We start from the raw sequence: 42,065 nt of genomic DNA, 5'->3' as shown, positions 1-42,065 counted from the left end.
GTGCTGGCATGCCATACGTTGACCATCGCTGGTTAGGTGGTATGTTGACTAACTGGAAAACACTACGCCAGTCAATCAATCGTCTAAAAGAGCTTGAAAAACAAGCAGAAGACGGTACTTTCGCTAAGCTTACTAAGCGTGAAGCGCTTGAGCGTACTCGCGATATGGAAAAACTTGAGCGTTCATTGGGCGGTATCAAAGACATGGGCGGTCTACCTGACGCAATCTTCGTTGTAGACGTAGATCATGAAGCAATCGCTATCAAAGAAGCCAAGAACTTGGGTATCCCAGTTATCGGTATCGTTGATACCAACTCTAACCCAGATAACGTTGATTACATCATCCCAGCTAATGATGATGCTATCCGTGCTGTGACTTTGTACGTAACTTCTATCGCTGATGCAATCATCGCTGGTAAAGAATACGCACAAACTCAAGCTGGTGGTAAAGCTGAGCAAGAAGCACCTGCTACTGAAGAAGCGGCTGATGCTCAAACTGAAGAAGCGGCTACTCCAGCTGAGTAATACGGTTTGATGTTGTAAGGCGGCCTTGTTTGTTTATGGGTAGCCTTACAACATAACGAACAGCATAAAGACAAACAATAGGCATGATGTAGTGTTACTCGTCATGCTTTATTGTTAAAGCGCTATATAGAATTTAAGTGCCTCTTGATTTGTGCACTCCATATATAATAATACTCACCTACATAATAAAAGGTAACTCTTATGTCAGAAGTAAAAGTATCTGCCAAAATGGTAAAAGAATTGCGTGACCGTACTGGTCTTGGCATGATGGAATGTAAAAAAGCGTTAGAAGAATCAAACGGCGATGTCGAAACTGCCATTGATAACCTACGTAAATCTGGTCAAGCAAAAGCAGCTAAAAAAGCGGGTAACATCGCCGCTGACGGCGCTATCATCATCGCTCAAGGCGACAGCAAGGCATTTTTGTTAGAAGTTAACTGCCAAACTGACTTCGTTGCAAAAGATGAAAACTTCGCAGCCTTTGCAGAAACAGTTGCAAACCTTGCATTAGAAAACAACGTAACTGACGTAGCGGCTATCGCTGAATTGCCATATGGTAATGGTCAGACTGTTGAAGAAGCACGTGTCTCTTTAGTACAAAAAATCGGTGAGAATATCCAGATCCGCCGTGTTGAAGTATTGGAAGGCGCTAACATTGCTGCATACCGTCATGGTCTACGTATCGGCGTAGTGGTATCTTATGAAGGTGGCAGTGCAGAAACTGGCAAAAACCTTGCTATGCACATCGCTGCATTCAACCCTGTTGCTGTTGCTGATGAAGACGTCGCTGCTGATCTATTAGCGCGCGAAAAAGACATCATCGAAGCAAAAGCGAAAGAGTCTGGTAAGCCTGACAACATCGTTGAAAAAATGATCGAAGGTGGTCTACGTAAATATCTAGAGGAAGTCACTTTACTACGTCAGCCTTACGTTATGGACAACGAGAAAAAAGTTGGTGACGTATTAAAAGCTGAAGGCGTAAAAGTACTTGGTTTCAAACGTCTAGAAGTTGGTGAAGGCATTGAGAAGAAGCAAGAAGATTTTGCTGCTGAAGTTGCTGCTACTCAAGCACTAGCCAATAAGTAAGTGTTAAGATGCAATGAGTACTGAGATAACGCATGCTCAGTACTTAGCGATTGCTTCATATAATTAGCAATCAAGCATAAAAAAGCCCGTTATTTATTTAACGGGCTTTTTTATGTCTGTTATCTTTGGGATTAGCGTAATGCTAAATAAGCTGAATTGGCATAGCTTGCGCTATTACTGTTGCTACTCGTGCCATAACTGACGTTTTGCATGCCACCGTTATTACTGGTATTGGTAGCATTGCCATTATTGGCATTCATCGTATTACCAGATAGCCCTGAATCGTTTTTATATAGGCTATGATAGCGGCTCATCACGCTTTTGACATAGTTACGGGTTTCTTTAAACGGTGGTATACCATTATATTTATCGACGTTACCTTCGCCTGCATTATAACCCGCTACTGCAAACTCGACGTTATTGTTAAAGCGGCGCATCAGCCAAGCAATATATTTGGCAGAACCTTCAATATTATCCGCTGGATTCCATGGATTGCTTACTTTGAATCGACGTGCGGTAGCTGGCATTAGCTGCATCAAGCCCTGCGCGCCGACTGGTGAGCGAGCATTGGGATTAAAGGCGGATTCAGTATGCATCATCGCTTTCATAAGCCCTGGATCAACACCGTGGCGCTGCGCTGAAGCTAGGATATAGCTATCATAAGAGTTACGCGCACCGCTGCTGCTCGCCGCGCTACTGCCATAATCATTATTACTATTGCTGCTATTATATAGACTAGAGTCTTTATAATAAGTAACTTTTACTTTTTTGGTAAACTTATCAAAATTGCCACTGGGATTGACGTTGGTGAGGAGTACTTGTCCGCCTTTGTCTTTATAGATATACATATTGCCTGCTTGAGCGCTAATAGACAGGCTAGATAAGGCGACGGCGGTGAGTAAAATAAAAGGTAAGCAGCGATTGACTAAAGTTGCAGCATTTATCATAGGGTTATCACTTTTTATCGAGTAGTAGCAAATTGTCTTGCTTATGAACGCATTGGTTTGCGCAATAAAGCGGTTAACCTATCTGCGATATCCCATAACGACTATATAGCCACTATGCTTAAGGGTTATAATGCTTAAGAGCTACAACGCAGAGCCACGATTAACAAAACCAATTGCAATAGATACAAAAAATAATAGTTGCTTACTATAACATATAATAACTTTTCACTACATCTGATTGCCTTGATAAGGGGGCTAAATAACCGTTTAAATTGTAAAATTTTTTAATAAAATCAATATGGTATTGCAGGCCGTCTTATAAAGCGCACTGATAAATGCAGCTACAGGTTGCTTAAAATCAGGATAAAGATGAGCCAAGCGACTATAATGATTTATATTAAAAAGCGTTGGCTAGTACCAGAAACTTTGATGTTTGACACTCTGTATTAAAATAACAGTGCTATATGAAAGAGCGATTAAACAGACAATGCGGTGATAAAAATAGGTACCCAAACTGCAGTGACCAATCCATTTACTGCCAAGCCAAAGGCGGCATATCGTCCTGCCGTCTGACTGATTTGCCACGCTTCTACTGTGCCAAACGCATGTGCCACCAGACCAAGCGCCAAGCCTTTGGCACGGTCATCTTCAATACCGCGAAATAAAAAACGCGCTAAAGTGCCGCCAATAATGCCTGAAACAATAATAATCAGATTTGCCATAGCAAGTGGTGCTTTAATTATATCGGCAATGCTCAGACCAATCGGTGTGGTCACTGAACGACTGGCAAACGCTAGTATCGTATCGTGACTAAGAGAGAATAGATATGCCAGTGACATCGGCAATAAGGCACCAATCAAACTTGCCATCGCCACGATAAGGACAAGTTTTTTGATAGGCAAGCCTTTAAAATTCATGGCAGCCAAAGGGATCGCCAATAAGACGGTGACATAGCCCAAAAGATGGTCAAAAACGGGTTTGGCAGCGCCGTAGTAATGATTATAATCCCATTGAAAAATGAACAAAAACGTAACGACCAATACCAGTGCAGTAATGACCATCGGCAACCATGAGAGTTTACGTGCCAATATGCGGGCAATGATATGAGCGGCCAAAGTCAGTAAAATCGCCGCACCGGTTGCCACAAACACATTATCAAAACTCATAAGATTCCTTTATTCATAGCGCTCAGTTCATAGCACTCAATTTATAGCGCTCAATTTATAGCGCTCAATTTATAGCGCTCAATTTATAGCGCTCAAGGGTGCTATTTTTGCTCGTTAATAGCTGTATTCGTATTCACATCGTTATTGCGGTTTAGCCAGCGATTAGAAAGCACGGCAAAGCCCCAAATCGGTATCAGCGTACTAATAAGTATCGTCAGCATAAAGCCCCACAGCTCATCTCCTAAAGCAAACAGCAGTAAGCCTGCGCCAGCAGAAACTGGCAAAAAGGCAAAGCCACTATCGACCAATAAGGTATTACTGGCTTGGGTCAACCAGCCTGGAATACCTTTAAGAAATCGCCAAATCATTAGAATAAAAAACATGGTCAATAAGCCGACGATATTGGCGGCTTTTTCAATACCTGCCAACTGACAGACAAATACTGCCGACTCGCGAACCGTGATCACTATGATGAGCGTAAAAAGTATTGCCATCCATAAGGGCATTTTTGAAGAATGGGTAGACTTCATAAGCAAGTGGACCACGTTAGGGATAAATAAAAGAGTAAGAAGATGAGTGAGAGGAGAATTATGAGTGCAGTATACCAAGGATTATATATAGAGTGCCCCAACTAATAAAGCGTATCGGTCAATAGTGACCCTATAGTCCGTAAGTAATCAAATCGATATGTCGAGGTCTGACTATTACTAATACAAGCTAATCCTTTGTGCTATGTTGATCTGACATTAAAAAAGGACGCTATTGGTCGGTCGCGTCCTTTTTAATGGTATTCAAAATACGTTAAATAAATGACTTATTTTTGCGATTCAGATGTTTGATCATCTTCGATTGAATCCGCTGCTAAGCTTTCATTTTTAGCATATAGCGCTTCAAATTCAGCAAAGGCTTTTTCTTCAGCATCCGTTAACGTTTGTTCTTCCTCTTCATCCGGCTGCTCAAACTCTTCAAGTATCGGCATCAGCAATGTCGCTTGCGCTAGTGGTAAGACATCTAAAGGCTCTAAATCAGCCTGACCAAGTAACTGTCTTAATCTGGCGCTTGGCAAGCGAATCGTTAGGCACTCATGACCATTGTCATCGTAGCTTTCTTCTAAGATAACGCCAAGCTCATACAAGGTGTTTTTTAGCTGCCCAGCATGATAGGGAAGGGTCAAATTAAAGGTAGTCAGCGTCCCTGTCAGTAACTGCTGCACAGCCAATGACAACTCTTCCATGCCCAAGTTTTCACGAGAAGACACATAGACGCGGTTTGGCTGACCTTCGCTTGCATAACCGATACGTGCAGGCTCATTGGTCAAGTCGATCTTATTGTAGACATTGAGGACAGGCACATCGTTATTAATTTCCGCCAGTACGTCTTTTACTGCCTGAATTTGCTCATGCATATCTTCACTTGATGAGTCAATGACATGTAACAATAGATCCGCCTCTAACGTCTCTTCCAAAGTCGCATGAAAAGATTCAACCAACTCATGCGGCAGATGACGGACAAAACCGACCGTATCGACCAATACCACACGTCCAACCCCTTGCCAGTCTAAGCGGCGTAACGTCGGGTCAAGCGTCGCGAACAGTTTATCAGCGGCATAGATGTTTTCATCGACCAAGCGATTAAACAAGGTAGACTTGCCAGCATTGGTGTAACCAACAAGTGAGATCGTCGGTACGTCTGACTTTTGGCGGCGGGCTCGCCCTTGTGCACGCGTCTGTCTGACTTTCTCAATCTTGCTTTTGAGCTGCATAACGCGCACTTGTAGCAAGCGACGATCCGTCTCAAGCTGGGTTTCACCGGGTCCACGTAGACCAATACCACCTTTTTGACGTTCCAAATGCGTCCAACCACGAACCAAGCGCGTTGATAAATGGTTCAGCTGCGCAAGCTCTACCTGTAGCTTACCCTCGTAAGTACGGGCGCGCTGAGCAAAAATATCCAAAATCAGACCCGTACGATCCAGTACGCGGCACTGCACCAAGGCTTCAATATTACGCTCTTGTGAAGGCGATAAGCTGTGATTAAAAAGTACGATATCTGCATCATGCTCGCGCACCAATGCTGCTATCTCTTCTGCTTTACCGCTACCAACGAAATATCTGGCATCAGGGCGGGCACGTGAACCCGTGACCAGCGCCAAGCGGTCAGCACCTGCTGAGTCTGCCAATAGCTCAAACTCCCCTAAATCATCAGGATCTTGAATTTGGCGGATGTCTAAATGTACGATGATGGCACGCTCGCCACCGGTATGTCTTTCAAAATATTCCAAAGAGTATCACCTATCCATAAAGTAAATAAATCGCAACGCTGGCTATTCTAAATATCCATTCTCATGGGTGTTATACAAGACAAATACCCACGCATATCAAAAGAGAATAACCACAACTGTCACGTTCAGATAATCATTTATATGTGGTCTTATCAGTTGATATTAAAGCGTATTCACACAATTAGCGATGATTTTATGTTACAGGATTCATCAAGTATTATTTTGGCCTGACAATGCCGTATTCTTTCTAAAGGCAATCAATTATAGATTGCAGCAGCAAATGACTCACAAAACCTATGCATAATTGAGTGAACAAGTCGTCACTGACTGCATAAACTTTGTTATACTCATGGCGCTTGTTTAGCATATATAATCATAAGTTTTAATCACGAGGGACTCAGATGAGCCAACCCAAGTCAAGCTTTTCAATCAAACAGCAATTGGGGCGCGGCAAACAGATTGCTGGTATGACCACCACCATTGCTGGTGGGCTACGCGCCGCCCAACGTATTGGGGCATTCAAACAGCCGCCACGCGAGACATTACCGCGCTATATTCAAGCCTTTTGCCGCAAAATGGCAGGCTCTTTTGGCGTACAGGTCGTTGCCGTTGAGCGCGTGGAGCAATGTCATGGTCTATGGGTTTCTAACCATGTGTCATGGATGGATATTCCGGTAGTGGGGACACTAAGCCCTGCTTTTTTCTTATCTAAAGCTGAGATTGGCGATTGGCCAATATTTGGTAAGTTGGCACACGCGGCAGGGACGGTATTTATCGAACGTGGTTCCGGTGATGCAGGCTCAGTGGCGTCGCAAATTGCTAACTTTTTGACCAAAGGCTTTTCGGTTATCTTTTTCCCTGAAGCGACCACCACCGACGGCAAAAAAATCAAACGTATTCATGGCACCTTGCTACAAGCAGCGATAGATGCTGACGTACCAGTACGCCCGCTGGTGATTGCGTATGTCAATAAAGATGGCACTTTGAGTGAAGAATTGCCTTATTACGGCAAGCTGACCATGAAACAAAGTTTAAAAAAGGTGCTCGATAGTAAAGACGTGACAGCTTTTGTCTTACCACTAGAGCCTATCGACCCTAAAGGTTTAAGCAAAAGTCAGCTGACAGACTTATTACAAGCACATATGCAAGAAGGCTTGGCCGAACTACATTCGCGTGTATTGACGAAGGCAGCTAAACCGTAAGTAAGTATTAAACGGTCTATAGTAAGAAGATCTTAATAGAAATAGCTTTAATAAAAAAGGCGCAAATCTTAGTAGTGAATACTAATGATTTGCGCCTTTTTCTTTGCTCTATCCATTCCTAAAAGTCAGCTTATAAAAAGCCGAACAGTAGTAATCTATGGAGATGGATTCGGGTGCTGCGTATGTACCGCTTCGATAGCCGCTAGTACCTCTGTGCTTAAGGTAAGATTGATACTATCGATATTCGATTGTAGCTGCTCGGTGGTGGTCGCGCCGATAATGTTACTGGTAACAAACGAGCGTGAGTTCACAAAGGCTAGCGCCATTTGTGCCATATCCAAACCTGCCTCATCTGCAATTTTGGCATACTGAGCGGTGGCTGATAGCGCTTCTTTATTGGTATAACGGGCAAAGCGATCATACATGGTCAGACGAGCGCCAGCGGGACGTTTTCCGTCCAGATACTTACCAGACAATACCCCAAAGCCAAGCGGCGAGTAAGCAAGTAAACCCACATTTTCACGATGGGCAATCTCTGCCATACCCACTTCATATACGCGGTTTAGCAAACTATAAGGGTTTTGCACCGTAATAGGCGCGATCAAACCATTGTTCTCCGCTTCCCATAGATATCGCATCAGTCCCCAAGCGGTATCATTTGACAATCCATAAGCACGGATACGACCCTTTTTGATCTCATCATTTAACGCTTGAATGGTCTCTAAAAAAGGCGTCAAATCATCTAGCGACTGCGCTGCCATCGCTTCAGTATAACCGAGCTGGCTAAAATAGTTGGTTTGACGCTCAGGCCAATGCAGCTGATAGATATCAATATAATCGGTTTGCAAACGCTCAAGATTGCTATCGATGGCGCTACTAATATGCGCAGCATTAAAGCGCGTTTGTCCATCACGTAAAAAATCCATCGGCGATATTTTGCTAGCAAGAATGACTTTATCGCGTTGTTTGGTCTTTTGGAACCAGGTGCCCATAAAGCGCTCGGTATCGCCTTGTTTGTCTTTGTCCGGCGGTGACGGATACATCTCAGCAGTATCCCAAAAGTTCACCCCTTCACTAAGTGCTAAGTCCATCTGCTCATGGGCATCGCTTTCGCTATTTTGCTGCCCCCACGTCATTGTCCCCAAGCAGACTTTGGAAACTTTTTCATTGAGCTGTGGTAGTGTTTGATATTGCATCTGTTTATCCTTTGCTGTTTTTATTCTACATAAGGTTTTTTAAATCATTCTTATACTACATCAGCTTGATACCCGTGACGCCTGGCGGCGTGACCTGAAATATTTTGACTTTAAATAGTACAGATTGACCAGCAAGTGGATGGTTGAAATCGACCTCCACTTCGTCATCAGTAACAGCACTAATCGTGCCGGGTAGGGTGTTTTTACCTTTGTCCTCAAATTCGACCAGCATGCCAATTTCTGGATTGTCAGCGACTAGTGCAAACTGAGTAGGGCTAAAGCGTTGGATATTGTCAGGATTCCACTCGCCAAACGCTTGCTCTGGCTCAAGATGGGCGGAGCGTGTATCGCCTGCACGCAGGTTCATCAGCACTTGCTCAAAGCCGGGAAGCAAGCTTTCATCCCCTATGGTTAAAGTCACTGGCGTATCACGATTGAAAGTAGAATCAATCAGTGTGCCGTTTTCAAGCGATACTTCAAAGTGCAGCTCAACAAGGCTGCCAAAAGTGATACGTACATCTTCATTGGGCGTGATAAATTGCGAATCGGTCATAGAGGATTTACCTATTGCTGGATTAGGAAGTTGGGTAGACATTAATATAAGAAATGATAAGTCATCTAGAAAAGGTTGTAAGCGCCAATAGTGTAACGCAAATAGTGTAATATATTTGACGAATCTAAGAGTGAGTATAATATTTATGGCAAAACCGATGGCAACTAAACAACAAGGTCAAGTCATAAAATGGCAAGACGACAAAGGCTTTGGCTTTATTGAAACAGAAGCGGGTGAGTCGGTATTTTTTCATGTCAGTGAATTTAAAGCGCAGCGCCGTCCTGCTATCGGTGAAGAGGTTGTTTTTATCGTCGGGTATGATAATCAAAAACGATTGCAGGCAAAAGAGGTACAAGAATTAAGCTTTGTTAAGCGAAAAATGGCACAAAAAAACAAACAAATTCGACAGCGTAATCATAGACGCAGTGCACAAGCAGAGTTTGAGGCAGGACAAAAAAAGCGCTTGTTCCTCGGTATGGGTTTTTATGGTGTGTTAATACTATTGGCTGCAACAGATAAGCTTAGCTGGCTAGTGATAGGTTGGTATGTGGCTTTAGGACTTATAACCTATGTGATGTATGCCAAAGACAAAGCCGCTGCTCAAAGTGATGGTTGGCGTACGCCTGAATCAACGCTACATCTGTTAAGTGCGCTGGGTGGCTGGGTCGGCGCAATGGCCGCACAAACTTACTTGCGTCATAAGTCACAAAAGCCTGAATTTCGTCTTGCGTATTATTTGACTGTCATCATTAACTTGGCAGGATTATTGTTTATATTGGCGGGTAGTGGTTTTGACTTTTTACAGAAGTATCTTATTTAATAGAGTGGCTTTAGTTCTATCAAATCATCCATTAAAATTTATGTTTTGAGACAGATTTGTTTATAGCTGTTTTAAATGAGAGCATGGGAGAGATAAGTGGCTAAAAAATTTACCAGTATAGAGATGGTGAGACGTGAAAACGTCAGAACATTGATGCAAAATCATAAAATAACAAGAATAATGTTATCTCAAGGCACAAATATTAATTATGCGTTATTAGGTCACTATATCGGTAAGAATCCTATTAAAGCCATTGGCGATGAAACAGCAAATAAAATTGAAATGTTTTTTAATAAGCCTATCAACTGGTTGGACCATGAACATGAGGTCGCTAAAAAGGCAGATGATAGTCTAGGTGTTGCTGAAGAAACATCTGATAATTTAATAAAAGTACCGGTATATAAAACTTATTTTTGTCATGAAGAAGTCAAAGAAGAGTGTTACTTTCATCCTCAGTTTTTTAAGGAGAAAGGTATAGAGCCTCAGTTTTTTAGATTAATTTATGCAACAGATAGCAGTATGCAACCTTATATCAATATTAAAGATAAGGTGGGAATAGCGATAAATGACAATTGCATAAAAGATGGCAGCATGTATGCTGTGATTTTAAATGATAAATATATGATGTTTAAGCAGATATTTATAGAAGCGGGCAGTGTACTTCGATTGCATAGCTTACATTCAGATTATCCGGATAAGCTGGTCAACGTAGAGGATACAGATAGCCTTGTAATAGTGGGTAGGCTAATATACAGGGCTGGATAGGCTATAAAAATAACAATAGAGACCTCAAATGCTCAGTAAAGGCAGTAGTTTATGCGACTCTATTACGTTTTTAAACAATAAAAAGCCCCACTATAACCGATATAGCGGGGCTTTTTATTGTTGATAGATTGTACTTTTCATATTATAAAGCAGCGTTAAATTTCACGCTTCTTTTCTAAAAACAGCATATCAATGACAATCATCGCCACACCGATACAAATACCAATATCAGCAATGTTAAAGATAGGATAATGCCAAACGTCGGCATAATGTACATGGATAAAATCGATGACGTGACCATGTAATAAGCGGTCGATTAAGTTACCCACGGCACCGCCTAATACCAAGGCCAATCCAAGTGATAACAGCTTAGCTTGGCGAGGTGCTTTAATCAGATAACCGATCAAAAATAGCGACATCAATAATGCAAGCCCTGCAAAAAACCACTTTTGCCAACCGCCTGCATCCGCCAAAAAACTAAAAGCAGCGCCATAGTTGTAAGCAAGCGTCCAATTTAGGAACGGCTCAATCACAGGCACAGGTTCAAGGAAGGTCAGATTGGTCTCAGCTAACCATTTTGTCCATTGGTCAAAGATGATCACAATCAAGGATAACAGATACCAGTTAAGGGCGAGGCGACCATTAGTAATCATCTTTGGCGTCTTGTTCAATCGACTCTTCGGCGTCGATGAGCTACCTGTAGTAGCATGCGCAGGTTTCGGTGAATTATCGACATCGATAGGCGGCTGTTTATTATCCGGTGAATTAGGCATAGTGGCGCACCTCACCAACACCGCTGACATTGGTTGCACAGCGCGCACATAATTCTGGATGTGTGCTATCTGCGCCAATGTCATTACGGATATGCCAGCAGCGTACGCACTTGGTGCCCGTTGCCGCATTGACTTCAATCACTAACTCTGCCGCTGTACTATTACTATCCGCTTGGTCATCATCAATTGCTGTTACAGCAGGAGCAGCGCTCATTGGCTTTAACGTTGCATTACTGGTAATAAGGACAAAGCGCAGCTCTTCACCAAGCTTAGCTAGGCTTTCGTGCATAGCGCCATCAGCATAGAGACTGACGTCAGCAGATAAATTGGCATTGATGATTTTCTCGCCACGTGCGGTTTCGATATGTTTATTGACCATATCTTTTGCCAGCATAATACGCTGCCAGTCATCCTTGCTAATAGCGCTCATTTCAAACTCTGGGAAGCTGTACCATTCTTCAGTGAACACATAGCTATCAGCGCCATGCAATACTTCCCATGCTTCTTGCGCTGTGAACGATAAAATCGGCGTAATCCAGCGAATCAGTGCATGAGCAATATGATAAATCGCTGTTTGCGCAGAGCGGCGCGGCTGACCATCTGTTTGCGTGGTGTACTGACGGTCTTTGATAATATCTAGATAGAAGCTGCCCAAATCTTGCGAGCAAAACGCGGTGATATGCTGCGTCACTTGGTGAAAGTCCATCGCATCATAAGCACTGATGATTTGTGCTTGTACCGTTTGCGCACGCTCAATGATAAATTTATCAAGGCTAACCAGCTCGTTAATATCAACGCTATTGGTCGCAGGATCAAAGTCATCAGTATTGGCAAGTAAGAAGCGTAGGGTATTACGGATGCGGCGATACATATCGACAGCACCTTTAAAGACGGTTTTACCCGCGCTCATCTCATAACGATAATCGCTCGATGCAATCCACAAGCGCAGCATATCTGCGCCTGTTTTGTTGATTTCTTCTTGCGGCGTAATGATATTGCCAAGCGACTTACTCATCTTGCGACCGTTTTCATCAACCACAAAACCATGGGTTAAGACTTGTTTAAACGGTGGGCGCTCGTACATGGCTTCTGAAGTCAATAATGACGTTTGGAACCAGCCACGATGTTGGTCGGAGCCTTCTAAGTACATATCAGCAGGGTTGGTCAGCTCATCACGTTGATCAAGTACCGCAAAATGCGTGGTACCAGAGTCAAACCAAACATCTAAAGTATCCGTTGCTTTATCATAATCAGCAGCCTCGCTGCCTAAGAAATCCTCACAGCTGGCATCAAACCATGCTTCTACACCGCCAGCATGGATTTTCTGTGCAGCGACTTCCATCAGCTCAAGGGTATTTGGATGCAGCTCACCAGTTTCTTTATGGGTAAAGAAAGTAATCGGTACGCCCCACGTACGCTGACGCGAGATACACCAATCTGGGCGACCGGTCATCATCGATTCAATACGGTTTTGACCCCATGCTGGCGTCCATTGTACCGCTGGGATATCCGCAAGCGCGCGCTCACGTAAGCCTTTGGTTTCCATACTGATAAACCACTGCGGCGTCGCACGGAAAATAATCGGCGACTTATGACGCCAGCAATGCGGATAGCTGTGCTCAATTTTGGTATGGCTAACCAGATGACCGTTTTCGTGCAGGGTAGCGATGATTTTTGGATTGGCTTTATAAATATGCTCACCAGCAAATACAGCCGCGCTGTCTAAATAAACGCCCGTCCCACTGACTGGATTTTCAATCGGTAAGTCATATTTGACCCCAACGATATAATCGTCAAGACCGTGACCGGGAGCTGTATGGACGAGACCTGTACCGCTATCGGTTGTAACGTGGTCGCCCAAGATTAATGGTACTTGGCGAGCTTCGATAAGCGGATGCTGCGCATGCAGACCTTCAAGCTCGCGACCGGATACCGTGGCAAGGATGCCTTTATTCTCAAGTTTAAATGCACTCAATGCCGACTCAACCAAGTCAGTTGCCAGTAGTAAGTTGTCGTTTTCGGTGGCGACCACACTATAGCCATGCTCAGGATGTACTGAGATGGCTTGGTTGGCAGGCAAGGTCCAAGGCGTCGTCGTCCAGATAACGGCAGCGATATTGCCTTCTATTTCAGCCAGTGCTGAAACCTTGTCACGGTCTACGATATCAAAGCTGACATAGATAGCGTCTGACACTTTATCTTGATATTCAACTTCAGCTTCAGCGAGCGCAGAGCTACAGTCTAAGCACCAGTTAACCGGCTTCATGCCACGAGTCACATGACCATTGTCATAAATTTTGGCAAGGGCACGTACGATGTTGGCTTCTTGATGGAAGTTCATGGTTAGATAAGGATTGTCCCAATCACCAAACACCCCTAGGCGTTTAAAGTCCGCCTTTTGCAGCTCAATTTGCGTACTGGCGTATTCACGACAGAGACCACGGAATTCGGTTGCAGAAACCTTTTGACCAACTTTACCGTGTTTGGCTTCGACCTTTTGCTCGATAGGCAAACCGTGACAGTCCCAACCGGGCACATAAGGCGCATCAAAACCGGATAGCGTTTTTGATTTTACGATAATGTCTTTGAGTACTTTATTAACCGCATGACCCAAGTGAATTTGACCGTTGGCATAAGGAGGGCCATCATGCAAAATGTATTTGGTTGCCCCAGCACGTGCCGCGCGGATTTTACCATACACATCATCAGCTTCCCACGCCGCCAACCAATCTGGCTCACGTTTGGCAAGGTTGGCACGCATTGCAAACGGTGTGTCGGCAAGGTTTAGCGTGTCTTTATAGTCTTGGCTTGGCATATCGGTACTTTTATCAGTCATAGAAGGCGTCTTTTAGAATGGTGATGAAAATGTAAGTGGAATTAGAAAATGCGTGTAAAGTTGGCTACAAAACTTCAGGTAATTATTGGATGCAGAATAGATAATACTCACTATTATATGATAAAAACAGTAGGGTAAAAAGGGCTGGCGCGTATCGTCTCTATTCATCTTTATGTGCGCCAGCAGCGTCACAACATTCATTTAACGAGTAACGGGTAGTTGTTTTATCCCCGCTAGGATCATACAACTGATAATAAATGAAGCAGTCAATGTCCATACTGTCTTTATATGCAAGACAGCATCATATCACTATCCTCAGATAATCCCTACTTTCAGTTATTGATAGTCATTGATGATTTACCTATTCTTATTTATCGGTTTTCCTCTGCATCACGCATGCTATTCTATTTAAAACATACTCCATCTACTTGCTGATAGGGGTCTATTAAGCGATAAATATGATGCAATACGACGACTCTGTTTCATTTAGTATCGACTTTATCAATATAGAACATAGAATATTTGAGCTGGCTGAATTTTAACAAAACTGACCTTTATAATATAAAAACCTGCGAATCAGCTGATTGGCAGGTTTTTTCATGTAAAAAAGGGCGTTAAAACGTTAAAAGACGTAAGCGAGTGAGCAGTGCATTTTTATGAGCGATATGTTAAGCAGGCAGGATAGTTAACTGCTCGGCTAAGCTAAAGAAAGGTTTTGCTGCACAGTTAAAGTCAAGGCTGGACTCTAAGTGGTTCAAATGCTGGTCAACCAAAAATAATAGCCGCTCCTCGTCCCGATCTTCTATGGCTTGTACCATGCCAAGATGCTCATTCTCAGCACAGCTAGATGAGCCTACCTTATTATACAAACCAATGATCAACGTGGTACGTAACGTAAGCTCGCTCAAAAACCGCTCTAAGACCCCATTGCCTGAAATCATCGCCAGCTGCATATGAAAGCTGCGCGATAAACGTAACTCCGCCGGCTTATCGCCTTGCATCCTTGCCTCCGCTTCAGCAGCTATCGTCGCACGCATCTCAGCGATGTCTTGCAGACTGACATTTTCGATGACCTGACGGGCAAGTGTGCGCTCAATCGTACGCCGCGCCTCAAACACATCACCTGCTTCTTTCGGTGACGGGGTCGACACAAAAGCACCGCGATTGGGCTGTAATTGCACCACATGCATGGTGGCAAGGGTAGAGAGTGCTCGCCTCACATTGGCTCTATTACAGTTAAATAAGTCACTCAGCATTTGCTCGCCAAGCTTTGTTCCAGCTGGCAAGCGTTGCTCTGACACCGCAGCGGTGATGGAGTTGATAATGGTTTGCTCAGGGATTTCGTCGATCGCAAGGATCGTTTTTTTGGTTTTCTCTATTTTCATAGGTGCAATTATAGTGCGCGACTAGTATCGCTACAACAAATATTAAAAAATAGATTGTTTTGTTAACAATATTAGTTAACAATGATTGTTAACAACATAATGTGCTGCTAATCTGTACTTCATGACAAATGACAATAACCAATGAATAGCGAGACTCTATGAAAATTTTAGTGATGAACCCAAACTCGACGACTTCTATGACGGACAAGATTGTTGAAAGTGCGCGTCAAAGAGCCAGTGCAGGTACAACCATTATTGGTGCCTCTGGAACAGATTCTCCTGCCTCTATTCAAGGACATCATGATGAAGCGCTCTCAGTTCCTGGTTTGCTTAAACGCCTCAAGCAAGCGGAACAAGAAGGGGTAGATGGTGTGGTCGTCGCCTGTTTTGATGATCCGGGTATTGGTGCTTGCCGTGAAGTGTTTTCAGGTCCGGTCATTGGCATTTGCGAAGCAGCAGTCAAGGCCGCTAGTATGATTTCAACCTCTTTTAGTGTGGTCACCACTTTGCCACGCTCCGTACCTGTGATTGAAGATTTGATTCATGGTTATGGCTTATCTCATCGCTGTAGAAAGGTGCGCTCCGCTGCCATACCGGTGCTTGCTCTTGAAGAAGCTGGCTCTGGTGCCCGAGAAAAAGTCCGTGATGAAATCCTGCGTGCAGTGCGTGAAGACAACTGTGAAGCGGTGGTCTTGGGCTGTGCTGGGATGGCGGATCTAACAGAGTGGCTGACTGAGGAGACGGGCGTACCTGTGATTGATGGTGTCACGGTGGCGACCCGTATGATTGAAGCCTTGGTCGGCTGTGGTCTAAAAACCAGTAAAGTTGGCGCTTACGCTGCACCTATTCAACATTAAATACAGCTAGTCGAATCTGCTATTAATTAATAAATATGAAACATTCTCAAGGAAGGAGAAGGTGATGGAAAGTATTCAAGGGGCCGTTGCTACGGCAGGCGTAAAAACAGTAGAGCATAAAGGGGTTGGTGAGGAGAGCCTAGCGCCGCAAACCACACGAATTATGGGCTCTTGGTCCTATTTATTTGCTTGGTTGGGTGGCTGCGTTTCCATCGGTACTTTCACCGTTGGCTCAGGCTTGGTTGGTACGCTGAACTTATTACAAGTGGTGTTAGCAATCGCGATTGGTTGTACGATTATTGGTGCAGCGCTGATGATTAATGGTCGCGCGGGTCATAAATACGGCATACCCTTTATGGTACAAAGCCGCTCAGCCTTTGGTTTTACTGGCAGTCGCATACCAGCACTGGTGCGCTCTGTACCTGCGATCGTTTGGTTCGGCTTTCAAAGTTGGATCGGTGCCGGTGCCCTAAATTTGGTATCTGATGCTTTGTTTGGCTACAGTAATATTGTCGTTTTCTTTATCGGCTTCCAGTTTTTACAAATAGGTCTGTCGGTTTTAGGTTTTCATGGTATCAAATGGCTTGAAAACATCGGCTCGATTTTTATTATTGGTTCACTGATTTATATGTTTGTCAGTGTGATCAATAAATACGGCGATGTGATTTCGACCAATCTTGTCAATACAGAAGGGACATGGGGTACGCCGTTTTGGGGCGCAACCATGCTGTTCTTAGGCGTTTATAGTACGATGATGCTCAACGTATCTGACTATTCGCGTGAATTAAAAGAAGACGTTGGTCTTTTTCGTCAAGTAGCTATCTATGCAAACTCTATCCTACCTGCCACGCTGTTTATGGGGCTAATTGGCGTAATGGTGACCAGTGCGACTGGTGAAGTCGACCCTATCAAGGTGTTCTCGAGCGCGGTTGATAATAAGCCTTTATTAATCATCACCATGCTATTTATTGCGTTTGCACAGGTGACCACCAATATCTTAAACAACGTCGTACCACCTGCTTATGCGTTGATGGATATTTTTAAAATCAAGTATAAGACCGCTGCGGTGATTGTAGGTTTGCTCGCCTTTGGGACATTCCCATGGGAGCTAGTAAAAGATGAATCTGCTGCTGGTTTAAACTTATTTATTCAAACTTACTCCGCATTTTTGGGTCCTATCTTTGCCATTTTAGTCGTTGACTATTATTTCTTACGTAAGCAAAAGCTAGATCTTGACAAGCTATACGATGAGAATGGTCCTTATAAAGGCGTCAATATGGCAGCTGTTATCGCTATGGTAGTAGGGATTGTCGTTGCTCTACTATTCTCAAGTATTTCTTGGTATGCAAGCTTAATTCCAGCGGGCGCTATCTATTGGATCTTGATGTTAAAGATGCCAGCGGCTCAGCGCTTTATGTCATAAGACACTTAGCTCCTACGTAAAAACCCCTATAGCAGTGAAGTCTGCTATAGGGGTTTTTACGTAGGAGCTAAGCTAAGACTATTTGATTCTACCCTTAAAAAACTGACGACAACCATAACCTTAATTTCAATGACCATAACGGCTGAATACCTGTAAGTCCTTGGCTCATCTCGCCATCTTTTAATATCACATAAGAGGGCGTGACTTGTCCCTGCCAATCGTCAAAGATAGCGCCCTGTTGGTCATTAATCGTTGTAAAATTATAATTATGCTCCTTAAGGTAGCCCGCTAGTTCTTGGTTAGAGCCAGATTTTATAGCGACCGTAACGATAGGGTAGTTATTTTCTGCTGCCAACGTATTGATAGTTGGCGACGTCACGCTACATATCGGACACCACGTACCCCAAAAATATACCAGCGTTGGCTTATCTGCACTCATTGCTGCCAAATCAATACTCTGTCCTTGATAATCCATCAATTGCAGTTGTGGATTGGCGGGCATGACTGGCTGTCGCCACCAGTTAACAGCAGTATAAATAATGGCAAACATCAAACCATATAATAATAAAGTCTTAACGATTCCCCATGCTTTTTGCTTAGGCGTCTTTTTAGGCTTTTCAGTCATCTTATCGATAGTGGTGGTCATAGTGGCTGCTTTTGCTAAGTGGCGTTTATAAGTCGTTTTGAATAGATAAAAATAAACGGCTGAATGATCAGCCGTATAGTTAACATATTAAGAGTATGATTCATCAAGTCAACTATCAATTAACGAGTAGATAGTAAGCGCTTAAGACTTTTGTGCCCGATCTTGTAATGGATCACCTAGTAGCACGCTACCAGAGTTTTCTCGAAGCTCATCCTCACTCAGCTTACTGGCCGATACTTTAGATTTTCGCTTCCATCTTAAACTAAACAAGTCATCACGGCGATCAAGCAGATTGTGTACCGAGCCTTCATTACGGACATGAATGAGCTTGTCTAAATTGACATCAGAGAAAAATACCATCTCAGTATTTGCCGTTGTTTCAGCCATAATCGCATCATGCGGGAAAGCAAAGTCTGATGGCGAGAAGATAGAAGACTGAGCATATTGAATATCGAGGCTTTCAACTTGCGGCAAGTTACCTACTGAGCCGCAAATCATCACATAGCACTCGTTTTCTATCGCCCGAGCTTGGGCGCAGTGGCGTACGCGCAAATAGCCGTTTTGGGTATCGGTCCAAAATGGTACAAACAAAATGTCCATATCATCAAGCGCCATTAGGCGAGCAAGCTCAGGGAACTCTACGTCATAGCAGACCAAAATACCGATACGACCGGCATCGGTATCAAACACCTTAACCTCATTACCGCCCTCAATCACCCAAGCGCTACGCTCATGCGGGGTAATATGGATTTTGCGTTGCTCCTCAACCGTACCATCACGGCGACACAGGTAGCTGACGTTAAATAAAGTATCTTCTTCATCTAAAAATGGCATGGAACCAGTAATAACGTTGACGTTATAGCTGACCGCCAAATGTGATATCTCATTTTTAAACCACTCGGTATAACCTGCCAAAAAGCGAATCGCAACGTTCTGATCGGTCGATTCACACAGACCCATCAATGGCGCGTTAAAGAACTCCGGCAAGCAGGCAAAGTCAGAGTTGTAATCTGCCATGATATCAACAAAGAATTCAACCTGTTGCAGCAGCTCCTCTGGCGACTCCACTTCACGCATCTGCCACTGAATACCACCGATACGAACCTCAGATTTGCGCGTATTGGGTTTATATTCTTTAGGCTCATAATAAATATTTGCCCACTCAAGTAACGTCGCAAAACCTTTAGACTGCTTGTCATCTGGTAAATACGCGGTCAAAATACGTTTGACGATAAAGCCGTTCGACAGCTGAAACGATAATGCAGGGTCATGAATTTCACGCGCTGCAACCGCCTCAATATACTCACCCGGCGTCAAATCCTGATGATTATGGTAGTTCGGAATACGGCCGCCTGCTAAGATAGCGCGAAAGTTCAACTGACGGCACAGCTCCTTACGCGCATCATAGAGTCTGCGACCCAAGCGATAACCGCGATACTCAGGATCAATCAGCGCATCTAATCCATAAATAGCATCGCCTTCAGGATTGTCTCTGATGATCTCTTTATGACCAATTAAATCATCATAAGTGTGCGGATTAGAGAATTTTGCATAATCCACACGCATAGATAAAACGATACCAATCAGCTGATCATGGTCAAATAAAGCAATCTGACCTTCTGGAAAAGCATCAATCAAAGTATTGATGGTATTTCTTGACCATGCGCCGCCCAAATTGACATAAACACGGTCCATCAAAGCTTTAAGCTGCGGATAGTCTTTTTTCTTGATTTCAGCAATGGTTAAATGAAAGTCTTCTGGTTTTTCTATCTTACTCATAAGGGTCCTGTCTTTCGTTTCTAAAAATGAGAATAACTGCTTTTCATACATGCATTTATATAGGGCTTTAGGTAAATTTTTATAACGGTATTAATTAGGGTTAGCGGCTTAAGGTTAGCGGGAAGATTTGCTGCCTGAGCTTTTCCTGTAATTATATTGATAAAAATATATCAATAGGCTTTGATAATCGCTACAATCATTTATCTTTGTATTTACAATAGGTTATCGAAGTAGATGTATGTGTTATGATGCCAGTAAGGTGCTTTTTTAATGCAGCATAGTTATGGGTCTACATATATGCGGCCTAAAGCTCTGATATGCGTCGCGATGGCTATAATATCAAGCTACTGCGCCAATAACAGTCAAACGCTGTAAGTATTTGCTAGGTTTTTGTGAATTGTTATCCTGTGTAGCATAAGTCTTTATGAGATTAAGCACCTTGCTATTTTACTGAATCTGCTTAATTACCTTGTCCGCTCGCCCGTTTGCCCTTAACCGACCTCCGCTAGGAAATTTTAATAATGCCTAAAATGCATACGGCTGTCTTTAGTAAGTTAAATAAGCTCGAAGACACGACGCTGGTACAATTGGTGTACGTCAGTAGCATGACGCTTGGCTCACGTTTTAGTATGACGATATTTGAAGAGGTAGAGAGCCATGCCCGCAACTTTAATCAGCAACAAGGCATTACAGGTACGTTATGCTACGGCAACGGTCATTTTTTACAATGTATTGAAGGTGAAAAAGACAAAATAGCGGCGCTGACTCAACGTATCTTTGCCGATAATCGCCATAAGCATGTACAAGTATTATTATTACAGGCTATCAAACAGCGCAGCTTTACTGATTGGCGTATGCGCTTATTGTTTTTGGAGCGTTGGTTATGGTCACCTGCGGCTAAAAAGCAAGCGGCACAGCTCTCTCCCTTTTTACCTTTCGCGCCGCATCATTGGAGCGCTGCCGATACTGAGCAGTTTCTACAAGTCATTAAAGCCTTTGATACTCCGCCACATATTAATGCCGCTGGTATCACTTATAATGCCCTTGGCAATATGGTGCGTCATATCGCTGCGCCGCATCAAGCTTTTTTAGTCGTCCAAGGTTTTTTGAGTGTACTGTTAGCCGTTGGATTGGTGCTACTGTATATATAAACTATAAAAAGTTCAGAACATGTTCTATTTATAACTTTTTTAAATAATGTACCGCCAGCTTAATAATAAAAAAGACGCTAGACTTAATGTTTAGCATCTTTTTTATGTTGAACACTCTAAAGCTATATAAAGTTAAAATGCCTTACATATCAAAAATCTTACCACGGTTCATAATATTATTTGGGTCGAAGACTTTTTTAACTTCTCGTAAATAGTCAATCTCAGTTTCGCTGCGGCTATAGTTTAGATACGGCTTTTTGGTCATACCAACGCCATGCTCAGCAGAGACCGAACCACCATATTTTTGTACCGTTTCAAACACGTATTTATTAACGATTTGGCATTCGCTAAAGAAATCGTCTTTGTTCATGTTTTCAGGCTTTAAAATATTAAGATGCAAGTTACCATCACCGATATGTCCGAACCAGCAGACCTCAAAGTCAGGGTAATTGCTGCTGACGATATGATCAATCTCAGCGATAAAATCAGGTACATGACTAATCAATACCGATACATCGTTTTTATAAGGGGTAAATACGGAGATGGTTTCAGAGATATATTCGCGCAGCTTCCATAGCTCCTCTGCTTGCGCCAGACTCTGACTCATCACCCCATCGACGACCCAGCCTTGTTCCATGCACTCCTCAAATATCGCCATGGCTTTATCCATAATAGGCTCATAAGGCGCTTCAAACTCTAGCAGGGTATAAAACTTGGTACGTGATTCAAATGGCTCTTGTACTTGACCATGTGCCATCAGCTTATCAATCGCTACATCATCAAAGAACTCAAATGCCGTTAAATCAATCTTTGCCTGAAAAGCAGACAGCACATTCATCACATCATTAAAACTGTCCATGCCTAAGACCATGACGTTTAAGTCTTGCGGCTGACGCTCAAGTTTGATTTGAGCATGGGTAACAAAGCCAAGGGTGCCTTCGCTACCGATAAATAATTGGCGCAAGTCATAACCGGTGGCGTTTTTGACCATACCGCGATTCAGTTGCAAGATATCACCTTTACCGGTGACAACCGTCAAGCCCATGATCCATTGACGGGTCATACCATAACGAATGACTTTGATGCCGCCAGCATTGGTGCCGATATTACCGCCGATTTGGCTTGAGCCTGCTGAAGCAAAGTCGACAGGGTAGTAGAGGTCTTTTGATTCAGCAAATTGTTGCAGCTGCTGCGTAACCACACCTGCTTCAATCTCGACCATACGATCTGCAGGATAAAACTGTCCAATACGGTTCATTTTATCCATGCTGACGACAATCTCACCATTGGCAGCGACTGCACCAGCAGACAAGCCAGTACGACCACCACTTGGCGTTAAGACCACATTGTGCTCATTGGCAAGCAGCACAATCGCTTGTACTTGCTCAGTAGTCTTTGGAAAGACGATAGCCGCAGCAGCAGGCGCAAAGTGCTTGGTCCAGTCTTTGCCCCAATGCTCTAAGCTTTCGCTATCGGTTTTGATTTGGCTGGGGTCAAACTGATGGGTATCAAGCAGAGTGCTTAAGAGGGTTTGAACAGCAGCGTTATGGGTATCGGATAAGGTTTGGCTAGATAAAGAAGTCATGATCAAATCTCGGTATCAACGTGAGCGCTATGGATAAAGTGGATTATTATGTAAGTTATTATAGCCAAATGGCTATGGCTAAATGTCTGTCATGCTGCGTATGATTAAGAGGATACGAACCATGTATCTTATTGCAATTTGGTAGGCGCCGCAACGATAGAGCGTTATCAATCGACCTCTATATATGGGTATCTGGCATAAAAAGGGTGTAACTGCTCATTTATATAGCAAGATTCACTATAGCATAAAAAGTTTTCAGGCCTGATAAGCAATAATTCATCTAATCTGCTAACATCGCCGACCGATTTTGTGTAAGATATCCAAGCTCTCTTTGTTTCATTCATCCAATCTTATCCCTCAGATGATTTTTATAAGACAATTATAGGACAGTTCTCACATGGCGTTATCACTCCAAAAAGACAAAATCCGGTTTTTATTGCTTGAAGGTCTGCACGACAATGCTTTGAAAGTATTGCAAGATGCTGGTTATCAAAATATTGAAAATATCAGTCATGCACTGGATCAAGACGAGCTGATTGAAAAGATTAAGGATGCTCATTTTATCGGTATTCGCTCGCGTACCCAATTGACGCGCGAAGTACTGGAACATGCGCACAAGCTGATCGGTATCGGCTGTTTCTGTATCGGTACCAATCAAGTAGACTTAGACGCCGCTCGTGAGTTCGGTATTCCCGTCTTTAACGCGCCATATTCAAATACCCGCTCGGTTGCTGAGTTGGTACTTGCCGAAGCCATCATGCTATATCGCGGCATTCCTGAAAAGAATGCCACTGTCCATCGCGGTGGTTGGGGTAAGTCTGCGACCAACTCACATGAAGTGCGCGGCAAAACCATCGGTATCGTCGGTTACGGATCTATTGGCTCACAATTGTCTGTATTGGCCGAAAGCTTTGGTATGAAAGTCATTTATCATGACGTCTTAACCAAGCTGCCATTAGGTAACGCAGTACAAGTAGGTAGCTTAGAAGAGCTATTATCTACTGCCGATATCGTGACCTTGCATGTACCGGATCTGCCAAGCACACGCTATATGATGGGCGCGGAGCAGTTTGCCCATATGAAGGATGGTAGCTACTTTATCAATGCCGCTCGCGGTACGTGCGTTGAGATTGATGACCTTGCTGCTGTACTTGAGTCTGGCAAAATCTTGGGCGCGGCGATTGACGTGTTCCCAAAAGAGCCAAAATCTGCTGATGAAGAATTTGAGTCACCGCTGCGTAAGTTTGATAACGTTATCTTGACGCCGCATATCGGTGGATCAACGCAAGAAGCGCAGGCGAATATTGGACTAGAGGTCGCCGATAAATTTGTGCGATATTCTGATCAAGGCGATACGGCAACGGCGGTCAACTTCCCAGAAGTATCGATTCCGTTTAAAGAAGGCACGCATCGTCTGCTACATATCCACAAAAACGTACCAGGCGTTTTGTCACAGATTAACCGTCTGTTTGCTGAGGCAAATATCAATATCTTGGCGCAGAGCTTGATGACAGAAGGCGACGTCGGCTATCTCGTTATGGATGTCGATTATAACGACTCAACCGCTGCTTTAGATCAGCTAAAAGACGTTCAAGAGACGATTCGCGTGCGTATTTTGTTCTAAGTTTATGGTGATATTTTGGATTAATAGTTAGCGCTATAAACAGCGGATAACAAAAAAGAGAGGCTCTATTTATGAGAGCCTCTCTTTTTTTATCGTATTTTACGTATTGTTAAGGCGTCAATTTAGCCGGCTTTGGTTTTATTAGCTTCATCCGCTTGACGGCGAGCTTCGATTTTAGCGGCTTTGCGTTTTTCTATTACATCCATCACATCACTACCGATATGGGCTTCGCCACGTTTTTTTGCCAATTGCATTTGGTGCTCGCGCTCACGGAAGCGGGCTTTTTGTTCCTCAGTTGCTTTATCGATACAATGCGGACAAGACTCGCCTTTGATATAGGCAGGGCTTTGCATCTCATCTTGGGTAATTGGCATACGGCAAGCAAAACACTGCTCATAGCTGCCTTTTTCTAAGTTGTGATTGACTGAGACACGATTATCAAAGACAAAGCAGTCACCTTCCCACATAGAGTCGCTAGCAGGTACTTCTTCTAGATATTTTAAAATCCCGCCCTCTAAATGATAAACCTCTTCAAAGCCTTGCTCACGCATAAATGCCGTTGATTTTTCGCAGCGGATACCGCCGGTACAGAACATCGCGACTTTTTTATGCTTAGTCGGATCCAGCTCTTTTGCCACGTATGCTGGGAACTCGCGAAACGTTTCAGTATTTGGATTGACAGCATTTTGGAAGGTGCCAATTTTTACTTCATAGTCATTACGCGTATCGATAAGAATGACGTCAGGATCAGAGATAAGCGCATTCCAGTCGCTTGGCTTTACATAGCGACCGACCGATTGTAACGGGTCGATGTTTTCAACACCCATGGTGACGATTTCTTTTTTAAGCTTTACTTTGGTGCGATAAAAAGGCTGAGCATCGGTATAAGATTCTTTAAAGGTAAAGCTGCCAATTGCTTCGATACTACGTAGATAGTTTAGGACATTATCGATACCTTGACGGCTACCAGAAATCGTTCCATTAATACCTTCGCTGGCAATGAGTAAGGTGCCTTTGACATCATTGTCGAGCATGGTATTTAGGATAGGCTCGCGGTATTGTTCAAAATCACTAAAGCGCGTGAACTTATAGAGTGCGGCAACGACGATATTATTGGTCACACTATCGTAAACAGGGGCTGCTTTGCTATTAGTGGCAGTGCTTTCTTGGATGCTGTTTTCGGTATTAATGTCTTGAATATGACTCTCTTGACTGGTACTCATGTTTCTCTCCTGCTGGCTAGGTCGCAAACCTAGTGCATTGGGTTTAAGGTGCTTTTTATCGTTAACGATTAAAATAAGTTGGTAAGATTTATAACACTAGCACGATTGTGGAATTGGCTAATGCGCGCGTAGTGTAGCAAATTTTAGGAAAATTTTGGAGGTTTTATCCTTCTTAAGCCAGATATAGGCGAGGATAAAAACAATCAAAAAAAAGCCCAGTAAAATACTGAGCTTTTTTTATTGGCTCTATACATCAGCTTAAAGCTTATTTACTCTGAAACCAAGTATCGGCTTTACTACGAGCACTAGCAATGTCTGAGCTTGATAAGTTCAATGCGAGCTGACCGATTTTACCGCGTGCTTTGTTACGTACTTTTTCATCGAGCATGCCATCACGGGCAGCCAAATCGTACCATTTATAAGCATCAACCAGATTTTTTTGCTTTTCATCGAGCAATGCAAGTGTATAGCTGGCACGGTTATCGCCGCGCATGGCCGCTTTTTCTAACCAAAGACGCGCTTGTTGCAGATTAGGTTGAACCCCTTCACCGCGTAGATACATAATGGCCAGATTAAGCTGAGCAGGGGCAACGCCTTGCTGCGCCGCTTTGGTATACCACTGAATGGCTTGCTGGGTATTTTTGGCAATACCTTCGCCTTTTTGTAAACGCTTGGCTAAATAAAACTGAGCATGATCGTTACCTTGGGCAGCACGGTTCGACAGCTCACTGACGGGCATGAGCTCAAAGCGTGAGGTATCAAGTGGTACGTTCGATATTAACTCAGCGTTTGCCAAACCTGCACAAGAAAATAAGGCAGTAAATAACGCAGCTTTTAATAATTTCATAGCAGCTCCAAAATTAGGCAGTTAATAAGCAAAAAAAATTGTCCCGCTAAACATTATCTGGCTACAGACAATTAGACGGTGATAACAATTAGGCGACATATTGCAAGACCAACTAACCTAATTATTAGCAATATAATTAATCTTTATGTGTGTCAAGAGACGCTAATAACGCCGATAAACGGTATAAATCGGGGTGCAGTTGACACTATTTCGCTAGCTTAACACCCAAACTTACGAAACTCAAATACTAATTACATGATTTAATGCCTACCTATACCGCATTGTCCTCAATAAAATCATAGAGTTACTTAAGTGTAAGAATAGATTAAGCTGTCCTTAAGGTTGAAACTTGTACTTTTAAGCTGGGTTATTTCTTTAATTAATGCCAATTAGACAAGCTATTATTCAGGTTTTTGTTTGGTGACACGATAGATAGCGACATCTGCTAATAGATTGGGGGCTTGGCGTATCAGGGTTTTCATCAGTGGTGTATGACCTTTTTCAGAATCACTAACGGCAAAACGATTGACGATATGGATATCATGCTGTGCGCAAAGCTGCTCAAAATCTTTAAACGTACATAGGTGAATATTAGGAGTGTTATACCACTCATAAGGCAATGCCTCTGAGACAGGCATCATCCCTTTAAGCCCCAAATGAAGGCGGTTTTGCCAATGGGCAAAGTTGGGGAAGGTGATAACAGCTTCGCGGGCAACACGTAGCATATCAAGCAGCAGTACATCAGGTGATTTTACCGCTTGCAGCGCCCGTGCCATGATAACGGTATCAAAACTGTTATCAGCGAAACGTGCCAGCCCATCATTTAGGTCTTGCTCAATGATAGATAAACCATTAGCGATGGCTTCATTGATTTTTTCTTCGTCAATCTCAAGTCCATAGCCGGTGACGCCGCGATTTTGTTGTAAATGCGCAAGCAGCTCACCATTACCGCAGCCTAAATCGAGCACATGTGAGTGCGGGGCAATCCAGCGCTCAGCCAATTGATGATCCATTCTCATGAGCGCGCTCCTAATTTTTGCTGGCTGTTTTGGTCTCGGTTATCCGTCATAAATTCTGCGTTCAGGAAGCCTTTGACAGCGCCCATATAACGTGGAATATCAAATAAGAACGAGTCATGCCCGTGCGGCGCATCGACGTTGATATAGCTGACCGGTTTACCAGTCGCCATCAGCGCATCGACAATCTCTTGTGAGCGCTCAGGGGCAAAACGCCAGTCTGTGGTAAAAGAGACCACTAAATACTGACACTCAGTATGAGCAAAGGCGGCTTTCAATGCGGTCAGCTCTTGATGGTTGCTTACATTTATATGGTCGATATCCGCACTGTCAGCTAAAGTGCCTGCTAGCTCATCTTCGCTGCTATCTGCTTTTACTGACTCAGCAAGGGAGGTCGCCAGAGGTTCTGATACGGTAGAGGCGTCTTCAATAGATTCTAATGGATAATCGCGCGTCGGATCAAAATAATCCAAGGCTTTGGTCATAAGCAAATAGGTATTGGCATCAAAGTTTTCGCTAAAGCGTTCGCCTTGATAGCGCAGATAGCTTTCGACTTGGAACTCGACATCATAGCCATACATAAACTTGCCAGATTTTAAATCACGACCAAATTTGGCCTTCATCGCATCGTCAGTCAGATAGGTAATATGCCCGACCATCCGCGCCAGTATGAGCCCGCGACGCGGGTAGGTGCCCGCTTGTAGATAACGTCCCTCTTTAAAATCAGGGTCGGATAAAATAGACTGCCGTGCCACTTCGTTAAAAGCGATGTTTTGGGCAGAGAGCTTTGGTGTGCTAGCTATGACCACACAGCGTTTTAACCGATTGGGATAATCGACCGACCATTGCAGCGCCTGCATACCGCCCATGGAACCACCGACGATAGCATGCCAAACGTCAATGCCAAGACGGTCTGAGAGCATCGCTTGGGTTTTGACCCAGTCTTTGATGGTGACCAGTGGAAAGTCAGGACCATAAACTTGGGCGTCACTACTATCGGGATTTATCGTTGTTGGACCGGTCGAGCCAAAACAGCTACCGATATTATTGACACAGACCACAAAAAATCGATTGGTATCGATGGACTTATTGGGGCCAATCATATTGTCCCACCAGCCAGCCTTCTTGTCCTCATCGCTATGATAGCCTGCCGCATGATGGCTGCCTGATAATGCATGGCATATGAGTACCGCGTTTGATTTGTCGCTATTGAGCGTGCCATAGGTCTCGATAATCAAATCAAACGATGGCAAAGTACGATTACACTCTAAAGTCAATGGCTCAGCAAAATGAAAAATCTGAGGCGTAACAATACCAACTGACGTTAATGATTGGTTATGATTAACAGCATACGTGGCATTGGTTCTATCTGTGGCGGACTGGTCACTGGTATTATCAGGGCGTGCGTTCAAAGCTACCTCGCAAGACAACAATCATCAATAAAATAAAAAGGATACTATGTCGATCGATTATATAATCGACAGTGCTTTTTGAATGGTTTTTATCTACATTACTTTTTTGGCAATGCGCTTGCCTATTGTAGGGCGATGCGCATATGAGTACAACCTTCACGCACAGACTTTCATGCACAGATATTTATGTTTGGTTCCGATATCATGTAGCCAATTGAAAAAACGCCATGTCATTGAACCAGATTTGGGTGCAATCGACTTAGGTAAGACGCAGACAAGTGGCAATAACTGCGTGTCAAATTGTATAAAGGTGCTTTTGCAATGCGTTATGAAGGGGTAAAATGCTACACTAAGCGCGTGCTTATTTAACATTGTCTTAACAATCTTTTATCGAGCTTTATTAATCAACTTAATTATAAAACAGGGCTGCTATGAAACCTGAACTGCCTCCCCGTATTGCGGTTTTACTTGTCAATCTTGGTACACCAGATGAGCCGACCGCGCCTGCCGTCCGTCGCTACCTCAAACAGTTTTTGTCCGATCCGCGCGTGATTGAGATACCTAAGTTTTTGTGGGCAATTATCCTCAATCTGTTTGTGCTGCCAAGTCGCCCAAAACGGGTCGCAGAAGCTTATGCAAGCATCTGGGATGGCGATTCACCGATGCGTACTATCCTTAACGCGCAAGTTGAGAGGTTACAAGCGCGTTTGAGCAAAAGTGCTGCGCCATTTAGTGTATCTGTCCATGCGGCGATGAGCTATGGCAATCCGGGTTTGCCTGATGTGATGGACAAACTGCGTGGCGAAGGGGTGGATCATTTTGTCATATTGCCCGTTTTTCCGCAGTATTCAGCAACGTCCACAGGTGCTGTCTATGATGCGATGACCAAATGGTCGCTGCAGCAGCGTAATTTGCCCAATATGACGATAGTCAAAGACTATTTTGCCCATCCTTTATATATCAAAGCCCTGGCAGATAGTGTTCGTCGCTTTCAGGCAGTACATGGCAAACCTGAAAAGCTGATGTTTAGTTTCCACGGTATCCCGCAGCCTTATGCGGATAAAGGCGATCCTTATCCAAGGCGTTGTAAATGTACCGCTGCACAAGTTGCTCATGAGCTTGGTCTAAAACCAGATGAGTGGATTATCAGCTTTCAGTCGCGCTTTGGTAAACAAGAATGGGTCAAGCCATATACCGATGCGGTACTCAAAGACTGGGGTCAGTCGGGCGTGCGCTCGGTACAAATTTTAAGCCCTGCATTTTCAGCAGATTGCTTAGAAACTTTGGAAGAGCTTGCTATCGAAAACCGCGAGACTTTCCTGCATGCTGGCGGACAAGAGTACCACTATATTCCAGCGCTCAATGCTGATGAAGCACATATAGACTTGTTAGAGGCAATGAGTACGCCGTTGGTAAAAGGCTGGGCAGGAACACTAGATGGCTGGGCATAAGCGTTTTTAATATCCAATGTACACTCAAAAAAATACCGAACATCAGGTTCGGTATTTTTTTATAACTCACTTTTTAAAGGAGAGCCTTTAAATTAAGAAAAGCTTTACAAGTCATTATCGTGGCTTAACTTTGCCGCATCGCTATCAGCGATCGCGACAATATCAGGGTACTTTCTGTCATCTAGATGTTCCTCGATCAGCAGCTCATCGATACGTGATTCGTCGATATTTTGATAGTGTACTGGTGTTAGACCTTGGGTTGCATCACTACCGACTTGCGAATTATTAAATCCTGAATCATCGTCAAAGTCATCATCCTCGATAACATGTAGCATAGGGTTGTCTAAATCAACTTCTTGGCTACCTTGGCTATCTTGGTCATCTTGATCTTCATCACTTTCAATATCATTATCAAGCTTTTCATCGCCTTCGATGTGTGTCATCTCTTCTGGTAGCGGGGTTTTTGAGTGTTCCATACTGTTATCCTTAGTTTTTATAATCAATAAATCTAGTAGCGTTTAAAAAATAGTCGTATAGCTATTTTGTCCGCTTATCATCATTGCCTCTAGTAGTAAGGTGTCACAGGATGTTAAAACTATGTAAGAATCAGTCCTTGTGTCATCAAAACAATGGCGACTGACTAGGCTTTACAAATTGCATAAAGCTTATTTAATAAAAGCGCTTCAAACATCAGCGGTTTAAAACGCCATATATACACCAAAGCAATCGCGTAAACGCCAGTTTCTGCCAACTCTTCAACGATTTCTCCCAAACCTTGAGGAATCATAATGCCGTTTTCACCCATATACTCCAGCAGCGCCAAGCCCACTATCATAAGATATAAATAAACTGGCACAGACTTTAAAATAGCCCAAAGATAACGCCAGCTATATGCCAATAAACCTACGATAAGCAGATAAATAATAAGCAGCAGCGCATCTTCCCACCAGTCATAGGAATGATTTAGCACTGAAAAATCGCTGGCAATCAACAGCTCAGGTAAATAGTTTAACTCACGGCGAATCACCGCAAAGAACGTCAGTACGGATGCTAACCAAAAATAAAGACCTTGCTTGCTCTTACTTTGTACCATGTATTGCACACAACGTAATATACAGGCTATCAATAGGATAATGCCGGGGATTTCGATAATGCCATCTGTAGCCAAAACAAGGGGCTCCTGATTTTTTAAGAAATAAAAAAGTGAACCCAAAGGCTCACTTTAAACTGCAAATTATCTCATTAAGACCAGATAAATTCATATGCGTTTATTATAACGCCAATTTGAACAATATAGTATTATTAATAATAACTAATTAGTAAAATTCTATTATTAATATTTCTAATCTAATGCGCCTCATCCCAGTTTTGACCACTGTCCGTCTCAACCAGTAGTGGCACCGCAAAATTAACATTCCAGCCTTTTTCAACCGCTGTCGCCGTGAGGACATTTTGCATGGCATCAGTAATCAATTGGCTAATCTCATCGACCTTGTCGCTATCGACTTCGAACACCAGCTCATCATGTACTTGCAGTAGCATTTTTGCCTGCTCTTTTGGTAACACTTTATCAACGGCGATCATGGCAAGCTTAATCAGGTCAGCAGCAGAACCCTGTAATGGGGCGTTAATCGCTGCCCGTTCAGCGCCTTGCTTAACCATACGGTTGCTGTGATTGATATCAGGGGTATAAAGCTTACGTCCCAATATCGTCTCGACATAGCCCTGCTCATAAGCGCTGGCACGGGTATTAATCATATAGTCTTTGACGCCAGGATAGCGCTCAAAATACATATCGATATAGTCTTGCGCCTCACTACGGCTCATCTGTAGCTGCTTGGCAAGTCCAAAGGCACTCATACCATAGAGGAGGCCAAAGTTAATGGCTTTGGCATTACGTCGCTCAGTGGCGGTGACATCAGTAACCTCTTTGCCTAGCACTTCAGCTGCGGTGGCCGCGTGAATATCTAGCCCTTCATTAAAAGCATGGGTCAGGTTTTTATCACCTGAGAAATGCGCCATTAAACGTAATTCAATCTGCGAGTAATCCGCTGCTAAAATAACGCGACCTTCTGGTGCGATAAAAGCTTGGCGAATCAGACGTCCAGTAGCAGTACGAATCGGAATGTTCTGTAAGTTAGGATCAGTAGATGATAAACGTCCGGTGCTGGTCAGCGCTTGATGATAGCTGGTATGTACACGGTCAGTCTCAGAATCTGCCACATTATCAAGCGCATCGGTATAGGTGCTTTTAAGCTTAGAGAGGCCACGATATTCTAAGGTGATATCAACTAATGGATGGTCAATCTTTGAGAGCACCGCTTCACCAGTAGAGTATTGACCGGTTTTGGTCTTTTTGCCGCCAGCAACGCCAAGCTTCTCGAACAGCATCTCACCAAGCTGCTTTGGTGAGCCGAGATTAAACTCCTCACCAGCGACTTCATAAGCACGTTTTTCAAGGGCAATGATTTCTTCATCAAAACGTTTTGATAGCTCATTTAAGAATGGGCGCTTGATTAAAATACCGTTTGCTTCCATTTGGCAGAGTATTTTGGCGGTTGGAATCTCTAATTCGTGTAGCAACTTAGCGTTATTGTCGTCAGCTGCTAATTTTTCGCTAAACAAATCAAACAGCTGATAAGTAATATCGGCATCTTCGCAAGCATAGTCGCTGGCGATATCAATCGCCACATGGTCAAAGGTGACTTGTTTGGCGCCTTTACCAGCGACATCCTCAAAACTGATTGTCTGCGTTTGCAGGTAATGGCGTGCCAAGTCATCCATACCGTGGCGAATAATCGCAGCATTAATCACATAGCTGGCAAGCATGGTATCCATCGCCCAGTTATTAGGGCTGGCATGAATGCTGCCTACCAAGTCGATATCATAACGACTGAGAATATGGGCATCATATTTTAAATGTTGACCGATTTTACCGATGCTTGGATTTTCCAAGATAGGTTTTAAGCGCGCCAATACCGTATCGCGATCAAGTTGCTTTGCGGTTAGCTCATCGCCTTCTAGATTATGCGTGAGCGGTACATAATAGGCTTCGTGCGCTTTTACCGCAAAAGACAAACCAACCAATTCAGCCTGACGCCAATAGACACTGGTGGTTTCGGTATCGATAACAAAATGCGGCGCCTCTGCCAATAGTTCAACTAAGTTTTCAAAAGCAGGCTCATCTAAAATTGTATGCCACGCTCTATCATGACTTTTACTGTCGGTGATATCACCCATCGTGCTTGATTGTAAGGATTTAGCGATTTGTGCTTGTGACTCAGCATCCGCCTGACTATGAGCAACACTTTGCGAACCATTGGCAGGATGATTGGGGTGATCAAGCGAGGCCAATTCATTTCTAAACTCAAGCTCAGTATATAAAGCTCGTAGCTCATCGATATGAGCACATGGGTCGGTATTTATTTTTAAATCTTGCCAATCTTGACCAATCTCTAAATCGGTAACAATAGTCGCCAATTGCGCATTGAATGGAATGTCATCTGCATATTCGAGCAGATTCTTGCCCGCGCGTCCTTTGATATTGGCGACGTTTTTGAGCATATTGTCGATAGTGCCATATTCATTTAGCAAATCTTTAGCAGTCTTTTTACCAATACCGGGCACGCCCTTAATACCGTCAGAAGAATCACCCATGAGCGTCAAAAAATCTATCATCTGCTCAGGATTGATACCGAATTTTTCAACCACACCAGCGCTATCGGTAATCTTACCGGTAAAGCTGTCTTCTAATATCACGCAGTCATTAATCAGCTGCATCATGTCTTTATCGCCAGTTGAGATAACCACATGATGACCTTCGGCGACCGCACGATAGGCAAGGGTGCCGATGATATCATCGGCTTCTGCGCCTTCGATACGTAGTAATGGGATTCCTAAAGCGGCAACCAAACTGTGGATATAAGGAATCTGCTCGGCAAGCTCAACATCCATTTTTGGACGATTGGCTTTGTACTCCTCAGACATGGCATGACGAAAGGTCGGCGATTTGGTATCGAAACAAACCGCCATATGGGTTGGATGATAGCGGCGCATGAGCTTTAGTAGCGCATTCAACGTCCCACGTATGGCATTAGTGATGAGCCCTTGCGAGTTTTGCATGGTTTTTGGCAGCGCATGATAAGTGCGAAACAGATAATAAGAGCCATCAACCAAGATAAAAGGTGGCTGGTTTTTGTCCACATGCGCGGTGTCCATCGTCGCCACATTTGGCATCGTCGCAAAGTTCGGTAGCGTATTTGGATTGATAGGCGTATGAGAGTTGTGGTCGTTGGCAGTCATAAAAAGTCACTTATTAAATATGGGGCAGCAAGTATTGGGTAAACAGATACCTTCATTATAACGATAAAACTGCCACGTGATAACGATAAAACTGCCACGTGCCGAATGGATGATGAACCAATAGAGTGCATAACGTGATAAGAAGCCACGTTGTCTGCACTCTAATGATAATCTATAAAAAAAAGAACCCAGATCAACTGAGCTCTTTTTATTATTACGACTATCGTTGTTATTAGCAGCTTATTTTACTTCTGAGGTTACTTCGCTATCAACATTGCCATGGGTCGCTTTAGAATATGGGCAAACCTTATTGGCCTTTTCAACCAATTGCTGAAATTCATCCGCTGATAGCTCTGTATTTTCACCGATGACATGGATTTTAACGGCCAATTTAAAGTCTAGACCTTCACCTTTCTTTAAATCTACTGATACTTCGGTAGTAGAATCAAACTTTGCTTTTTCTGCCCCTTTAACGGCAGCAAGTGCACCATCAAAACAAGCCGCATAGCCCATAGCGAATAATTGCTCTGGGTTATTGCCGTCTTTATCAGAACCAGGTGCCACCATATTGATGGTTAAATCGCTGTCTTGAAGGCTCGCTTTACCGGCACGACCGCCTGTAACAGATGCTTTGGTTGAATATAGGGTTTCCATAATTTATCCTTTTATATAAATTGTTTTCCATCATTTTTAGACAGTATTTTGCAAGTCTTGTCATAGCCAATTATAAAATAGCCCATCTAGCATACCAGAGGAGGAGCAGAGCTTTATATAGTGGCCGTAAAAGTATGCTATGAATTTGTAAGTTTGCCTTTTAAGCTTATAAAACAAAACCTAAGTTTGCTATAACTCATCGTTGCAGTAGGGTAAACTGATGACATAAAGCAGAGATAACATACTGACAATAATTAATATCAGCATTTCAGAAAGGACGCCAGACGATGAATAAATTGATCATAACCCCTATAGCACTTTCATTATTGGCGTCTGTGCTGATAGGCTGCGGCGAGGGTGAAGATGCTATTTTCGGTTCAGGCGGTAGTAATGAGCTGACAGTAAGTACCATAGAACGCAGCTCAAATGCGATTGCGCGTATTGACACAACTTACAATACAGGCGCCCGCCGTGTTAAAAAAATCAATATTGTAGGTAGTTACGATCAAAACCTAGATGATTTAGACCTATCAGTGGTACTAGGGGATAAATTTGAAGGAACGCTTGAGGATAAACATATTGAGGTAGATGGTCGGCTTGTTAAACGTCCTATTTATGAGAAAAACAGCAGCAATAAACTCAAATTTGAAACCATCTATAGAACACGGGATTTATCGGGTGTTGATGCGCGTGATTATGATGCCAGTAATAGCTATGCCAATCGCCGTGGTATTTTTACCGATTTAAACAACTATACTAAAATACCGAATAATATTGGTTTTCCGAGTGGTTCAATATGTTATATCCCTGTGGTCACTAGCGAGCGCTCGTTCTTTGTCTTTGATGTTAAGGATAAGACTGGATTTAAAACGCTAGATAACTGGGTTAGTGATGCTGAACAACGCTTCAATGATAAGCGTCAATCTAGTACCACCAGAATTAATATTGGTTTTAACAATAGCCAAAAGGCAGCACAGGTTAAGTTCTTTGCTGTTAATAATGACCCAGAGTATATCTATAACGGCGTCAACTACGACGGTGGTATCTATGAAGCAGACTTTGTTAATAGTGCTGCATCTATTCCAAACCAAGATAGTATACGTGGCGTTGTCGATTGTACGATCGTTAATAAAGTGGCCGCTGACTTTTTAGCCACCCAAATCACAAAACATTATTAAGCTTAAAAATCTTATAAACACTCTTTATTTGCTGAATAGAGAGTGTTTTTTTATGCGCTAATTCTGCACCTTGGCGCTAAATCCGCTACAATACGCCCATTGTTTACTCTATTTATTTAGATTGATTTCTAAATGACACAACGTTGAAGCCAATAATTATGAGCGTAGATTCAAAGAAATTAAATAAAGAAGTGGCTAAGCGCCGCACCTTTGCCATCATCTCGCATCCTGATGCTGGTAAGACGACGATGACCGAAAAGCTGCTACTATGGGGTCAAGCCATTCAGGTAGTGGGCGAGGTCAAGGGGCGCAAGACAGATCGCCATGCGACATCAGATTGGATGAGCATGGAGCAAGAGCGCGGTATTTCTATCACCACCTCGGTCATGCAGTTTCCTTATAAAGAGCATGTCGTTAACCTACTAGATACCCCAGGTCACGCCGATTTTAGTGAAGATACGTATCGTACTTTGACTGCTGTAGACAGCGCATTGATGATGGTCGATGGCGCAAAAGGCGTCGAAGAACGTACCATCAAATTGATGGAAGTATGCCGGATGCGTGATACGCCCATCATCTCATTTGTCAATAAACTCGATCGCCAAATCCGTGAGCCGCTTGAGCTGCTGAGTGAGATTGAGGCGGTTTTAAAGATTAAATGTATCCCTATCACGTGGCCTATCGGTATGGGTCAAGATTTCGTTGGCGTCTATCATTTAACTGAAAATAAAACCTATCTGTATGAAAAAGGTCATGGCGGCGAGATTACCGTTTCTGAAACTCGCGAGGGCTACGATTATCCTGATATCCGTGAGCGCCTAGGGGCACTGATGTTTTCCTCGTTTGAAGAGTCACTTGAGTTGGTACAGATGGCGCTAGAAGATTTCGATGTTGATGAGTTTTTGGCGGGTGAGATGACGCCAGTATTATTTGGTACTGCGCTTGGCAATTTTGGTGTCAATATGGTGCTTGATACCCTGATAAAATATTCACCACCGCCAAAAGCGCATCCGACCAATGAACGTGAAGTAGCAGCGACTGAGACAAGCTTTAGTGGTTTTGTGTTTAAGATTCAAGCAAATATGGATCCGCGCCATCGTGACCGTATTGCATTCTTACGTGTCTGCTCAGGCAAATACGAAAAAGGCATGAAGATGAAGCATGTGCGCTTGGGTAAAGACGTACGTATTGCTGATGCTCTAACCTTTTTGGCAGGGGATCGTGAGGCGTTAGAAGAAGCCTATCCGGGTGATATCATCGGTTTGCACAATCATGGCACCATCTCTATCGGTGACAGCTTCACAGAAGGGGAAGAGCTCAACTTTACCGGTATTCCGCATTTTGCCCCTGAGCTGTTCCGCCGTGTAATCTTAAAAGACCCGCTCAAGTCAAAAGCACTGCAAAAGGGTCTACAGCAGCTGAGTGAAGAGGGCGCCACACAGGTCTTTATGCCGCAGATTAATAATGATTTGATCTTGGGCGCGGTCGGTGTGCTGCAGTTTGAGGTGGTCGCCCATCGCCTCAAAGAAGAGTACAAAGTACAATGTATCTTTGAGCCGGTATCGATTGCGACGGTACGCTGGATTCATTGTGATGATGAAGTGGCACTGGCGAAATTCAAGAAAAAAGCCCATGACCAATTATCGATAGATGGTGGCGGGTATTTGACTTATCTTGCGCCATCCCGGGTGAACTTGCAGCTGATGCAAGATCGTTATCCAGAAGTGACGTTTAGCAATACGCGTGAGCATTAAAAGCCAGCATTCTACTTTTCTTAATCATAAATTAGCCATAAAAAAGACACGCTATCGTGTCTTTTTTATGAGCGCTCTAAAGCCTATCACACTGATTTTTTAGCAGTCGTGAACATCCAAAAACACGAACAGTGTTCCTACAATATAGGACAAAGGTTACGGTAGAATATCACTAAATCTTTTAGATATAGTAAAGAGGTTATATGAAAACCGCGAACCAGCGTCCTATTATTCCATCGGAGTCTGCTCAGCCGTCCGCTATGGACACTGATAGACTGCGCTTATGTTCAGTAGTAGGTGGTGCGTTATTGTTTGGTGCTTTGAGCGTTTCAGCGCATGCCAGCAGTCTTTTTAGTAGCACAGAATATCTTGATTATCAGTTACCCAAAAAGATACAAGAAACCTGCACGGCGCGTGATAATTGTCCTGAGCTTGAGGTTAAGTACCTTAAAACCAATCATAAATGGCTAAACGATATCGCCAATCAGCGCATTAATACGCTTGTTGTAAACAGTAAACCGTCTGAATCTGCGCCTATCACTACCAAAGCCACGCCAGCCGCTGTCAAAAGCGCACTTGATGGTTTTGCCGCCTCGCAGCTTAATGAGCTACCGAGGGACAGCGCATTGGCTTATAGCCTAATAGTAACACCTGAATATGTGGGTCATATTAATGATCTTGAGATGTTCGAGATAAGCTCATATGTCTTTACGGGCGGCGCCCATGGAATGCCCTATAGCGAATATCTGGTGTTTGATCAAAAGACAAAAAAGCAAGTGAAACTGGCGGATATGCTACAAAGCGGTAAAAAACCACAGTTTAAAGCGCTGGCCTATAATGCATATAAGGACTGGGTAAAAACGGTCGATAAGGATGTTAAGAGCTATGAGAAAAACTGGCCATTTACCTTAGGTGATAACGTGACATTGACGGATAAAGGAATGGATATACGTTATCAGCACTATGATATTGCCCCCTATGCCTATGGTATGCCAGTGCTTAGCATCCCTTATCATAAACTTGGCGGTATCATACAGCCGCGCTTTATCCCTAAATAATATAGCGATAAACGTAAGATAAAATGGGGTGGATCAGCTAATGACCATCATAAGATATATTTAATAAATAAGGAGTCATCGCATGACAAACGATATCGATAATATAAATGCCGCAACGACCAATACATGGCAGCTAAATGCCTTGACAGAGGCGCTTGGTGATCTGACCTTAACCGTCATTGATAGCCTGTCTGTGGGCCGAGGTAGTGATAATGATCTGGTACTAGGTAGTAAGCAAGTGTCGCGCAATCATGCGCAGCTGAGTGTCCTAAACGGTCAGCTATATGTAAAAGATTTAGAATCGTCAAACGGTACATTTATTAATGATGAGCGTATCAGTGCCAATGAAGTGCGGCATTTGGTAGCAGATGACACCCTAGTATTTGCCAGCTTTAGCTTTCAGGTCATAGCGCCTCTAGCTGCTACAGCTGCTACGACATCTCATGAGCAAGTAGCTCCAGATAAACCAACCCTAATGTTGAGTCCTGATACTGAGATAGCACCGATTGTTGAAGCAGAGCCAGTCCAGAAAGAAACAGGCATCGCTGACATTTTATCTGCCGCAGATAAAGCTGAACCGGTATTGAGCGAAGTAGAGTCTCTCCCAGCAGAAAAAGCTGTATCGACAGAAACCACGTCAACGCCTGTTAGTCATCCTACTCATCAGGAATCGCCCGTAGAGCAGCCTGTTTTAGTGGCTGAGCCTGACCTGCATCAAGATACTGTCTCTAAAACCTCAACAGAAACCTCAACAGAAACCTTGCCCGAAACCTCGATATCTCCTGTAAGTGAAGCGCCAAGTGTTGAGGCTGCTCTTGATCCAGAGCCAGAGCATGACAAAACCACTAAGACCGCCTTGCAAGAAGAAGCTGATCCGGATGTACTGCGTGCAAAACAGGCAGCCACCGCCCAATTCTCCGGCACGGCCAATCTAGGTCAATCTCGCGATTTGGGTACCACAGGCAATAATGCGATGGACCAAGCGCTCAATAATCCTGCCAATACGGACGCGGTTGAAAAGAAACCGAGTGGGAGCTGGTTTATATGGGTGTTTGTTGCCATTATCATTATTGGCTTAGCACTGTGGTTATTTAATACAGGCATGGTATAGACAGCTTTTAGTAAACAGGCTAACTTTTAATAATTATGGCAAAAGAGTTAAGTGACTAAAGGTCTTAACTAAAGGTCTTAACTAAAGGTCTTAACTGAAGTTTCTTGACTAAAAGATGGAGCTTTAGAATAAGAGGATCAAAAGTTGCTATTTTTGAGCAACAAAAAACCTTTTATAATCAGCTGCTTGAGATTATTTATTAAAATAAAGCCAAAAATATTAAAAAAGAGCTTGCGTCTGTCAAAATATTTGATAGAATAGCCACCACTTTGAGAGAACAAGCCGACTTAGCTCAGTTGGTAGAGCAACTGACTTGTAATCAGTAGGTCGCCAGTTCGATCCCGGCAGTCGGCACCATCTCTCTCAAAGTAGCTTTTTATGAATTGACTTTATATTAAAGTGATTTTATATCAAGCAATCTAGGTGGGATTGGGGAGCGGTCAAACCCAACAGACTGTAAATCTGTCGCGAAAGCTTCGAAGGTTCGAATCCTTCTCCCACCACCATATTTTTCTAAGCACGTCTTAGCGCCAAGCATACTCTATATCAACTCATGATTTTTTATTAGAATCAGCCCAGATAAGAGTAAATGCGGGTGTGGTATAATGGTAACACCTTAGCCTTCCAAGCTAATGACGCGGGTTCGATTCCCGCCACCCGCTCCATATATGTACCATTGCACAAATCATCAATGCCCATCACGACAGTCAGTTATTATTGCTGTATCGTGATATTTTTTTTAGTGCAACTTAGCGGTTGGCTACTGTAATTATTAAAAATATGCTCATATAGCTCAGCGGTAGAGCACTCCCTTGGTAAGGGAGAGGTCTCGAGTTCAATTCTCGATATGAGCTCCATTTATTGTTTCATGATTTATATTCGCATTGCTAATGTTTGTCTATAACTCAGTATTGGTATCAAAATTATAAAATATCGAAAATTATACAGACAGTGTGGCAGAGCATAATTTAAAGGTGACACTGAGGTGTTGCCTTTTTGCGCTGTCAGTTCGTTAAATGTTATATTTGCCTAGCAAATAAGCTGTATAACAGGTTGAATGGACAAGCGTTTGTATAAAGTAGGGCGATAGCAGTACGGTATATTAACTTGTCATGTGCAATGGATTGAAAAGCACGTATAATGCTTCTATTTATATGCTTAACAGCTAAGATATCGATCGCAAAGACAGTATAGCGTGATCGCTAGTATGCTAATAGATGTTAGTTTAATAGAAAAAACACAGTGTCAACGGTTTGATGGTCATGCATCATAAGCCGTCAAACAGTTATTTACCGATCTTTGATTGATAAATATTCACCAAAAAAAGAGGAAATACCCATGGCAAAGGCCAAGTTTGAACGTCTAAAACCACACGTTAACGTCGGAACCATCGGACACGTTGACCACGGTAAAACCACCCTTACCGCAGCAATCGCAACCGTAGCTGCAATCACCTCTGG

The 42,065-nt window shown here is 43.3% G+C and carries 35 protein-coding genes and 4 tRNA genes; 19 read left to right on the top strand and 20 right to left on the bottom strand.

From position 1 onward, the window contains the following. Together rpsB and tsf are read left to right on the top strand one after the other, a co-directional pair. On the top strand, positions 1-524 hold a 524-nt coding region (gene rpsB / locus ABYU67_RS07940), incomplete at its 5' end, for a 30S ribosomal protein S2 (RefSeq protein ID WP_372844460.1). A gap of 201 nt (positions 525-725) precedes the next feature. Further along, entirely contained in the window at positions 726-1,610 is an 885-nt protein-coding gene (gene tsf, locus ABYU67_RS07935; protein WP_372844459.1) for a translation elongation factor Ts, read from the top strand. Between the two features lie 131 nt (positions 1,611-1,741). Here tsf and ABYU67_RS07930 read toward each other — a convergent pair whose 3' ends face one another. The 4 genes from ABYU67_RS07930 to hflX all read right to left on the bottom strand — a co-directional run bounded on the left by ABYU67_RS07930 (position 1,742) and on the right by hflX (position 6,004). Then, positions 1,742-2,557, bottom strand: a complete 816-nt coding sequence (locus ABYU67_RS07930; protein ID WP_372844458.1) for a lytic transglycosylase domain-containing protein — start codon at positions 2,555-2,557, stop codon at positions 1,742-1,744. Between the two features lie 476 nt (positions 2,558-3,033). Next, complete coding sequence (locus ABYU67_RS07925) at positions 3,034-3,723, bottom strand: LrgB family protein (RefSeq protein ID WP_372844457.1); 690 nt, start codon at positions 3,721-3,723, stop codon at positions 3,034-3,036. 101 nt (positions 3,724-3,824) lie between these two features. Further along, positions 3,825-4,253 carry a CidA/LrgA family protein gene (locus tag ABYU67_RS07920; RefSeq protein WP_372844456.1) on the bottom strand — a complete coding sequence of 143 codons (429 nt, stop codon included), beginning with the start codon at positions 4,251-4,253 and terminating at the stop codon, positions 3,825-3,827. Between the two features lie 284 nt (positions 4,254-4,537). Then, entirely contained in the window at positions 4,538-6,004 is a 1,467-nt protein-coding gene (hflX, locus tag ABYU67_RS07915; RefSeq protein WP_372844455.1) for a ribosome rescue GTPase HflX, read from the bottom strand. A 401-nt stretch (positions 6,005-6,405) separates the two neighbouring features. Here hflX and ABYU67_RS07910 point away from each other — a divergent pair, with 401 nt between their 5' ends. Then, complete coding sequence (locus ABYU67_RS07910; protein ID WP_372844454.1) at positions 6,406-7,206, top strand: lysophospholipid acyltransferase family protein; 801 nt, start codon at positions 6,406-6,408, stop codon at positions 7,204-7,206. 155 nt (positions 7,207-7,361) lie between these two features. Here the strand turns inward: ABYU67_RS07910 and ABYU67_RS07905 are convergent, their stop codons facing one another. Then, positions 7,362-8,402, bottom strand: a complete 1,041-nt coding sequence (locus ABYU67_RS07905; RefSeq protein WP_372844453.1) for an aldo/keto reductase — start codon at positions 8,400-8,402, stop codon at positions 7,362-7,364. A 55-nt stretch (positions 8,403-8,457) separates the two neighbouring features. Beyond that, positions 8,458-8,955 (bottom strand): peptidylprolyl isomerase, encoded by a 498-nt coding sequence (locus ABYU67_RS07900; RefSeq protein WP_372844452.1) that lies wholly within the window; start codon positions 8,953-8,955, stop codon positions 8,458-8,460. A 157-nt stretch (positions 8,956-9,112) separates the two neighbouring features. Between ABYU67_RS07900 and ABYU67_RS07895 the strand changes: the two genes are divergently transcribed. Together ABYU67_RS07895 and ABYU67_RS07890 are read left to right on the top strand one after the other, a co-directional pair. Continuing rightward, entirely contained in the window at positions 9,113-9,775 is a 663-nt protein-coding gene (locus ABYU67_RS07895; RefSeq protein ID WP_372844451.1) for a DUF1294 domain-containing protein, read from the top strand. Positions 9,776-9,871: 96 nt separating this feature from the next. Next, the gene (locus tag ABYU67_RS07890; protein ID WP_372844450.1) at positions 9,872-10,540 is read left to right on the top strand and encodes a helix-turn-helix transcriptional regulator; all 669 of its coding nucleotides are present in this window, start codon (positions 9,872-9,874) and stop codon (positions 10,538-10,540) included. Positions 10,541-10,695: 155 nt separating this feature from the next. Here ABYU67_RS07890 and lspA read toward each other — a convergent pair whose 3' ends face one another. From lspA to ABYU67_RS07875, 3 genes are all read right to left on the bottom strand, one after another. Next, positions 10,696-11,313, bottom strand: a complete 618-nt coding sequence (gene lspA, locus ABYU67_RS07885; RefSeq protein ID WP_372844449.1) for a signal peptidase II — start codon at positions 11,311-11,313, stop codon at positions 10,696-10,698. Further along, positions 11,306-14,149 (bottom strand): isoleucine--tRNA ligase, encoded by a 2,844-nt coding sequence (gene ileS / locus ABYU67_RS07880; RefSeq protein ID WP_372844448.1) that lies wholly within the window; start codon positions 14,147-14,149, stop codon positions 11,306-11,308. The genes lspA and ileS overlap by 8 nt, the downstream gene beginning before the upstream one ends. 668 nt (positions 14,150-14,817) lie before the next feature. Beyond that, on the bottom strand, positions 14,818-15,534 hold the full coding sequence (locus tag ABYU67_RS07875) for a GntR family transcriptional regulator (RefSeq protein WP_372844447.1): 717 nt from the start codon (positions 15,532-15,534) through the stop codon (positions 14,818-14,820). A 158-nt stretch (positions 15,535-15,692) separates the two neighbouring features. Between ABYU67_RS07875 and ABYU67_RS07870 the strand changes: the two genes are divergently transcribed. Further along, the gene (locus tag ABYU67_RS07870; RefSeq protein WP_372844446.1) at positions 15,693-16,391 is read left to right on the top strand and encodes an aspartate/glutamate racemase family protein; all 699 of its coding nucleotides are present in this window, start codon (positions 15,693-15,695) and stop codon (positions 16,389-16,391) included. 64 nt (positions 16,392-16,455) lie between these two features. Further along, a complete protein-coding gene (locus ABYU67_RS07865) occupies positions 16,456-17,814 on the top strand; it encodes an NCS1 family transporter (protein WP_372844445.1) in 1,359 nt (452 codons plus the stop codon). Positions 17,815-17,908: 94 nt separating this feature from the next. On the opposite strand, the gene ABYU67_RS07860 is transcribed toward ABYU67_RS07865, so the two are convergent. Together ABYU67_RS07860 and ABYU67_RS07855 are read right to left on the bottom strand one after the other, a co-directional pair. Then, complete coding sequence (locus ABYU67_RS07860; protein ID WP_372844444.1) at positions 17,909-18,460, bottom strand: protein disulfide oxidoreductase; 552 nt, start codon at positions 18,458-18,460, stop codon at positions 17,909-17,911. A 141-nt stretch (positions 18,461-18,601) separates the two neighbouring features. Further along, on the bottom strand, positions 18,602-20,239 hold the full coding sequence (locus ABYU67_RS07855) for a nitrilase-related carbon-nitrogen hydrolase (RefSeq protein WP_372844443.1): 1,638 nt from the start codon (positions 20,237-20,239) through the stop codon (positions 18,602-18,604). A gap of 521 nt (positions 20,240-20,760) precedes the next feature. Between ABYU67_RS07855 and ABYU67_RS07850 the strand changes: the two genes are divergently transcribed. Next, positions 20,761-21,390, top strand: a complete 630-nt coding sequence (locus ABYU67_RS07850; protein WP_372844442.1) for a BLUF domain-containing protein — start codon at positions 20,761-20,763, stop codon at positions 21,388-21,390. A gap of 142 nt (positions 21,391-21,532) precedes the next feature. On the opposite strand, the gene ABYU67_RS07845 is transcribed toward ABYU67_RS07850, so the two are convergent. Continuing rightward, positions 21,533-22,975: an FAD-binding oxidoreductase gene (locus ABYU67_RS07845; RefSeq protein WP_372844441.1), complete on the bottom strand. Its 1,443-nt coding sequence runs from the start codon at positions 22,973-22,975 to the stop codon at positions 21,533-21,535. A gap of 397 nt (positions 22,976-23,372) precedes the next feature. Here ABYU67_RS07845 and serA point away from each other — a divergent pair, with 397 nt between their 5' ends. After that, complete coding sequence (gene serA, locus ABYU67_RS07840; protein ID WP_372844440.1) at positions 23,373-24,599, top strand: phosphoglycerate dehydrogenase; 1,227 nt, start codon at positions 23,373-23,375, stop codon at positions 24,597-24,599. Between the two features lie 122 nt (positions 24,600-24,721). Here serA and ABYU67_RS07835 read toward each other — a convergent pair whose 3' ends face one another. From ABYU67_RS07835 to ABYU67_RS07820, 4 genes are all read right to left on the bottom strand, one after another. After that, positions 24,722-25,720 carry a rhodanese-related sulfurtransferase gene (locus ABYU67_RS07835; RefSeq protein WP_372844463.1) on the bottom strand — a complete coding sequence of 333 codons (999 nt, stop codon included), beginning with the start codon at positions 25,718-25,720 and terminating at the stop codon, positions 24,722-24,724. A 367-nt stretch (positions 25,721-26,087) separates the two neighbouring features. Beyond that, a complete protein-coding gene (locus ABYU67_RS07830) occupies positions 26,088-26,669 on the bottom strand; it encodes a tetratricopeptide repeat protein (RefSeq protein WP_372844439.1) in 582 nt (193 codons plus the stop codon). A gap of 401 nt (positions 26,670-27,070) precedes the next feature. After that, the gene (gene metW / locus ABYU67_RS07825; protein ID WP_372844438.1) at positions 27,071-27,688 is read right to left on the bottom strand and encodes a methionine biosynthesis protein MetW; all 618 of its coding nucleotides are present in this window, start codon (positions 27,686-27,688) and stop codon (positions 27,071-27,073) included. After that, positions 27,685-29,097, bottom strand: coding sequence for a homoserine O-acetyltransferase (locus ABYU67_RS07820; RefSeq protein ID WP_372844437.1), 1,413 nt, complete (start codon positions 29,095-29,097; stop codon positions 27,685-27,687). The genes metW and ABYU67_RS07820 overlap by 4 nt, the downstream gene beginning before the upstream one ends. 431 nt (positions 29,098-29,528) lie before the next feature. Here ABYU67_RS07820 and hemH point away from each other — a divergent pair, with 431 nt between their 5' ends. Next, positions 29,529-30,548 (top strand): ferrochelatase, encoded by a 1,020-nt coding sequence (gene hemH / locus ABYU67_RS07815; RefSeq protein ID WP_372844436.1) that lies wholly within the window; start codon positions 29,529-29,531, stop codon positions 30,546-30,548. Positions 30,549-30,652: 104 nt separating this feature from the next. Here the strand turns inward: hemH and ABYU67_RS07810 are convergent, their stop codons facing one another. The 4 genes from ABYU67_RS07810 to ABYU67_RS07795 all read right to left on the bottom strand — a co-directional run bounded on the left by ABYU67_RS07810 (position 30,653) and on the right by ABYU67_RS07795 (position 35,504). Continuing rightward, positions 30,653-31,024, bottom strand: a complete 372-nt coding sequence (locus ABYU67_RS07810) for a hypothetical protein (RefSeq protein ID WP_372844435.1) — start codon at positions 31,022-31,024, stop codon at positions 30,653-30,655. A gap of 164 nt (positions 31,025-31,188) precedes the next feature. Continuing rightward, positions 31,189-31,716, bottom strand: coding sequence for a hypothetical protein (locus tag ABYU67_RS07805; RefSeq protein WP_372844434.1), 528 nt, complete (start codon positions 31,714-31,716; stop codon positions 31,189-31,191). Between the two features lie 179 nt (positions 31,717-31,895). Then, positions 31,896-34,766, bottom strand: coding sequence for a DNA polymerase I (polA, locus tag ABYU67_RS07800; protein ID WP_372844462.1), 2,871 nt, complete (start codon positions 34,764-34,766; stop codon positions 31,896-31,898). Between the two features lie 324 nt (positions 34,767-35,090). Then, complete coding sequence (locus ABYU67_RS07795; protein WP_372844433.1) at positions 35,091-35,504, bottom strand: Ohr family peroxiredoxin; 414 nt, start codon at positions 35,502-35,504, stop codon at positions 35,091-35,093. Between the two features lie 287 nt (positions 35,505-35,791). Here ABYU67_RS07795 and ABYU67_RS07790 point away from each other — a divergent pair, with 287 nt between their 5' ends. The 9 genes from ABYU67_RS07790 to ABYU67_RS07750 all read left to right on the top strand — a co-directional run. Next, a complete protein-coding gene (locus ABYU67_RS07790; RefSeq protein ID WP_372844432.1) occupies positions 35,792-36,682 on the top strand; it encodes a hypothetical protein in 891 nt (296 codons plus the stop codon). A 158-nt stretch (positions 36,683-36,840) separates the two neighbouring features. Beyond that, on the top strand, positions 36,841-38,436 hold the full coding sequence (locus ABYU67_RS07785) for a peptide chain release factor 3 (RefSeq protein WP_372844431.1): 1,596 nt from the start codon (positions 36,841-36,843) through the stop codon (positions 38,434-38,436). 203 nt (positions 38,437-38,639) lie between these two features. Further along, positions 38,640-39,494 (top strand): RsiV family protein, encoded by an 855-nt coding sequence (locus ABYU67_RS07780; protein WP_372844430.1) that lies wholly within the window; start codon positions 38,640-38,642, stop codon positions 39,492-39,494. A gap of 82 nt (positions 39,495-39,576) precedes the next feature. Further along, positions 39,577-40,605, top strand: coding sequence for an FHA domain-containing protein (locus ABYU67_RS07775; RefSeq protein ID WP_372844429.1), 1,029 nt, complete (start codon positions 39,577-39,579; stop codon positions 40,603-40,605). A gap of 281 nt (positions 40,606-40,886) precedes the next feature. Further along, positions 40,887-40,962, top strand: a tRNA-Thr gene (locus tag ABYU67_RS07770). A gap of 65 nt (positions 40,963-41,027) precedes the next feature. Then, a tRNA-Tyr gene (locus ABYU67_RS07765) sits at positions 41,028-41,111 on the top strand. Between the two features lie 85 nt (positions 41,112-41,196). Next, a tRNA-Gly gene (locus ABYU67_RS07760) sits at positions 41,197-41,270 on the top strand. A 117-nt stretch (positions 41,271-41,387) separates the two neighbouring features. Next, positions 41,388-41,462: transfer RNA gene (locus tag ABYU67_RS07755), tRNA-Thr, on the top strand. Between the two features lie 481 nt (positions 41,463-41,943). Continuing rightward, the coding region (locus tag ABYU67_RS07750; RefSeq protein WP_372844461.1) for a GTP-binding protein at positions 41,944-42,065 on the top strand (122 nt) is incomplete at its 3' end.

It is taken from the genome of Psychrobacter sp., from assembly GCF_041554015.1.
GTDB lineage: Bacteria > Pseudomonadota > Gammaproteobacteria > Pseudomonadales > Moraxellaceae > Psychrobacter.
This window is presented reverse-complemented; position numbering and strand designations above follow the sequence as displayed.

Coding starts and splice junctions, on each gene's coding strand:
- ABYU67_RS07860 (WP_372844444.1), bottom strand. CDS start 18,460: ATGACCACCACTATCGATAAGATGACTGAAAAGCCTAAAAAGACGCCT.
- ABYU67_RS07775 (WP_372844429.1), top strand. CDS start 39,577: ATGACAAACGATATCGATAATATAAATGCCGCAACGACCAATACATGG.
- ABYU67_RS07920 (WP_372844456.1), bottom strand. CDS start 4,253: ATGAAGTCTACCCATTCTTCAAAAATGCCCTTATGGATGGCAATACTT.
- ABYU67_RS07895 (WP_372844451.1), top strand. CDS start 9,113: ATGGCAACTAAACAACAAGGTCAAGTCATAAAATGGCAAGACGACAAA.
- ABYU67_RS07810 (WP_372844435.1), bottom strand. CDS start 31,024: ATGGAACACTCAAAAACCCCGCTACCAGAAGAGATGACACACATCGAA.
- metW (WP_372844438.1), bottom strand. CDS start 27,688: ATGAGAATGGATCATCAATTGGCTGAGCGCTGGATTGCCCCGCACTCA.
- ABYU67_RS07850 (WP_372844442.1), top strand. CDS start 20,761: ATGCCTAAAATGCATACGGCTGTCTTTAGTAAGTTAAATAAGCTCGAA.
- hemH (WP_372844436.1), top strand. CDS start 29,529: ATGAAACCTGAACTGCCTCCCCGTATTGCGGTTTTACTTGTCAATCTT.
- ABYU67_RS07870 (WP_372844446.1), top strand. CDS start 15,693: ATGAAAATTTTAGTGATGAACCCAAACTCGACGACTTCTATGACGGAC.
- ABYU67_RS07900 (WP_372844452.1), bottom strand. CDS start 8,955: ATGACCGATTCGCAATTTATCACGCCCAATGAAGATGTACGTATCACT.
- ABYU67_RS07790 (WP_372844432.1), top strand. CDS start 35,792: ATGAATAAATTGATCATAACCCCTATAGCACTTTCATTATTGGCGTCT.
- ABYU67_RS07855 (WP_372844443.1), bottom strand. CDS start 20,239: ATGAGTAAGATAGAAAAACCAGAAGACTTTCATTTAACCATTGCTGAA.
- ABYU67_RS07875 (WP_372844447.1), bottom strand. CDS start 15,534: ATGAAAATAGAGAAAACCAAAAAAACGATCCTTGCGATCGACGAAATC.
- lspA (WP_372844449.1), bottom strand. CDS start 11,313: ATGCCTAATTCACCGGATAATAAACAGCCGCCTATCGATGTCGATAAT.
- ABYU67_RS07930 (WP_372844458.1), bottom strand. CDS start 2,557: ATGATAAATGCTGCAACTTTAGTCAATCGCTGCTTACCTTTTATTTTA.
- ileS (WP_372844448.1), bottom strand. CDS start 14,149: ATGACTGATAAAAGTACCGATATGCCAAGCCAAGACTATAAAGACACG.
- ABYU67_RS07865 (WP_372844445.1), top strand. CDS start 16,456: ATGGAAAGTATTCAAGGGGCCGTTGCTACGGCAGGCGTAAAAACAGTA.
- serA (WP_372844440.1), top strand. CDS start 23,373: ATGGCGTTATCACTCCAAAAAGACAAAATCCGGTTTTTATTGCTTGAA.
- ABYU67_RS07925 (WP_372844457.1), bottom strand. CDS start 3,723: ATGAGTTTTGATAATGTGTTTGTGGCAACCGGTGCGGCGATTTTACTG.
- ABYU67_RS07785 (WP_372844431.1), top strand. CDS start 36,841: ATGAGCGTAGATTCAAAGAAATTAAATAAAGAAGTGGCTAAGCGCCGC.
- polA (WP_372844462.1), bottom strand. CDS start 34,766: ATGGACACCGCGCATGTGGACAAAAACCAGCCACCTTTTATCTTGGTT.
- tsf (WP_372844459.1), top strand. CDS start 726: ATGTCAGAAGTAAAAGTATCTGCCAAAATGGTAAAAGAATTGCGTGAC.
- ABYU67_RS07845 (WP_372844441.1), bottom strand. CDS start 22,975: ATGACTTCTTTATCTAGCCAAACCTTATCCGATACCCATAACGCTGCT.
- ABYU67_RS07795 (WP_372844433.1), bottom strand. CDS start 35,504: ATGGAAACCCTATATTCAACCAAAGCATCTGTTACAGGCGGTCGTGCC.
- ABYU67_RS07910 (WP_372844454.1), top strand. CDS start 6,406: ATGAGCCAACCCAAGTCAAGCTTTTCAATCAAACAGCAATTGGGGCGC.
- ABYU67_RS07905 (WP_372844453.1), bottom strand. CDS start 8,402: ATGCAATATCAAACACTACCACAGCTCAATGAAAAAGTTTCCAAAGTC.
- ABYU67_RS07780 (WP_372844430.1), top strand. CDS start 38,640: ATGAAAACCGCGAACCAGCGTCCTATTATTCCATCGGAGTCTGCTCAG.
- ABYU67_RS07830 (WP_372844439.1), bottom strand. CDS start 26,669: ATGAAATTATTAAAAGCTGCGTTATTTACTGCCTTATTTTCTTGTGCA.